The organism is Flavisphingomonas formosensis, assembly GCF_009755815.1.
Taxonomy (GTDB): domain Bacteria; phylum Pseudomonadota; class Alphaproteobacteria; order Sphingomonadales; family Sphingomonadaceae; genus Flavisphingomonas; species Flavisphingomonas formosensis.
The window spans coordinates 172,056-229,726 of record NZ_WRPK01000008.1; the positions used below are offsets into that span (position 1 = coordinate 172,056).

The following is a 57,671-nucleotide window of genomic DNA, read 5'->3' on the forward strand; positions in this document are numbered from 1 at the left end:
GTCGGGCGGCCCCGCAGGTGCCGCGACTGTTCGATCAGCCAAACCCGCCGCGGCCAAAGCTCCGCCCTGTCCGCGCGCTCCAGCCGGCCAGGTGGTGATTACCCGCACTGCCGACTTCATGGACGGTGGCCCGATCACCCGCGAGCGGATCCATGACGCGAGCGCGCTTGCAGTTTCGCTCTTTGACGAGGCACGAGCGCGAAGCGATATCTCCGAAAAGCAGGATCGTCACCTGCTGCTCGCTCGCCAAACCATGGCGGAAATTGCCAGGCAGACCGGAGATGACAAATGATGGGGCCTCGTCTCCGCGCCGCCCTGGCCGTCGTCGTCTTGCTGACGGCGATGCGCGCGCCCGCGCAGCCCGCCCAAGAGCAGACGGACTGGAACAAGGTGCTCGTGGCGGGTGCATCCCAACCCACCGCCGATATTGCCCGCGGCCAATTGGACGAGCTGAAGGGCAAGCTCATCCCGGCGGAGACCGCACGGATCGGACAGGTCGGCGTCCAGGTGGAACCCGCCGGCTCCCGCAATTCGGTATGCGGCCTAGGCGATGAGGTCGGAGGCTATGTGCCCTCCTCCAAGGGCGGCACGATAATCCTGTGCGACGGCGCACTGACCCTCCTGTCGGATTTCGGTGAGATAGACGTCTGGCCGGCGTCGATTCTCGAGCATGTCGACTTCGCCACGATGGCGTCAACCGGCGATCTGCAGCTCGCTTATACGACGCGGGTGCTTACCGAAATCAGACGGGCAAGGGAGAAAGACGGCCGCCTCCCCGCGTCATTCGAATATTGCAACCCTTATGGATTTCTGTTGGCGATCGCGGAGCCCAAACGCGCCTGCCTTCGGACCAATCGTCAGGCCGACCGTGCCCAGCTGGTCAGCTACTCGGACACGTCCACGATGGTGTCGGTGCTGGCGACGAGCATGGCGAGCGCCTCTCCCGAGCTCAAGACCATGTCCGGCGGACAGGCATTGCAATTCCTATCCGAACTCTCACGACGCGCGCGGTTAAATTTCGTCGTCGCCCACGAACTGGCGCACGCGCTCTGCGAAAAATCGCATCAGGATTGCGATGACGAGCAAGTGATCGACAAGATCGGCATGGAGATTTTATCCCGCGTCGGGGCAAATCGGGGAAGCTCCGGAGGGTTTGGCTATTTTCCCGCGGTTATCCAGGTGGTGACATTCTCGAGCCTGTTCGCAGACAAGTCGATCAACGACATGCATATATCGGAGACCGACCTTAAGGCAGCCGTGCTCCGCCGACGTGCCGCGGCCGCCTGTGAGGGTTTGGCGCTTTTCGACAGCTTCAATGCCGCACATCCGGGAATGTTGGAGCAGGCATTTTCGAATGCGGGAAATTCGTCAGCCGGTCTGGCCGGGATCATGCCGATCGTGCCGCAGGCTATCAGGGTGCAGCTCCAGCTTCTGTGCAAAATCGGAAAGGGTTTCTAGGAATCAGGGAGCCCGTGACGCGCTCCACCCCATTGCCGTCGCCCCAGAACCTCTGAAAACTTGCCAGGCCGGTGCTGGCTCTGACACGCTGAGCAGCATGCCGCCGATCATCCCGAACCCGAATCAATGTCTGCTGCTATCATAAGCCGACTTCTGCAACAGCGTCGCCCAGCTACAGACATTGGCCAGGGATACTTCCTCGCGGTAGCCCCTTGGAGCAAAGCACTATGCACCTTGTCGACGCGGCAAATGTCATGACTCCGGCCTACCTTGCAATCTTATCGAAAGGCTATTCGGTCTGGTCTGACAAGGGCCTCATGCTGGCCGAACGCGAGGGGGATCGCTTCATTGCGGATGGTCCGGTTCCTCTCCTCGGACTGATCGCGATGGCCGAAATTAGAGGTGAGATGCGGCAGGCCTCCGACCAAGAAATCGGACAATTTATCGCACTCTTCGGGTAGCGCGGCAACGGCAGCCATCCCAGTCCACCATGCCGCCCAAATCGGGTGGAAAGCCCACCGACGCGTTCCGGGCAGCGATCGGACGGGCCTGAGCGCCAAGATGCAGATTGGCATGGCGCGAAATCATCCGGGTCAAACCAACCGTTCCCATCCGGCCAAGGTGATACTGGCCTGCTCTCATTCGATGTCACATCGCCAAGATCGATCGTATCCAGCGACCGGGCGAGCGACAACTCACGGGATAATATGCGGCGCTGGCGAGACCGCGACAATCAGACTATTCTGTCACGCCAGAGTGCAGGGGGAGACGTCCATTGGCGGCCATCTCGTCATTCCGTTTACAGGATTTTTCTGCGTTCGCGCCCTTCGCAGAGGTAGCCAGGCGCGCCGAAACAGACATCGTCCTTCACGGTGGGACGGCTTTCCGAGCTGCCCTCTATGCAGCCTGGCAGAACCGGCTCGACGTCGATCTTTTCGACCTCGTGCCGTTCAACTCGGACATCGACCTCGAGCATAATGGATCGGCCGAGAAAACGGCTCAGATTGCTGCCCTGATCGATACCCTCATTCCCTTTGCGAGCTGGTGCCGCTGGTCGATCAACGACGCCGAGCGCGCCGACAAGGCGCGCGCCCAACGCGACGCCAGCACCGATATCCCGCTTCGCCGCATTCGATTTTCAACGAGCGAGCCGGCTTACGTCCCGACGCGCGCGCAGGCCGACATCGATTCCCGAGAAGTGAGCTTTGAGCGCAATCCGAGATTTGGACGTTCCGATGCGGAGCTGCGGCCCGACCTCGAAATCTTCGGGCTGATGGTGGCGCTCAATAGCTGGTCCGAAGCCCAGGAAATCGCAAACGGGCCCGTCGGTTTCGAGGAAGAACGTGCCATGGCCTGGATCCTGGAGGGGTTCGATGCGGAGGCGCTCCAACGGCTGGAAAAGCCTGCGATCGCGGCACGCTTCTGGCACCTCTTCTCGCTCCGACTGGCGCGCCATGGCCTGGATCGCTTCAATCTCGCTCTCGCCCGGCTCGGCGGTCCGATCCTCGACCGGTTCGGCGCATCGATCCCAAAGATCTTCGATGTCGACCGCGCAATCAGTGTCTCAAAGATGACGAGCTCAGCAAATTTTCGCGTTCCCGAGCTGACGCCCCAGATCGTCACGGGAGAGGCAGCAGTCGCGCTATTCGGTGCGCTTATCAGACGCGCAGCAGACCTTGCCGGTTACCCGCTTGAAGATCTGCCCGACGATCCTCTCGACCTGATCGACCCGTCGCTCGATCTAATCGGCATCGTCCCAGACCTTACGCTCATGCCCTATGGTTCGGGGAAGGACGGCGCAGACGAGGTCGATGATCCTTTCTTGAGCGGCCTCAATCAGGAATTCGTGCAGTTCGCCTGGGAAGTGGAAGGAGGCGAGAAACCTGATCCCCAAGGTCTCACGGGGCAGATGCTGGCGCTGGGCGCGCGGGACTTCGGAACGGCGACTGCGCTTCCGGTTGTGGGCGGAATGTTCGGCAGCGCGCGGGCGTGGGTACGAGCCCGGCTCGACGACCTGATCGAACCGGGACCAGACGGCGCGGCCGTCGGTGCCCTCCTTCTCATTCTCCAGGCCCGTCCAGACGAAGCCGAAGAAACCGAGCGCGGGCCCAAGCTGCGCCAGCATGGCGTCCCGGGCGAGATCATGCGCAACACCGAATATGACTATACAGTCGCTACCTATAGTACCGAGAGCGAGCATACGGCGATCGCGATGGTCAACGAATGAGCGGCCCTTCGACACATGATGGGCTCCTGACCTTGCGAAAGGGCCATGGCCAGCGCGCGATCGTCGTCCTCCATGGCATTCGTCAGACGCGGGAAGATCTGCGGGATTTCGCGACGATGATCGGCTCGTGGCTTCCCAAAGACTATGGCCTGCACCTCTATGGCTATAACCATACCGCCGGTCTCGAACATAACGGGACAAGGCTTTACGAAGCTTTGAGGAACGGCATAGATGCCGCCCGAATCGACCTCGTCGGCTACAGCATGGGCGGCCTCATCTCTCGCCTCGCGGCAAGCGAGACATGGCCATCACGCATCCATACCGTGGTGACGGTCGCCACACCAAATCGCGGATCCATTTCGAATGCCGAACTCACCGCGCTGGGCCAAATTGGCCGAAGCATCTTTCAACTCATCTCGCCGCTCGCCCCCAGAACCGAGGGCGTCAAGGACCTGACCCGCGTCGTCGCCATCATGCAGATGCGCAGGGAGCGGCTGAAGCAACAATTGGCCGCCGGTCGCTCGGATTCGCACCAGCGCCGCTACGCCAGTGTGCCGGCACTCTTCTACAATGACGACCGAACCGAATTCGCCTTCGGTCCCTCGATCGCGCTGTCCGGCACCCAGGCAGCGATCAAGCTTACCAGCCTAAAACTCAAGCTGGTCAACATGAAGAAAGCGCATGATGGCATTGTGACCGAGCGGTCAAACAACCTCTCGGAGCCCGAGTCCACCGACTTCTCGGAAGTGCATCTGACCCGTGCCGCGGCCGACGGCAATCCGGCCATTTGCCATGCCGTGGCCGATAGCTGCCGCAACCACGATCATAGCTCGATCCTCAAGGATGCCCATGTGGCGCACCTGGTGGCAGGCCTCCTCTTGAACGACGACTGGCGGCAGGTCCGGCCGTCCCATGGCGCTCTCGATATCGGGACCAGGCTCTATCCGTTCGACTGCGACTAAGCCGGCAACGGGACCTGATGTGCGGAGCAACGGCACCGGCTCTCTTCTCCGGTGGGGCTGGACGCGGCGCCCAGAAGGCCGCTCATCCTGAATTTCCAATATCGCTTCCCCGAACGCGTCTTCAACCGACCTATCAATCCCGCTTCCAAGCGTCATCAAACGGCATTTTGGACGGCGATCCGAGATGGTCGCGGCGCTTGCCCAGCGTGCTACTGCAGATGCGACACTTTCAGATATTGCGGCTATGCGGCCCGACCAGAACGGAGCCGTTTTTCAGCTCCATCCGTCTTCCAAGCCGACAGAAGCTTTTGTTTATCCGATCCGGTCTGGCGCTTTCTACAAGATCGGGCGCAGCGAAGCGTTGGAATGGCGCGTGAAGGAAATCCGCATTGCCCTGCCCGAGAAGGCAGAACTGGTCCACTCGATCCGTACCGATGATCCCTCCGGCATCGAGGCTTACTGGCATCGTCGGTTTGCCGATTGCCGCGCCAACGGCGAATGGTTCAAACTCACTCCGCTGGATGTATCCGCCTTCAGGACGCGGAAATTCCAAGTGCAAATGAGTGCGCGTCGCGCTCCCAATATCCACGGAGAACCACGTCATGAATCCGCAAAATGCCGTAAGCCCATCGAACCGCTTGCGCGAGGGCACCCTCAACGTCATCTACACTGCGCCCGACGGTTCGTGGTCGTTGGCTACAATGATCTGGGACAAGGAGGAATGTGTCGGCTGCCGCTGGAATGGCGATATCAACGATCCGGACGACAAGGGAAACCCGACCAGTCGCGGGCGCGGGACCTGGTTCATCCTGCCGGGAGCGATCGGAAGACCGATAGCCGATCTTGTCGAAGCCTTTTCCCCGCGCGCCTGACCGGAATGTTGATTTGCCTCTCCCGGACGGCCCCGATATGCTCGTCAGGCCCTCATCGAGGTTCAATCCTTCAGAATCTCTGGCTCGCCGACGGAACACCGATAATCGAGCTACGTGAGCTGAAGATGTCTGCTAAAAGCCGCGTTGTGGAGCATGCCGTCCCGGACCTTCTCCCTCCATAGCGATATCCCGATGCGTTCAAGCTGAATTACCAGCATCCGAAAACGCATCCCTATCGATAAGCGAGCCGCAGTTTCTCGTACCACTGCTCCGCCGGCTGTTTGCTCGTGCCCAAAGATCTTCGACGCTCCGATCCGGCTATTGAGCTTTACCGCACAGGCGCAGATAATCCTCAAGCCGTCGACGGAGCCTGGAGAGAATCTTTTTGTCGGCGACGGGAATATAGTGATAGGAATACAATATATTCTGCTTGAGCGAGCATCGCAGCAATTTTCCCATCTGGAAACTCTCGATGAGGTGCCAGGTTACGGCCTCATCTTCTATGGAAGCGCAATAATAATATAAAAGCGGATTGGAAATAAAATAGAAGCAACCAACCTCAACGCGCTTCGCGCCAAGTGGCAACTCGTCGATGCGAAGCGTGATCGCTTCCCCCGTCAGCACGTTGGTGTAAAGAACAGAGGTTGTCAGCAAGCTTGGGTCTATTTCCGCATTGCCCGAGATACCTCGACCCATGCATCCGGTTATATTGTACTCCATCGCAATCAGCTCTCCGGCGGGGTAGAAATAATCATCCGGAGGCAAGATGCGCTGCTGGGGAACGACGGGCAGCCGGCGGACCTCTGTTCGACCATTCTCCGGCGATTCAAGTGGTCTCTCATCAAGAATGTCGCGAAGGCTTCTCCCATCCGTCAATTTCGTCTCGTTCATATAGTATTCAACGGCGGATCGCTCGTCGGGCATATCGAACGTGCGTCCATCGGCATAAACGAGCCGAAAATCGGTCAGGTTGGCAACTAAGGTGGGCTCGCCAATAACAACCGTCGGTGGACGACGAAGCTCGCGCCTCTGAATCGCGACAAATGATGCATTCCGTGGTGAGGTGGTGCCGGTTTTCTGGACAGGGTGTTAAGCTACTCCCGTGAGGTGGTGCCGGTTTTCTGGACAGGGTGTTAAGCTACTCCCGACCTGATGGATTGGTACGGGAATGAAGACGACGAGGAAGCGCTACAGCGCGGATTTCAAGGCGAAGGTGGCGCTGGAGGCGATCCGGGGTGACCTGACGCTGGCGGAGCTGGCAGCCAAGCACGGCGTGCACCACACGATGATCGCGTCCTGGAAGCGTCAGGCCATCGACGGGATGACGAGCACGTTCTCCGGGGCCGGTGATGCAGCCAAGGCTGCCAGCGACAGCGAGGTGGAAAAGCTGCACGCCAAGATCGGGCAACTGGTGGTGGAGCGGGATTTTTTAGCGAAAGCCTTCGGTCGATGAGCGTGGATCGGAGGCGGGCGATGGTCGAACCTGCTCACCACCATCTGTCGATCTCGACCCAGTGCAGCCTGCTGCGGATCAGCCGCTCGTCCTATTACTATGCGCCGGTGCCGGAGACCGACGAGACGCTGGCGCTGATGACGGTGATCGACGCGACGTTCCTGAACTGCCCCTGGTACGGCAGCCGCCAGATGGCGCGGCACCTGCGGCGAAACGGCCATGAGGTTGGTCGCCGCCGAGCACGACGGCTGATGGCGAAGATGGGCCTGACGCCGATCTACCAGCGGCCGCGCACCAGCGATCCCCATCCGCAGCACCGGGTCTATCCGTACCTGCTGCGCAAGCTGGTGATCGATCGGCCCAATCACGTGTGGTGCGCCGACGTGACCTACATCCCGATGCGCCGGGGCTTCCTATACCTGGTCGCGATCATGGACTGGGCAACGCGCAAGGTCCTGGCCTGGCGGCTGTCGAACACAATGGATGCCGGCTTCTGCGTCGCGGCACTGAAGGAGGCGCTGGCCCGCTATGGCAAGCCCGAGATCTTCAACACCGACCAGGGCAGCCAGTTCACGTCGCAAGCCTTCACCACGGTGCTGCGCGAGGCCGAGGTCCGCATCAGCATGGACGGCCGGGGCCGGTGGATGGACAACGTCTTCATCGAGCGACTCTGGCGATCCTTGAAGTACGAGTGCGTCTATCTCCATGCCTTCGAGACCGGCTCCGAGCTGCGGGCTGGCCTTGGCCGGTGGATCACCTATTACAACACCCAACGTCCGCACTCGGGCCTGGCCGGGCGAACCCCGGTGGAGGCCTATCGGCCGATCGGGCAATCAGATCATGGGGGGCATGCCCCCCATGATCTGATGATCAAACAGGCGGCATGAACGACAACCGGGATTAGCTTAACTCAGCCGCCAAACTGTCCAAGAAGGCGGGACCACCTCACAGCTCCCTTGGCAACCGCGCAAATAGCGACGGAGGGCCGGAGGGAAACCCCAGGATCAAATCACCGTAAGCGTTCTTGTATGCATAGAGCAGCCTTTCTCGTTCCTGCTGTAAGGCCGATCCAACGCTTGTAACTGCCGGTTCGGTTAGGGGCGCTGGCTGTGCACATTCCGCATGGGATGTACTTCCACCAAACGCCAGGGCGGCGATAAAAACGAGGAACAAACGGACGATCCTTTACATGGGATTGCGGTCGAGCTTTGTCATTCGGTCACATTGACTAACCCCCGGCGCCTCAAACACCGTACCGCTTGTTGCCGCCGCTGGTGATGCAATATCGTCCATTCCGCGGACCGATGCAGACATTGTGTCCTCTACGCGGGCAGCTCACGTCGCCGTCGTATCCGCTCGACCTACGAGGCGATCGGCGGGCGGCATGACGAAACAGAGGCAGTCGCCACCAATGGCTATTCCTCGGCGAGCTGGAATGATGTGTCGCGAGGCTTCGTCGCGAGCCAGTGATCAAGATCCAGACTGCATCCGCTCCATGCCGGCATCGATCATCACTCAACCGCTGTACCCGCGACTACGCATCCGGATCCCGTCACGCGGCCCGCGCGAGTGTCTCGATGCGGGCCTCGCAAGCCGTGCGGACAAGGCCCTGCAGCATCGCCACCCGCTCGCCGAGCCACGCCAGCTCGTCGGCCGTGATGCGGTAGTGACGCGAATAGCGCGCCTTCACATAGGCAGCGCGCAGCAGCTCATAGCAGCGTCGCTGGAACTTGCTCTCGGTCGGCCAGACCGCCTTCAACGACGGCTCCAGATCTTCCGCCAGCGAGCGCAACCGGTTCAGATTATGCGACTTGGGACTGTACAGGGTGCGCACCAAAAACAGGCAATGATAGAAGCGTTCGGTGGCTTGATGGAGTTCAAACGCCGCTTTCTTCAGACGGCCTTTAGCAAGATTGCCCTCATAGTCGTCCATGAACTCACATGCGCTCTCGAACCATTCCTCGAAATAATCCTGCGTTTCCTTGAGTGCCTGCTGCGGCGTCAGCGGCTGCGGCTTGGCGAACGGATAGCCGGGCTCCTCGAACAGGAGGATGCCGTCCCGTAGGATATCGATGAAGAAATAGCGGCCGAGCGCCAGCTTCTCATTCACGTCATCGAGGCTGTGGTAGATGGGACTGGCCAAGGTGCGCAGCCGCGCGCCCGACGACACCTCCTCGGTGAGGCGCTGCTCGGTCGGCAGCCAGAATTCCGCGACATCGGTCAGATCCTCATGGCTGACCACGACGAGCAGGTCATAGTCGGAGAAGTAGCGCCCGACGGGATCCTCGACCCAATCGTCCCGCGCATAGCTGCCGAACAGGATGATCTTGAGCAACTTGCCATCGCGGAACCGCTCCGCCCTGCGCCCGGCGATCGCCTCGGCGAACCCGGCGCGCAACAGCTCGACGACGAACGCCAGCTCGTCGCGCTTGCCCTGGGGAAGATGCTCGAGGCCGGTCTTCATCCCCCCAAGACTCGCGCTTCGAGGCCATATTGCCAAGCAAAAAAACATCCACTCCGTGGCCCGGACACAGGCACCAGACCACCCCAACGACCTCTCTTCGTTATGGGTCGACACCGTCCCGGCGCGCCTGGCGACCATGGGACTCACGCGCCGGCGGCCCACCGCCGGCGCCACAAAGGCTGGCACCCCGCAACGAGCCGGCCGGATCGGCGGCGTCGAACCGGGCTTTCGAACACCGGACGGGGCTTGGCGTCCGGTCCGAAAACCGGGCGCGCCGCCCGGCCGCGAGGCGGTGTGTCCGCGGGGCCGCAATGAGGCTGCGCACCCTGTCCGGGCATCGCCCGGCAGTGTGCGTCCATGCCCCGCACCTTATCGTGCGGCGCTGGCCATCACTATCCCGACGCGACGCGTGCGTGCCCTTGCGGCGGATAGGCGAAGCGCGAGGCCAGCATCGCAGCAGCCGGACGGATTTTTGGAACGCGCGACGCGATATAGCCGATTGAACCCGCGCGATATCAACTCTAGGTCGGCGAGCAACCTGCACCATGGACCATTTTTTTGAGCCGATAGGCGCAGCCTAACGGCTAGATGGAGAGTATCGTATCTGACGAAACCCTGCTCACGCTGACCGCCGACATCGTTTCCGCGCATGTCCGCAACAACAGCGTCGCGACGAGCGACCTGCCCGCGCTGGGCGCGCTCGGCAAGCCGGCCGAGCCTGAGCCAGAGGTGCTGACGCCGGCGGTTTCGGTACGCTCTTCGGTGAAGCCCGACTATATTGTGTGCCTGGAAGATGGGAAGAAGCTGAAGATGCTGAAGCGGCATCTGATGACCCATTATCAGATGACGCCGGACCAGTATCGCGCCAAGTGGAAGCTGCCGGCGGACTATCCGATGGTTGCGCCCAACTATGCCAACCAACGCAAGGCGCTCGCGATCAAGATCGGCCTCGGCCGCAAGCCCAAGGCCGCCGAACCCGCTCCGGCCTCCGCCAAGCCGGCCCGCAAGCTGCGCGCCAAGAAGAGCGCGGCCGACGCCAAGGCCACCGCGGCCGCGCATCTCAGCGGAGACTGATCCGTCAGCGGGGCATGACGGCGAAGAGGATGGGGCTCGGCGGCTGCGGCGCGTCAGACATGTCCACATCGCTGCGCATCCCCAGGCGGAAGAAGAGCCCGTCCGCCGGCGGGGGAGCCGACCCATCGGTGTGGAACGTACCGCCCGCCACCCTTTCCACATAAGAGAGAGTCTCGGCGGGAAGCGGGCGGCCGGTGGCGAGATAGCCGGCATAACGGCCGGGCCCGGCATTATAGGCGGCGAACAGGCCGGGATAGCCGAACCGGTCATACATCAGCCGGAGATAGGCGGTCCCGGCGAGGATATTGTCGCGCGCTAGGTCAGGATCGGTCCCCAGCCCGAACCGGTCGCGCATCGCCGCCCAGGTCCCGGGCATCAGCTGCATCATCCCGATCGCACCGACCCGGCTGCGGATCGGCCGGCCGCCACGCATCGTCCTGCCCCGGCTTTCGGCATGGATCACGCGCCGGATCCAGCTTTGCGGGACGGCGAAGCGGCGCGAGGCTTCCGCGACATAATCTTGCCACGGATCGACCGGCTCGGCCCGGGCCGGCAGGGCGACGACCGACGCTATCGCGAGCGCCAGCCATGCCCGCCGCCCGGCGCCGGCATGGCTCCGGGAGCCTAGCCCACCCATAAGGGAAGTGCCTTGCCGATTATGTCGCCACGGCGGCTGACCCCAAAATAGCGCCCGTCGAACGATGTCGGCCGGTCGGCAATCAGCAGCACCTCGTCTGGTGCGAGCGTGCGGCACCCGTGCCACCGGGGCATCGGCCTGCCGGCCCGGTCGCGCCGTTGCCGGACCGCACGCGGCTTGCCATCGACGAACAGCGTGCCGCCCAGCGCGCAGACCCGCGCGCCCGCCAGCGCCGCCACATGCTTTACCAGCGGTATCCCGGGCGGCAGATAGCCGCGCGCGGCGGCAAGCCCGCGAAAGGCCGTCGGCACCCGGGCGACCACCATATCGCCGCGCCGCAATCCGGCCGCGCGCTCGACCGCATAAAGACCGCGCGGCGCGCTGTCGCTCGCATTCCAGACGAGGCGCGGACGGGGCGGCACCGCCAGGGTCGCGCCGAGCCCGGCGGCCAGCAAGCCGGCGGGAAGCAGGACGAGGCGCCGGTCAACCATCGCCGCCACCCCCCGCCCGCCCCCTCGACCAGGCATCGAGATCGTCGATATGGTAGCGGATGTGCCGGCTGTGCCGGCGATAGATGGGACCGGTCCCGGCGCTGCGATATTCCTGCAGGGTCCGCGCGGACATGCCAAGGTAAAAGGCGGCCTGCTCGGTCGTGAAAAAGGGCGAGCCGCGCACCCCGCGCGCTGCCCGGTCGATCCCATCTTCTTCGTCCCGCGTCATGGCGAAAGCTCCCTTGCGCAACGCGCGGCGTCGAGCCGCGGTGTACCGGGACGACATGATCCGGTTGAGGGCGGCCGCGGAGGATCGAATTTCCACTCCGCGAAAATCGATCCACCCGGCACGCGCAGCGAGGCGCTATGCCGCCGTCGGACACGAGCCGGCGTGATCGGCCGTTGCGACTCACCGGGCGCGGTCCTACTTTGTACCGGGCAGGCGGCGGGGGTCACGGCGCCGCCAGATCCCAGAGGGATGGATGATGGAGTTGCGTGTTGCATACGACGGCGGTTCGCCCGCCGCCGAGCTGGAAAGCGCGGCCGCTGCATTATGGGCCGGCCTCGCGTTCGACGAGGCGGCCAAGGCCGCGCTCCGGCGAGACGGCCTCGCCGTCGAGGCGATACGGCTGACCGGACCCTGTCCCTTTCGCCTGCGCGCGGTCGATGCGGCCCATATCGCCGTTTCGGTCCCCGGCCGCAGCGACGCCGCGGCGCTGCTCGATCTCTGGCAGGTCTATTTCCAGCGCCGGGTGGCGCCGCCCGGCGGCCAGCAGGCGGCCTGACCTCAAAATTCGGCACCCCGGCCGAGACAAGCAAGCGCCGCCGGCCGAACGGCCGGCGGCGCTTCCCTTTCTGGGGAGGGCGACCGAAGCCGCCCTCCCCTTCCTTCATGCAGCGAGCGGAACGCCGGCCGGAGCGGGACACGGCTCCGCGTCCGGCATCGTGATCGCGCCATCCGCGGCCGGCAGCGTCAATCCCGCCGCCACTGCCTCTTCATGGGCAGCGACAGCCCCCACCCCACCGCGCTCGGTATAGGCGGCCGGCGGGAACGCGAGCCAGCGCGGTACCCAGTCCTCGAACTTGGGCCGGCCCTCGGCACCGGCAAGATGGTCGCCGATGATCCGCCGCAGCACGCGGCCGGTCTCCTTGGCATTGGCGCGCGCGACCGTCTCGCCCGCGACCTCTTCGACCATCGCGCCCAACACCTCGCGGTCACGGACGAGCGCGAGAAAGGCCTCGTCCGCTCGCCACCACTGCGCCATGTCAACGCCCAGCACGCAGCCGAGCGCCGCGATCACCGGGCTGCCGCTCGCCAGCGTCTCGCCGATCGCCACCGCCGCGATGGCTTTCACCGCCGCCTCATCCAGCGCGAGCAGATGCAGGAAGGTAGCGGTCAGCCGATCGCCCTGCGTTCCGTCCGGTGTGCAGCCGACGACCGCAGGCTCGTCCTCGGCCAGGCCGAGCAGGCCGAGAGCGCGCCGCCGGCTGAGCGCGAACGCGGTCTCGGCGGGCGCCGCCGCGAGGCTTTCCGACACGGCTTCGCTGCGGCTGGCCTGCGGCTCGCGGCGCACGGTCCAGAGCGGCGAGCCGGCGATGGCATGGGCGACGAGCAGGCGCAGCGCGACATCCGGAAAACCGGTCAGCTGCGCACGCACCACGGCATGGCGGTGCAGGTCGAGATAGTCCTGCAGCGCGCTGGCAACTTCGGGCCGGGGCGGCTTCACCGTCTCCGGCTCGGCCTCGCCGCGTGCCGCGCGGCGTATCTCGGCCCGATTGCGATAGCCTTCGTGGAAGCAGACCTCGCCGCTCTGCCGCACCTCGACATAGACGCGCCCACCCTTGCGCTTGGGCGTCTTCTCATGGTCCCAGCTGTGGAACAAGCTGCCGGGTTCGAGCAGGATCACCTCGGACCAGCCCGCGTCCAGATAGGCGTCGCGGCGTGCCGCAACAGCCTCGTTCTGCGCCTGCCAGAAGGCATCGGGATCGGCAAAATAGCGGTCCTCGCCGAACAGATCGGCAACCGTCTCGCCCGCATAGCCATCGAGGTCGAACAAGGCATGGCGCGCCGGGATCGACTGCCCGCCCAGCAGCCACGCCTTCAGCTGCGCGCCGACCGGCGCGCGAGCCTCGGGATCGTCATGGAGCGCCAGCCAGTCGCGCTGGCGGCGCTTGCTCGCCATGGTGAGATGACGCAGGCTCGCTGCGTCGATCTGCTCCTTGCGGAAGAGATCGCGGATGCGCGGCAGGAGATTGCCGAGCGCCAGCACCCGCCGGACGGCGGCATCGGCCAGGCCGAAGGTGGCGGCGATTGCCTCCGGCGTGCGTCCCTCGCGCACCAGCCGGGTGAAGGTCTCCCACTGGCTGACCTGATCGGGATCGAGCCGGGCGAGATTTTCGATGAGCGACGCTTCCACGGCGGCGGCGTCATCGCCGGCCGCGACGATCGCGCAGGGGATCGGCTCGGCCTCCTCCTGCTGCTCGGCGGCGAGCGCGCGGACCGCCTCATAGCGTCGCCGGCCGGCGACGATCTCATAGACCTGCGTATCATCCGGCGGCGTGCCGTCCGGTGGCGCAGCCGGCCGGACCAGCAAGGGCACGAGGATGCCGCGCGCCCTGATCGAGGGCAGGATGTCGTCGATCCGGGGCGGCTTGCGGCCGGCGCGCATGTTCGCAGGCGAGACGATGAGTTGACGGAAGGGGATATGGTCGAGTTTCATCTGAGGTCTCCGATGTGGAGGGCCGGTCCCGCCGTCATTGCAAGGGTTGCGGGACCGGCTTCGGGTTGCGGCGAAGGACGCGCCGCGCGTCGTCCGCCGGCCGCTCAGCGGTCGGACGGGGTTCCGTGCCCGCGCTCGGCGCGCGCGATCAGCCGCTGGGCGATCTGGATCGAGCCGACATGGCGGGCGCTGTCCGCCCACAGCGACAGCGGGCTGGTGGTCGCAAAGGCGAGATCGCGTTCGATGCCGAGCCCGAAGGGTAGGCGCAGCCCGGCCAGCTCGGCAAGGCTGAACGATCCGAGTTCAGGACAGCCGAAGCCGAGATCGGCGAGGCCGAACAAGGTATCGCCATCGGCCTCCAGCTCGGTCGCCAGCCATGTCGCCGGGCCGAGCGGATTGAACAGCTTGACCACCGGCACAGGGTCGGGCTCTTCGCGCCCCGCGCGCCGGGCGGCGATCCGGGCAAGCCGGTTCCGGCTCAGCCGGGTCAGGAGCGTATCGGTGAGGAGGATCATCGTCCCGCCTCCTGCCGGGATGCGGGACAGGCGAGCAGCCAGTCCGCCGCCTTGCTGGCGGCGCTCGCCGCACGGAATATGGCGCGATTGTCGGCGCGCAGCACCGCAAGCCATGCGCCGATATAGTCGGCATGGCGCACGGTCGGTTCCAGCCCGAGCGCCGCACTGAGGAAGGCGGCGCCCATTTCGGCAATGAGTTCCTCGCGCGCATAGCCGGCCGAGCCGAACGGCGAGTCGAGCGGCCGGCCGAGCCGCGCGCCATGACCGGTGGCATGGGTGAGCTCGTGCAGGCCGGTGCGGTACCAGTCGAGCGCATCGGGAAAGGCGCCCTGCGGCGGCAGCTGCACCCGGTCGGCGGCGGGATCATAACAGGCTTCGTTGCCGCCGATCGCGACCGCGACCCCGCTGGCGGCGATCACCGCATCGGCCAGCGGCACGATCTCGGTACGCGCCAGCGGCGCGGGCGGCGCGGCCACCACGCGGGACAGCCCCTCGCATTGCGCGACGTTGAAGACGGTGAAGCGCTTGAGGAAGGATATGGCACGTGGCTCGCCATCCGAAGATGTAGGGTCGGAACCGCGCTCGCCATCCCGCTCCGCCTTGGGAACGAAGCGGTCGGCATAGACGACGGTGGTGCCGCGCTCGCCCCTGCGCACGGTGCCGCCCGCTTCCAGCGCCTGCCGGAAGGTCAGCCAGCACTGGGTCGGCCAGCCATAGTCGAACAGCGCGCCCCACAGGATGAGGATATTGATCCCGCTGTACGGCCGTCGGCTGAGCGCATTGCGCGGCAAGCCGGGATCGCACGGCCCGTCCTGCCATGGTCGCACCCATGGCAGGCGCCCTTCCTCCAGCGCGGCGATGATCCGGGCGGTGACGCTGGCATAGATATCCTGCCGCCCGCTGGACGACATTCCTCCATCAGATGCCGGGTGGTGACGAACGGGTGCGGTCTGGCGCATGGCCTGTCTCCTCGGGCCACCCTTCAAAAAACCCGCATGGGCCTCCCCGGACGCGGGGGTGGGCGGCGGATGCGCGCGAACAGGCCCGCGACCAGCGGCCGGCGACACCGGAACGGGCGCAATGCAATGGAGCACCCGGCGCCACGCGCCGGGTTGCCGCCGGTCGCGGCGGGACTAAAGCAAGCACCGGCCACACCCCGCGAATCCGGGAGAGGCCACACCCAACGCCGCCGCGCGATCACGCGCGGCGACATTAGGCGCGCTCCGTACAAACCGGACATTCTGGACAAAATGGACGGACATAACTATTTTGCTCCTCGAAGAGGAAAAGACTCATGGCGACGCAATTGCAGAGTCCCGATGCCCGTGCCGGTGTGCGCAAGCTCGTAGCAAGCCAGGTGAGCGATGCGCTCGCCCGTCATCAGCCCGGGCTTGCCAAGGCGGTGGCGGCCAATACGGCGCAGATCGTGGCGACGGTGGCGGCTGCCGTGATCGGCTTGTCGCCGTCCCAGCAGAAGCGCCTGAAAAGCCGGAGCAGCGATCTCGCCGACATGGTCGCGGCCTGGGCTCGCGACGAGCAGACGGGGGACGGGATCGCAATTCCCGCCCCCGCCGAGGTCGAGCCCCGCAAGGGGACCGGCTTCGGCGAGCTGATCGATGCCGAGGAAGGGCGTCGCCGGCTCGCCGGCTATGCGGTGGATGTCCCGCTCGAGGATTGGGCCGGCCCCCTGGCAGGATCGAGCGCGCTCATGACGAAGATGGGGATCGCCCGCTCGACGCTCCATGACTGGCAGCGTCGCCGCGAAGTGGTCGCCTTGCTCAAGGGTGCGCGCAAGCATGTGTTCCCGCTTGCGCAATTTGTCGATGGCCGGCCGGCGCAGGGTATCCGCGATATCCTCGACATCGTCGACAGTCCCCGCCGCGCCTGGTTCTGGATGGTGCAGGCCAGTCCGCTCCTCGGCGGCAAGCGTCCGATCGACCTGCTCAAGCAGGATCGCCGGCTGGAGGTGATGGAAGCGGCCCGGATTGTCTTCGACCGCCGGTGACGCTCGACGAGGCCATATTGCGGGGCCTGGCCGTCAGCATCGACGTGACCGGCTATCTGCGCATCTTCGACGCGGTGCGTCGGGCGATGCCGACCGGCATAGGATATGGCAGGACGCGCTTCGCCAGCCCGACCGACAGCTTCAGGTTGCTCTATGCCGCGCAGGATCTGCAGACCGCGCTCGCCGAGGCGGTCATCCGGGACCGCTATCAAGGCAGGCAGAAGCGCCAGCTGCTCGAAGAGGAGATCGAACAATCCGTGATCGCCAGCCTGCGCTCGCGCGCACCCTTGACGCTGCCCGACCTGCGGACGAGCGGGGCGAGCCGGTTGGGGGGGTGCCGACCAACGTGGTGCGCGGCAGGGCACAGCAATCCGGCCGCCGGTTCAGCCAGCAATTATATGACCGCACGGATTTCGACGGCATCGTCTACATGTCGCGGATCACGAATGCCGCGTGCGTGGCGGCCTATGATCGAGCGGTGAGCGCGAAGCTCGATCCGGCCTGCCCGGTCGTCGACCTCGTCCGCCTTGCCGCGCTCGAGCCGGCATTGCGGTCACTCAACGTCTCGCTGATCCGAAGATCTTAGCGATCGATCAGATGCCGGTCGGTGCCATGCCGGCTGTCCGGCTGCTCTGAGCACTCTGCAACACGACATTTCGAGAAGAGCCGCGGGGCGAGCCCCGCCGACATTGCCTCACACGGAGATCGATAACGTCCTGCGCGCACGTGGCGTCTGCGCGACTGGATCGGCGTTGGACTGGCCGCTTTCGCCGCCGGACACCTGCCCTGCAGCAACGCCCGAACGTTCCGGCAGCACCCGCTCCCCCGCCTGCCCGGCGGCGCTCGCATCCGATGCATCAGCCCGCTGTTCAGCGCGCGGCGCCTGATCGTCATCGCGAATGCCGGCCGCCGCGCCGCGGCTTGCACCCGGCTTGCGACCGAGACCCAGGCTGACCGCGACCGCGCGACGGCGTTCGGAATAGGCCGGAGCGACCATCGGATAGTCGGCTTTCAAGCCAAACGCCGCACGATATTCGGCCGGGGTCAAACCATGCGCACGCAAATGCCGCTTGAGGCTCTGATAGGGTTTGCCGTCGATCAGCGAGAGAATATTGTCGGGAGAAGCGAGGCTCTTGCGGATCGCGACAACCGGCTTGCGCTGCGCCGACGCCACTGCCGGGGAGATCTCGCCAGGGCTTGCGATCGCCGCGAGGGCGACGTGGGTCGACCGGATGAATTCGGCGACATCCTCGGCAGGCAGCTCATTATGGGCCACGAAGCTCGCCACCACCTCTACGGTGAGGGCAATCAGATCGGCATTTTCGGGCATCGCTATCCTTATCCGCTGAGCCGGCACGAAGAAGCAATTCACGGCTGGAGGGAAGCCCGCAACACTACATCGCCGAACAGCGAATCTCAAGCTCAAGCTGGCTTCCGTCCGACAGCCGGCAGTAACTGCGCCAGGAAGTGAATATCCGTTGGAACGTTCGACAATAGAAAGGAGGTGATGAGATGTCTCGTTGCGACTTGCCGCAAGCGCCAGTCCTCGTGAGCGAGACCTCCTCCTTGCCGGGTCAGGCTCGCTGGGCTGCCCATTCAAGCCAGGACAATGGAAGAGTCGTCCAAGGGGGCAGCTATTCGTTCATGAACGTGGAAATCGTAAAGCACCGTATCGACACGTCCGGGAAATCTATCTGTACAGCCCACTCCGACGGAAGTCCATGAGCGTCCACGATCTTGCGCGGGATAATGAGCCTCTATTGTATCTCATGGCGAGAAACGGATGATCCTACTTCAACAGCTTGCGATAGTCATATCGTTGCATCGATCGGGCCGACCGAATGAGCCGCTGGATACGGAGCCGCAAATAATCACTCCCCTGCCTCCAGTCCTGAGCAACCCGCAATCGACCGAAGAACCGCACGGCGATGTCACGTGTGCTGATATTCTCTTCCAGCCAATCCAGTGTCTGGATCATGTGGAGATATTTCACCACCTGCTGACTGCCCGATGCCCGTGAGGGCAAATGTCCGGTTCGCGCAAGCGTCAGCAATCCGCGCAAAGTGCTCAGCTGGGCATCGAGGTGACGAAACCCTGACAGAAGAAAATTCAGGCGCACCGGCCCGCGCAATACTGTTCCCGAGCAGATATGCAATGAAAGCGCCGTCCCCCGTTCGGCGAGCACCCAGTGTTCCTTGCCGGCGGCATCGACAAGCAATCTGGACGGACGGTCGAAAGCGCCAAAATCGATGGCGTCGCTGTCACCGATGGAAGCGGGTGCTGCGTCGACGCTTAGCTGGCCCGGCTCGACGGCATCCGACCAGAACAGGCGAGCATCGAGTGCATCGATATCGGGCCGTTCCGCGAAATCGCAACCCCCAGGCACTGACGTCCGGACCGCCGCCGCATTCAGAGACCTGCAGCGAGCCGAGCGTCATCGTTGGCCCGTGGCGAAAGCCGGCCACCGCTGCGCGATAGGCCGGATTGCGGCGGAGGAACTCCCAGGCGAGCATCGGCCGTCCGCCCATGGCAACGGCGTGTCGAACGCGACTGATCCGCTCGTCCGATGCGGCCATGCCGCCCCTCTACGCAACCAACAGCCGGGAACAGGCGACCATGTCCAGGGGTCGGAACGCACGTGCGAATCACCGCCCGAACCGTGCCGGAGAAAGCTCCGCCAGTTTTTGGCGGAAGAATGAGCGTAAACTGGCGCAATCGACGCAGAAGCCGTCGCTGATCCTGAACTGCCGGCCAGGAATCGGGCAAAGCGCGATGCCATCGCTTCCGAATCGGACCCACGCTGCGAACGCTCCAATGCGCGGCCAGCCGTCCAATTTGCCGCGCCGACAAACACCCCTAAAGACGGTTGTGGCCGGGTGCCGCAGCATAAGAGCCGCGTCCAAGGACCGGGGGACGGCGGGTACGCTCGCCGTCGGTGGGATGCGGACCTCCAAAGAGCGGGCCTTCTCATGCAGAGGTTGCAACACCCGGCCCCCTCGCCGCTTGCGCGGCGAGTCCGCCTGAGACAGATTCTTTGGGCCGTCCGTCGGGCGGCAGGGGCGTGCAAACCCCTGCATGAGATCGAACATGCCCGTGACCCTGCCGGGTCGCGGCACTGCATCCGTGTCGCGGACCGATTGGCCGCGCGCTTATGCCGGCATGCCCTCTCCGCTGCAGGACGCCAGGCACGGCGGCATTGCCCCTCGAACGAGGGAGCATGGCCATGGGTGTGGGCAAGGCCACCCGGCCGGAGGAAAGCGCAGCAGCGGCCGCCGGCCATGGCGGCCTGGAGCGGCTTTATCGCCGCTACGGCCGCTGGCTGACCCGGATCTTGCGGCATCAGCTCGGTCCGCACGCGCAGGAAGCCGACGATCTCGCGCAGGAGGCCTGGCTGCGCGTCGCACGCTACAGCGAAGCCGAGGCCGACCGGCATCCCCAGGCGCTGCTCAAGCGGATCGCGGTGAATCTCGCTCGCGATCATATGCGCCGTCACGTCATCCGCGGCGGCAAGGCCATCGACGCCAGGGAAGAGCTGGACGAGACGCCAACCGCGCTCCGCCAGGCCGCCGACCAGGAGGCGATCGCGCAGCTCAAGCAGATCGTGCTGGGTCTGCCGCCGCTCTATCGCGACGTCTTCCTGTTGAGCCGGTTCACCGGAATGACCTATGAAGACATTGCCCGTCATTTCTGCATCTCGGTGAAGACCGTCGAGTGGCGAATGAAGCGGGCGCTCGAAATCTGCGCGCAGCATCTGCGCGACTGAACGGCGGTTGGCATGGGCGAGGAGGAACAGACCAACCGGGCGCGCCGCGAGGCAGCCGAGTGGCTCACGCGGCTCGACGCACGCAGCGTCGCCTCGGAAACCCTCGACGATTTCTACCGCTGGCGCCGCGAACCGGTCAATGCGACCGCCTATGCCGAGGTCGAGGCGATGTGGCTCGCCTGCGAGGCGCTCGGCGAGGACCGCGACGTCGCGCTCGCGGTCCGCGAGGCGCTGACCCGACCAAGCTGGCAGCGCCGCCTGTTCGGCGGCTGGGACCGGATGCTGCGCCGACCGATCGTTGCGCTCGCCTCGCTCCTGCTGCTCGTCGGCATCGGCACGGCGACCTGGCTCGCCTGGCCGCGCGGCACCGAATATGCGACCGCCGTCGGCGAGCAGCGGCTGGTACCGCTGGAGGACGGCTCGCGTGTGCGGCTCGATACCGCGACGCGCCTCACCGTCCGCTTCTCGTCCCGCGAGCGGCGCATCGATCTCCTCGCGGGCCAGGCCTATTTCGAGGTAGCGCACGATCCCGCCCGCCCCTTTAACGTCCAGGTCGGCGACGCGCGGGTAACCGCGGTCGGCACCCAGTTCGACGTGCGTGCGAGTGATCGCGAAGCGACGGTCATACTGGTGGAAGGGCGCGTCGCGCTCAGCGATCGGCGCGACCCCGCGGAACGGCGGCAGATGCTGGCGGGCCAGCAGGCGGCGAGCTCGCCGGACGGCTGGAATCGTCCCAGCCCGGCCGATGTCGCGGCGCTGACCAGCTGGACGACCGGCCGGCTCGTCTTTCGCGATCTTCCGCTCGACCAGGCGATCGCCGAGGTCAACCGCTACGCCCGCCATCCGATCCGTCTCGGTCCCGGCGTGCCGACGGCGCAGAAGGTCAGCGGGAGCTTCGCGACCGGCGGCACCGCCGCATTCCTTACCGCGGTCACGGCGCTCTACGGACTCAAGGCCGAGCCGCAGCCCGACGGCTCGATGCGCTTGACGTCCTGAGCAGCGCCCTCACAATTTTTTGCGACCACCATTTAGGGTCAGCCCGGGGGACGCACGTTTTCTCCTGATGAACAGCGCCGAACGGCGCGCCCAGAGGGGGACCCCAACCATGATCCGACGCAACAGAAACAACCTCAGACGAACCGCGGCCGTCGCCGGCCTGATCGCGCTGATCACCCTGCATCCGCACCCGTCGTCCGGCCAGGCGACGATCGAGTTCCACATCGCTGCAGGATCGCTGGCGCAGGCGCTCGACCGCTTCGGCAGCGTCACCGGCCGGCAGCTGCTCTATCCCAGCGCGCTGGTCGCGGGCCACAAGGTGGACCGGCTCGATGCCGATCTCACCCCCGAGGCCGCCCTCGGCCGGCTGCTCGCGGGCAGCGGCATCGGCGCGCGCTTTCCGGCAAGCGGCGTGGTGGTGCTCTACGCCTTGCCGGCGGACCGCAAGCCGGTCCCCGCCCCGCCCCCGGTCCGGCCAAGGCCGGCGGTGCGTCCCGCCGACCCGACGCCAGCGGCGATCGAGAAACAGGACATCGTCGTCACCGGCAGCAACATCAGGGGCCGGCGCGAAGGCGCCTCCCCGCTCGTGACGCTCGACCGCGACCTCATTGACCGGCGCGGCTTCGGCTCGATCGCGCAGGCGGTGCAGAGCCTGCCCCAGAATTTCGGGGGGACGGCGACCGAGGCGACCGCGCTCGCCGGCACCGACCGGACCTCGTTCAACGACGGCATCGGCTCGGGCGTCAATCTGCGCGGGCTCGGCAGCAACGCGACGCTCACCCTCATCAACGGCCGCCGCGTCGCCGGCTCGGGCGCCAAGGGCGATTTCACCGACCTGTCGCTGATCCCCTCGGTGGCACTCGAACGGATCGAGGTGCTCGCCGACGGCGCCTCCGCGCTCTATGGCGCCGACGCGGTCGGCGGCGTCGTCAACGTCCGGCTGCGCACCCGCTATGATGGTGCCGAGAGCCGGATGCGGCTGGGCAGCGTGACCAAGGGCGGCGCGCGCGAAATCCAGCTCGGCCAGCTTGCCGGCACCCATTGGTCCAGCGGCCAGATCGTGCTCGCCTATGAATATTATCACCGCGGCGCGCTGGCCGCCGCATCGCGCCGCTTCGCCGGCTCGGCCGACCTGCGCCCGCTCGGCGGCAGCGACTTTCGCAGTTCTTATGCAGTGCCGGGAACGCTGCTCGGCTATGATCCCGCGCTCGGCACTTACGTGCCGTCCTACGGTATTCCCGACGGCCAGGACGGCACCGCGCTCGGGCCGGGCGACTTTCATGCCGGCGGCAATCTCGGCAATCAGCTGGAGGGCAGCGACCTCTTGCCGCGCCAGACCCGGCACAGCCTCTATCTGCACGCCGAACAGCAGCTCGGCACGGCGCTGACGCTCTATGGCGAAGGCCATTATGCGCATCGCAGCTTCAGCTATGCCGGTGCGCCCTCGCTCGCGCTGATGATGGTGACACCGGCCAATCCCTGGTTCGTCAGCCCGACCGGCAGCGCCTCCGACCTCATCGCCTATTCGTTCGCGCGCGAGCTCGGACCGGTCAGAACCCGGGGAACGGTCGAAGCCTATACGCTGACCGGGGGCGCGAAGCTCGATCTCGGCCACGACTGGCGGATCGATCTGTCCTATTCACGGGGCCACTCCGCGACCGACAACCGCTCGGACAGGATCGTCAACACCACCCGGCTCGACGAAGCGCTCGGCAACACGCCCATCCCGGCCGGTTCCGACTATGATCCGGCGCGCGACGGCTATTTCAATCCGTTTGGCTCGGGAACCTCCAACGGCGCCGCACTGCTCGACTATATCGGCGGCGGCTATTCGACCGAGCGGCTGCGCAATCGGCTCGACACCGCGACGCTGGCGCTCGACGGCCCGCTCGTCCGGCTGCCGGCGGGCGCCGTCCGGATCGCGCTCGGCACAAGCTGGCGCCGCGAGCATTTCCTGCGCGGCGGCGAGAATTTCTACACCGGCGACACGCCGACGCCGCTCACCGAATCGCGCGGCAGCCGGTCGATGGAAGCGCTCTATGCCGAGCTTTCCGTGCCCCTGTTCGGCCCGGACAATGCCCTGCCTGGGCTCCACCAGCTGCTGCTGTCCGCCGCAGTGCGCCACGAGCATTATAGCGATTTCGGCAGCACCACCAATCCCAAGCTCGGCCTGGTCTGGGAGCCGGTCGAGGGGCTCGCCCTGAAGGCGAGCTACGGCACCTCGTTCCGGGCGCCGGCGCTGCCCGAGATCAACGATCCGGTGCGAATCTCGGCGACGCAGCTGCCCAATTCCGCCGGCAGCTACACGCCGGTGCTGTTCCTCACCGGCGGCAACCGGGACCTCGAACCCGAAAAGGCGCGCAGCCTCACCCTGGGCATGCGGGTCGCACCGCCTCGAACGGGCTTTTCGGGCGAGCTCACCTTCTTCCGCACCCGCTTCGCCAACCAGATCGGGCGCCCGGCCTATGAAAATATCCTTGCCGCGCTCACCGATCCGACCCTCGCGCCATTCGTCTCGGCGGTCCATCCCGCGACCAGCCCGGAGGATCTGGCCCGGGTCGAGGCGCTGATCGCCGATCCCGGCTCGATCGTGCCGGCCAATTATCCGCCGAGCCTGTTCCAGGCGATCGTCGACAGCCGCTACGTCAACACCGCCGAGCTGATCGTGCGCGGTCTCGACCTGGCGCTGTCGAAGACGGTCGCGCTCGGCGACGGCCAGCTCGGGCTCAGCGGCGCGGCAAGCTGGCTGCTCGCCTACAAGCAGCGTCTGACCCCGACCGCGGCGCTGATCGATAAGGTCGATCTGGTCGGTTATCCCGCCGCCTTTCGCGGCCATGTCACCGCGGACTGGAGCGAGGGACCCTGGGGCGCCTCCGCAACTGTCAACCATGTCGGCGGCATGCGCGATACGGTGAGCGTGCCGGCACGGCACGTCGGATCCTGGACCACGCTCGACCTGCAGCTGCGCGTGCAGCCCCGCTGGCGGGGCCTTGCGAGCGGCCTCACCCTGGCGCTCAGCGCGCAGAATCTGCTCGACAGCGACCCGCCCTTCGTCAACCGGGCGTCACCGCTCGGCTATGATCCTGCCAATGCGAACGCGCTCGGCCGCTTCGTCAGCCTCCAGCTGACCAAGGCCTGGTGAGACGGTCGACGCACAATCATGCGGATCTTTCGCCAGCTGGTGCTCGCGCTGTGCCTGGGGCTGTTCGCCGCGCCGGGCGGCGTGCAGGCTCGCCCCTATGCGTTGAACGACATGCTTCGCCTCGAAAGCTACGGACAGATGCGGTTCACGCCCGACGGGCGCCACTATCTCGTCGAGCGGCGCGGGCGCTACGACCGGGCCGCAAGCTATGGCTATGACTGGTTCAGCCGGCGCCTGACCTCGCGCATCCTCATCGGCGATGTGGCGGCGGGCGGCCTGCGCCCCTTGTTCCCGCAGCGGGCGGACGCCGGCTACTGGATGGGCGGCCTCTCCCCGTCCGGCCGGCGCATGACCGTGTTTCGCCTCGACGCGAACCGTCTCGCGCTCGGGGTCGTCACGCTTGCGAGCGGGCGGGTGCGGTGGCTGCCGGTCGATCCCGACCTGCCGCCAGGCAAGCCCGACCCGATCTGGATCGATGACGACCGGCTCGCCATCGCGACCTGCCAGGGGCTGCCGACACTGCTCTCCTTTGCCGGAGAAGCGCAGCGCCGGCTGCCGCCGCTTTGGCGGATGCAACAGGCGGGACGACGCGCCTCGGTCACGGTCGTCGGCACATCCGGGCCCGCGGCGCGTCGGCCGGCCGGCGCGCTCATCCTGTTCGACCTGAGGCACGATCATGTACGGCCGCTGCTCCGCGGCGAGATCGCCGACATCGCGCTTTCCCCCGACGCCAGCCTGCTGGCCGTGCTCCGTCTCGGCGAGGACACGCCGCATGATCCGCACCGGCTCTATGATGGCGCGGAGCCGCTGCGCCGGCACCAGCTCCGCCTGGTTCGGCTGCGCGATGGCGCGGTCGAGGAGCCCTGCCCGGACTGCGACCTGCTGCCCGACCTGTTGAGCTGGTCCGCTTCGGGCAATCGCCTGCTCGTCTTCGCGCGTGTGGGCACCACCCCCTGGCAGGACGGCCGGCTCCGGGTCGTCCAGTATGGCCACCCCGCGGTGGCGCTCGACACGGGCGATACCCGCCCCCAGTTGACCCGTCCGCAGGAAGGCGTTGCGCGCATCTCCGCGGTCTGGATGGGAAGGACGCCCGTCTTCTTCGGAAGCCAAAACGACGGATCACGCCCAGGCTGGTATGCCGCCGGTGCCCCGGTTCGATCGCTCGACGCGCAACTCCTCGCCACGCCCTCCTCCCAGCTGCTCGCGGCGGACGTTTCGGGCGTGGTGGTGCGCGCGGGCTCCAGCCTCTTTCGCATCGCTCCGTCGGGTTCGGCGACGATGATCGCCCGCTCGGTCATGGCGACTGCGCTGCAGCGCGATGATCCTTTCCTCGCCGGCAGCCGCGCCCTGTTCGCAAGCCCGGCGACCGATCCGGTCGTGATCCAGCAACGCGACGGCAGCGCCGACCTGCTGCTCTCATCGCCTGTGTCGCGCACCACCCTGCCCATCGATCCGACCTGCCGCCCGGTGGCGTTCGATCCGGCCGGTCTGCGGGCGCTTTGCGTCCGACGCGACGCGCAGGGCGTCGGCAGCCTGCTGATCGCGACGAGCCGGACGAGCCCAAGGGTGGTGGACCGGATCAACACCCACCTCGCCGCGGTGGAGCCCGCGACGGCGCTGGCGCTCGGTGGTGGCAATGCGGGCATGCCGGTCGACTGGCTCTATCTACCACCGGGCCGGGACGCGGCCGCGCGGCTTCCCTTGATCGTGATCCCCTATCCGGAGACCGTCTTTACCGCAGATAGGCCGCCGCAGTCGCCCGACCAGCTGCTCGCCGAGACGAGCGCGGCGCTGCTTGCCGGGCAAGGCTATGCGGTGTTGCTGCCGAGCCTGCCGCTCGGCCGCGAGGTGCATGCGACGGCGGATGTGATCACCGCCGAGGTCGACCGGGCGGTCGATGCGGCGCTTGCCACCGGACGGATCGACGCCGATCGCATCGCGATCTACGGACACAGCTATGGCGGCTATGCCGCGCTCATCCTCGCCGGCTCCCGCACGCGCTACCACGCGATCATCGCCTCGGCAGCCAACGGCAATCTGGTGGTGAGCTACGGCGCGCCGGATCCACGCACCCGCATCGACATGGCGGGCGGGATCGACGGCAGCATGGCGTTCGCCTGGCATGAGACCGGGCAAGGCCGGATGGGCGCAGCGCCCTGGAAGGAGCCTCGGCGCTATCTCGCCGCAAGTCCCTTCTTCTCGCTGCCTGCGATGCACGCGCCGCTCCTGCTCATCCAGGGCGATCTCGACTATGTGCCGCTCGCCGAAGGCGAACAGCTGTTCATGGGGCTGCACCGCCTCGGCCGCGACGTCACCCTGCTGCGCTATTGGGGCGAGAGCCATGTCCTCACCAGCCCCGCCAATATCCGTGACCAATATCAGAGGATCTTCGCCTGGCTCGCGCGTACGCTCGCCCCGCGGCATCAGGACCAGGCCCTCGCCCAGAGCTCGAGCGTGGCGCCCAGCACGAGTGCGCCATAATCGCGGCTGACGATCAGCGTATCGGGCGTGGCGAGCCGATCGAGCGCCGATCGATCGAGGATGCCGCGAGCGACCAGCAGGCCGTCGAGCAGCAGCGAACGCAGATAGGGCAGATTCTCGACCACGGCGCGGTTGTAATAAGCCGACGCATCACCCTTGGCCGGCCGCCAAGTAACGGCGTCGGGGAGCCACCGCGCGAAGGCACGCCGCGCCAGGGTCCGGTCGATCGGGCCATCGACCAGACGCCAGGTCGGAATGGCGAGCGCGCGTTCGACGAGCGGCTGGCTGAGCAGCGGATGGATGCGACGGACCGGCGACCCCGGCCAGGCCGGCGCCTGGAACAGCTGGCAATGTGCAATCCCGCTGATCTGGAGCCTCTTACCGGGCGGCAGCCCGTCCGCGCCAATCTCCCAGGGATGTCGAGGCACCGGAGCGGCGGCGAGCGCCTGTCCTTCGGCACCGAGATAGGCGGCAAGGCCGGTGCGCGGAGGAGGAGCGCGACGCCGTGCGCGAATGAGCTCGCCGAGGCAGCCCCAGATCGAGCAATGCCGGCGCATCGCGGCTGCGCGCAGCGCCTCCGGCCAGGACGAGGCCAGGCCCGTCTCGTGGATCAGATCCGCGACCGGCGTTGCGGACGGGAATTGGAAGAAGAGCGCATCGCCGCCCTGGCCGGTGAGCACCCGGTCCGTCCCGAGCGCCTGCGCGGCGCGCTCGCTCACTTCGTCCTGAATCGGGTCGAGCCAGGCGATCCGCGGTTCGGCACCGAGCGGAGAGGCGGCGAAACGACTGTAGCGCAATTCCGCGGGATCGGCGGGCACTTCGATCAGGGTCGCGCGTGCCTTTGCCGCGCTGAGCCGGGCAAGCGTGCGCTCGTCCGCAGCCGCATCCGGCGGCGCATAGGTGATCGCGATGAGCGGGGGACGGGACGCAAGATGCGCCGACGCGCACGCGATGATCGCAGAGTCCATTCCGCCCGACAATTCCAGTGCCAAGGCGGAGGGTCCTTTGCACCATGCGCCGAGGATTGCGGTGACGTCGTCCCGCAGCGTTTCACCCAGCTCGCGCCCGCCGTGCGGCATCGATACGCAAAGGTGCGGCGCCCAGAGCATTTCGGCAGGCTCGCCGCCCCGGCAACGATAGAGCTGCCCCGGCAACAGCTTGCGAATGCCGGCAAGCAGGCTTTGATGGGCAGCCACGGGAACGTGGACGGCGGTATGGACCAGGGCCTGCCAATCGACTGCCCGCTCGATGCCGACTGCGTCGGCAAGCCAGGACGGGATATCGTCGGCGAAGAGATCGAGACCGTCGCCAGAGGCGTGCCGCAGCGGAAAACCACCCGAGGGATCGCAAAAGAGCGATGGCGCGTCCGTGCCGATATCGAGAAAGGCGACATAGCTTCCCCAGGCTCGTTCGACCAGCTGACGGGCCATCAATACCGGATCATCGGCCGCGATATGCTCGATTGAGAATATCGTCGGCGAGAAGGTCCGCGTCGCGGCGCGATCGAACACATCCCCGATGACGCACAGATTCTGGTCGAAACGTACCGCAAAGCCAGGCGCGGCCTGGGCTCGCAGCGCGAGCAAAAACCCGCCTCGCCGAACCGCCGCGTCAAATCCCCGACGCGCGAGCTGCGCCAGGATTATCGCGGAACGGGCGGATGCCCCTTCCTGCTGCGGTCGCCAAGCCAAAGCGACGAAGCGCGGGACCAGTTCAGGCGGCGACAACGGGCGTAAACCAGCGGACATGCTCGACCCGGTCATTGAGCACCAGATCGCGCCATTGCACCCAGCAATGTGCCTCGAACGGATGCAGCCGGACGCCGAACACCCAGCGGGTTCGTGCGCCGCGCGACCGCAGCAGGCCGTGGAGCACCATGCTGTTGACGAGGCAACCCGACATGCCGGGCAGATACAGTGCAGCCGACTGGACCTGCCGCACGCGCCACACGATCTCCGCTTCGGGAAGGACATCGAAGCGGTCCTTGCTGTTCAGCCTGCGCAGCCACCGGGCAGGTGACGGGAACCGACGAGCGCCCTGTGCCAGGACAATTCGCGCCAGCAGCTCGACTGTCGTCGCGAGACCGGGCCAGGCTGGCGGCATTTCGAACGGCAGGTCGCGTGTCGGATACGCCGGCAGATCGGCGGCCTCCAAGCCGTCTTCCGCTTTCGCGACGAGCACCCCGTCTTCGATCAAGGCGAGCCGGGTTGCTTCGTTGATCCTCTCGATCAGCGGCGTGTCGTCGGATGCCGGGATCAATGCTCCGGCAACGCAGACATAGCTGTTGGCGGCAAGGTCCATGATGACGAGGTGATCGCCGATCGCCGCAGCGCGCAGGTGCGATGCAAAATGCGGCTGCATCAAAGTCGAAGAAAAGGGCGGCACAAGGCCGCCCTTTTCCTTTCAGCCGTTGAACTGAAGCAGCGGATTGGCCACCTCGGGCGCACCGATGGTGACGATCGCACGCGTCGTCCGGGAAACGGACCCGAGACGAACCGTCCGAAGCTTCTGCATCTTCTTCATGACTACCTCCATTTGCTGCAAGCGCTGCCAAAGCAGCACGCTAAGGAGGCCATCATCACATCCTATATTCAATCTATACTTGAAATATTTTCGACAGATTTCGACACCGCTCGAAAGATACGCGGTGCCTGACGAATGCATAGGCCAAAATATCCCCGAAGCGCGCTACGGAGCTTAGCGCTCTGTGCTGAAGAGACGGCTTCGCGCAGGCGGTCGACGGCAAGCTCGCCCACGATTTCGGCCTCGGACTCCCGATAGGGCCTTAGCTGTGCGTTCAATCGCATGATCGTGTCGCGCAGGACGTCGATGTCGACGCGGGCAACGACGATCGCGATCAGCTCGTCGATCGACCGGGGTGCCGATCCCGCTGCTGCAGCGGGCTCGTTCGGTGCAATCGCTCGAAATGGTCCATCGAGCGTCGGCAGGCCCGCGCCGCCGACCGCGGAGACAAGGCAGGCGGCCTGGACCCAGTAGAGTTCCGCCAGCTCGCGCTCCGACCGGCGCGGCGCGAAATAGCCGTGCCGGCGGCGTTCCTCCACCAGGCCCTCACCCGCGAGCCGGGCCAAGCTTTCGCGGACCGGTGTCGGACTGAGCGCGAGGCGGCCGGCGAGTTCGACGATGGCGAGCGGCATGCCGGGCGGGAATGCCCCGCGATCCAAATCCGCTCGGATCATCTGATAAGCACGCCAGGACGGCGGCCGCGGCGATCTGTCCTGCATGCGCGGCATAAGCGGCGGCGGCGCGCGCATGACAAGGGCGGCGATTGCCGATGGTGCGGCATCCGCCACATTCGCCAAATTCTGCGGCAGAATCAGGTGCCTGCCGCCAAATGTCCGCCAAGCGGCGCGCACCGCGCTACGCTGCGCCGAGGAAACTTGCCGACTTTCGGACGATACTTCGAATCGCAACCAATTCGGTTAAAAAGGTATCGCCCTTCACGGCTTAGCAAGGTTGCAATGGTGCAGCCCTGCCCTAGCATCCGCCGGGCAGGGTAATAATCGCGGTGAGCGCGTGGCGTAAGCGTACCGGGATGGAAAAATGAAGACCGAATCTGAGCTGGGCGATGCGGTACTGTTGGGCGAAGCGATACGCGCTATCCGCAAGTATAGACGCATGCGCACGTCCGAGGTCGCCAAGGCGCTCGACATGCCGACGCGAACCTACGAGCATCTCGAAGCGGGCCAAGGCCGCATAAGTTATGATCGGCTCGCGCGCTTTGCCGAAGTGACCAATAGCGATTCGGTCGCTTTGATTATCGCGATGATGCTTGGCGAGCCTTCCTTCGCCATCCACTGTGCGGATAACAAGCTTGCCGAGGTGATGATGCACGCACTAGGCGAATTAAACGAGGATCTGGGCGCCGATATCGGCTTCCTCGAGACGCGAACCATTATCGCTGCTTTCCGCAAGGCATGCCACGAACTCTCCGAACATGTCCGTAAGCGAGATACGTTCGCAGAGAATTGGCTTCGCGATCGCACCGAAAAAGCCCGCGCCGCTCCAGCCACTCCGCAGAAGCGCCGACTGATGTGACAGCATCAGGACGGGAGCGACCGACATGCTCCGGCAGGCGAATCCATGGTCCGGCTTTCAGGGTACTCGCTCGCTATGACGGGACCACGTTCGAGGTCAGCTCGGTGCCGTAGCACATTGGGAAGCGGTTCCTTGGAGAGCCGCATTGCCTTGGTGGAGGCAAGGGCGCATAGCGCCCGCGGGCTTCACCAAGGCGGCCATGACCGGCCAGCAGATCTCTAAAGTGAAGTTGTCGACTCAACACTTTGGAGACTGACCGACCATGACCAAAGCGCAGTCGGTAGTGTGCGGGAGGTTCTGCAAAATCCCTTGAGGATCTGAGCGGCCATGGCAGCCTGGTGATGTTCGACGTCACCAACTCCATCGGAGTGCCACCATGACCAGGAGCGAGAATAAGCCATCGATAGCCGCCGTCAAAGAGCTGATGGTTGGCAACCAGGACGCGTTGCGTGAGATCGTGCGTGATCTGCTGCAGGAGATGCTTGAAGGGGAGATGACCGAGGCGCTGGGTGCTGGGAAGAGCGAACGCACGGACGGTCGCGTTGGCTATCGGTCAGGCCATTATAACCGCACGCTGATCACCCGGGTCGGCAAGCTCGAGCTGCGGGTGCCGCAGGATCGGGAGGGTCGGTTTTCGACCGAGCTGTTCGAACGCTACCAGCGGTCGGAGCAGGCGCTGGTAGCGGCGCTGGCCGAGATGTATGTCCAAGGCGTGTCGACGCGGAAGGTGAAGGCGATCACCGAGGAGCTGTGCGGCCACAGCTTCTCGGCCTCGACGATCTCGGCGATCAACAAGCGGCTGGATGCGAGTCTCGCGGCCTTCGCACGACGGCGCCTGGACGAGCCGTTCGCCTATCTGATCATCGATGCGAAGTACGAGAAGGTCCGCCAGGCCGGCGTCGTGCGCTCCTGCGCGGTGCTGATCGCGCTCGGCGTCGACTGGGAAGGGCGCCGGCAGATCCTCGCGGTGGAGCTTGCCAATCGCGAGAGCCGCTCGTCGTGGAAGGACTTCCTGGTTGGCCTTCGCGATCGCGGGTTGCACGGCGTCGAATATGTTGTCGCTGACGATCATGCTGGGCTGCGTGCGGCGGTGCGCGAGGTGCTGCCCGACGCCTGGTTCCAACGCTGTTATGTCCACTTCCTGCGCAACGCGCTCGATCATCTGCCCCGCAAAGCCGATGACGACTGCCTGCAGGAACTGCGCTGGATCTACGATCGCCGCGCCTTGTCGGAGGCGAAAAGCGATCTCGCCGCCTGGCTCAAGAAATGGTCGCCGCGCTACCCCAAGCTCACCAGCTGGGCCGAGGAGCATATCGAGGAGACGTTCACCTACTATCGGCTGCCGCGTCAGCATCACAAACATATGAAGAGCACCAACATGCTCGAGCGGTTCAACGAGGAGATCAAGCGCAGGACGATCGTCCTGCGCATCTTCCCCAACGAAGACAGCTGCTTGAGGCTGATCCGGGCGCTCGCCGTCGAAACCCACGAGAACTGGCTCGAGGCCAACCGCTACCTCAACATGAACGATCTGAAGGAGATGAAGAAAGCCCACCTGCGACAAGCCGCCTAGCCAGAATGCCTGGCCGCCTTTTGCAGGACTTGCCGCACACTACCGCGCAGTCCTACTCCCGCCGATGCCGTGCTGGTAGCTATCGATATGTCGAAGCACCGTCAGGAGGTGCTGATCGAAAGCCCCGAAGGCGGGCGCCGACGGCGCATGACGGGACTGGTAGCGAACGCTCTTGCGATCAGCATCGATGACACGGCACGCCTACCGCTCGCTCATGCCGTGATGCGCCTCGAGATGCGCAACGGCTCTGCGCTGAGCAGCGGGCGTCACCAATTTTTTCCGAGAAGATCCCTCAACGCCGCGTTCTCAGCATCGCGTCCGCCAGCAACCGCTTCAGCTTCGCGTTCTCGTCCTCTAGCGACCGCAAGCGCTTCGTCTCGGACACTTCCAGGCCGCCACACCTGACCTTCCAGTTGTAGATCATCGCCTCCGATATGCCGTGTCGCCGCGCCAGATCGGCGGTCTTCACGCTCGCCTCCGCCTCCTTCAGCACACCGATGATCTGCTCTTCCGTGAACCTCGTGCGCTTCATCTCGTCCGTCTTCTCGATTAGGCCAGACTCTAATCGCAACTGGAGGAAATTACCCGGGCTAGGTCAAAGTCCGTCGCCGCCACCCTCACACGGCAAGCCAAGAAGGGTCGATCTCATTCAAGCCGAGCTCTGCTGCGGGCGGCGGGCAGGCGATGGCGCCCGGCGTGCGGCTGAAACGGGGCGCCGGCATCGGCTGCATCACGCCCGCTACTTCCCCGAACAGCCCGCGCGCCCGCGCATGGGCATGGGCCGCAGCCTCGTCGGGTGACAGGACCGGCGTCACGCATGCATCCTTGCTCCCAAAAACCTCCTCCCATTCGCGGCGCGTGCGGCTCGCGAAGATCTCGGCGAAACGCACCTTCATCGCGGGCCAGGCGGCGACATCATGTTGCCGGGGGAAAGTGGCCGGATCGATTTCCAGCCCTTCGATCAGCGCGGCATAGAATTTCGGCTCGATCGAACCCACCGCCATATGGTGGCCGTCCGACGTGGCGTAGACGTCGTAGAAGGGCGCCCCACTGTCGAGCAGGTTCGATCCGCGCTCGTCCCGCCAGCGGCCCATGGCGCGATAGCCGTGGATCATGGTGGCAAGCAGCGCGGCGCCTTCGGTCATCGCCGCATCGACGACCTGTCCCTGCCCGGAGCCGCGTGCTTCCAGCAGCGCGCAGACGATGCCATAGGCCATCAGCATCCCGCCGCCGCCCATGTCCGCCACCAGATTGAGGTTGGGTGACGGCGCCTCGTCCTTGCGGCCGCAGAGCCAGAGGCCGCCGGACATGGCGAAATAGTTGATGTCGTGGCCGGCAAGATGCGCCATCGGCCCGTCCTGCCCCCAGCCCGTCATGCGGGCATAGACGAGACGCGGATTGCGCGCATGACAGACGTCAGGCCCGAGACCGAGCCGCTCCATCACCCCGGGCCGATAGCCTTCGAGCAGCACGTCCGCCGCCTCGACCAGCGACAGCAAGGCGGCCACGCCGTCCGCTGTCTTGAGATCGAGGCAGATGCTCTCACGCCCGCGGTGCAGCAGGTTGCGCGAGGGATCGATCGGCGGGATCGCCGCCGGCGCGCCGGCGCGTTCGACGCGGAGCACGGTCGCGCCCATATCGGCCAGCATCATCGCGCAGAACGGCCCCGGTCCGACACCTGCAATCTCCAATATCCTGACGCCGACCAGCGGCCCGCTTCTCTGCACCGTCATATGGATTCCAACCCCAGTCCCCAAGTTTCCGTCATATCGCAGTACGATCGCCGCCCTTGAGGGCCAGCATCGCGCGCGCCTCTTCCGGCGTCGCGACGGAGAGCCCCAACCCTTCGATGATACGCCGTGCGGTCGCCACCTGCTCCGCATTGGTCTGCGCCAACCGCCCCGGCCCGGCCCAGAGCGAATCCTCCAGCCCGACGCGTACATTGCCGCCCATCGCAGCCGCCATCGCGACGATGCGCATCTGGCGCGCGCCGGCGCCGAGCACCGACCATTCATATTGATCGCCGAACAGCCGGTCTGCCGTCCGCTTCATGTGCATCACATCATCCGGATGGCTGCCGATGCCGCCCAATATGCCGAAGCAGGTCTGGACAAAGAGCGGCGGCTTGACGAGACCGCGCTCCAGGAAGTGCGCGAGATTGTAGAGATGGCTGGTATCGTAGCATTCGAACTCGAAGCGCGTGCCGAGCGGCGCCAGCAAGCCCAGCAGCCCCTCGATATCCTTGTAGCTGTTCTTGAAGACGAGATCGCGGGAGGCCTCGAGCAGCTGCGGCTCCCACGCATGCTTCCATTCGCTGTAGCGCTGCTGCATCGGGAAGAGGCCGAAGCCCATCGTACCCATGTTGAGCGAGGCAACCTCGGGCTGGAAGTGCGTGGCGGGGCGCAGCCGCTCCTCCAGCCTCATCGAGGGATGGCCGCCGGTGGTGAGGTTGATCACCGCATCGCAGCGCTGCTTGATCACCTTCAGGAAAGGCTCGAATAGGTCGGGATCCTGGTCGGGCCGGCCATCGACAGGATTGCGGGCGTGGAGATGGATGATCGCCGCGCCCGCCTCCGCTGCGCCGATCGCCGCCTCGGCTATTTCCTCGGCGGTGACGGGCAAGTGCGGCGACATGGTCGGCGTGTGGATCGCGCCGGTGACAGCGCAGGAAATGATGACTTTGCCTTTGGCCAAGACCTTCCCCTTTCACAGCGGTGGCGGGATTTACGCGGCGGATCGAAAGGGGCGCGGAACCGCCGCGCGAAACGGGTCTACCCCGTCCGCCAGCCGATCGCCCATGTTCGAAAGTCCGCCGGAACCCTCACCAAGATTATAATGCAGCATATCATATATATACGAACTTAATTTGCAATCGCTGAACCGCTCCGGTCAGGCATTGGCCAGTTCCTTGAGCGGACAGGAGGCATCGGCGAGCAGCTCCGGCGCGATCACCGCGCCGGCTTCGACCAGCTTCCGGCCTTGGGCATAGTCCTTGACGGCATTGACGCAATCGAGCGCGATCAGCTGGCCGCGCCTGAGATAGGCGACGGTGAAGCTGCGCGTCGCGGGATCGCCGCGGAGCACCGTCCGATCATGCTGGGCGGAAATGCCCACCGTCTGCAGGCGCAGGTCATATTGATTCGACCAGAACCAGGGGAGCGCCACGTAGGGCGCCGGGGCGCCGGCAATGGCCTTTGCGGCAGAGGCGGCCTGATCATTGGCATTCTGCACGGATTCGAGGCGGATCACCGCATCTTCGGCGAAGCGATTGGCATGGGCGGCGCAATCGCCGATCGCATAGACGTGCGACAGACTCGTCCGGCAATGGTCGTCGACATGGACGCCGTTGCCCCCTTCGGCGCCGGCGGCGAGCAAGGGCGCGACCGCAGGCACGATGCCGATGCCGACGATGGCGAGTTGCGCCGGCACGAATGTCTCATCGGTCAGGCGTACGCCCTCGATGCGGTCCCTCCCCTCGAAGGCGACGACGCCAACGCCGGTACGCAGATCGACGCCGTGCCGGCGATGCTCCGCTTCGAAGAAGGCCGAAAGATCGGGGCCTGCAACACGTGCCAGCACCCGCGGCAATACCTCCAGCAGGGTTACGTCCTTGCCCATGGCGCGCAATGCCGCCGCCGCCTCCAGCCCGATGTAGCCGCCGCCGATGACAGCGACTCTCTCCACGCAGGGCAGTTCTGCCAGGATCGCATCGATATTGGCACGATCGCGGATCGCGTGCACGCCGGCAAGCTCGCTGCCCGGGCAATCGAGCATGCGCGGATCGCCCCCGGCCGACCAGATCAGATCGCCGAAACCGACGATACGGCCGTCACGCAGCGACACCGTCCTCGCACCGGCATCGAGCGCGACCACTTCCGCGCCTAGGATCATCTCGACCCCCTTCTCGGCCCAGAAATCCGGGGGGCGGATCAGCAGCCGCTCGAACGGCTTCTGGCCCAGCATATAGTCTTTGGAAAGCGGCGGCCGCTCATAGGGCAGCTCCGCCTCCCGCCCGATGATCGCGATCGTGCCCGAAAATCCGTTCTGGCGGAGCAACACGGCGGCGCTGCTGCCGCCCTGCCCTGCTCCGACGATCACGACATCATAGGTCATCGTCCACCCTCCTCTGCGCGTCTTGCCACGCCCGTCCGGCTCCAGCCGCCGTCCGGTTTCCGTAGGATCGCGCCACCGCATGGATTGCATTGCCATTCCATTGTGATAGTAGGTTCCTTATAGTTCGGTAGCATATTATACACTTCGGAGCGGATGGAAATGGCTTTGATCAAGGCGTGCGATCTCGCCGATCTGGAAGAAGGCGAAATCCTGAAGGCGGATCTCGAGGGACAGCCGTCCATCGCCCTGTACAGGATCGACGGCGAGGTGTTCGCCACCCACGACACCTGCACCCATGGCGAAGCCAGCCTCTCCGAGGACGGCTATATCGAGGACGGCCAGGTGATCTGCAGCTGGCACGACGGCGCATTCGACATCCGCACCGGCCAGCCCTGCCGCCTGCCCTGCATGGATCCGATCCTTACCTTCCCAATCGAAATCCGCGATGGTGAGGTATTCATCGACCTGTAGGGAAATCTTCCGGCAGGCTATCCGGTTCATCCCAAGATCATCGTCCCCGCAGAAGCGGGGACCATCTCCCTCTATCGGCAATGCCCCTGCTTTCTTAGGGATAGCGAAAAAGGACGGATGATGTTCTAAGAGAGGAGGAAATCATGTGATTGTACGCCCAACTCTCTCCTGTTGCTAGACCTATCTCGATCGGCACCTGGCTCAGGCTGGCACGAATACCAGTCGTCTCTGGGTGAATTCCTCCAGGCCCGCCTGTCCCAGTTCCTGTCCCATGCCCGATTGCTTCGCCCCGCCCATCGGCACGAAGGGATTGATGTTCATGTGGGAATTGATCCAGACCATGCCGGTCTCCATCCGGCTCGCCACCGCCAGCGCCCGGGCGGTGTCGCCGGCCCAGACGGTGCCACCCAGCCCTTGATCGGTATCGTTGGCCCGCGCGATCGCGTCGTCGACATCGCTGTAGCGCAAAACCGGCAGCACCGGGCCGAACTGCTCCTCGCGGACGATGCGGGCATCGTCGTCGATATCCCGTACGATCGCCGGCCGGATGAAATAGCCGGGCCGATCCAGCGTCTCGCCGCCGATCACGGTGCCGCGCTCGGTCGCTTCCGCGATCATCTCGCGCACCTTGTCATACTGCGCCTTGTTCTGCAGGGGGCCATATTGCGCGCCCTGCTGCGTACCCTCGTCGACCACCGCCAGCTTGGCAAGCGCAGCGAGTTCGTCGCAGATCGCGTCATATTGGGAGTCGTGCACATAGGCGCGCTTGATCGCGAGGCAGACCTGGCCGCTGTTGACCATCGCGCCTTCGAACAGGCTTTTCGCGACGCTCTTTGGATCGACGTCGTCGAGCACGATGGCGGCATCGTTGCCACCAAGCTCCAGCGTGATCCGCTTGAGCAGGCTGGACGCGCTCGCCATCACCTTCCTGCCCGTCGCGGTCGACCCGGTGAACGACACTTTCGCAATATCGGGATGCGCAGTCAGCACTCCACCCAGATCATTGGCGTCGGCGATCATGTTGAACACGCCCGCCGGAAGATACCGATTGAACATCTCAGCGATGCGCAACGATACCAGCGGCGTAGTCGGCGCCGGCTTCGCCACCACCGTATTGCCGGCGAGCAGCGCCGCGGGCGCCTTCACCATGAGCAGCGAGATGGGGAAATTCCACGGCATGATGGTGGCGACCACGCCGAGCGGATAACGCTGCTCGACGAAGCGGCCGCCGGCACCCTCCTGCACCGTGCGATCGGGCAGATCGAGGCCTGCCAGCGCGCGCAGGATGAACGCCGATCCGCTGATCTCCTCCATCGCCTTGTCGAGCGGCTTGCCCTGCTCCGCGGTGAGAAGCCTGCTCAATTCCTCGAGCCGCGCCTCCATCTCCTCCGCGACCTTGATGATATGTGCGCGGCGATCGGCGATCGGCAGCGCAGCCCAGGCGGGGAAGGCCGCCTTGGCCGCAGCCACCGCCGCGTTGAGCTGCGCCTCGTCCGCGCGCGGACACTCCGCGACCGGCGCCTCGGTGGCGGGATTGATGACCGGCATGCTCCGCACGCCGGCCACCAGCTCCCCGCCGATGACGAGATGAAAGGGTGCCATCCTTTTCCTCCCGGATCAGAAGTGGACGCCGACCGACATGCCGTAGGTGCGGCCGGCGGCGGGCACGCCTTCGTCGCCGGTGCCATTCTCGTTGAGCGACAGCAGATACTTCTTGTTGGTGAGGTTGCGCACCCAGCCACGCAGGTTCCAGCGCTCGCCCGGCGCCGTCCAGACGACCTGCGCGTTGAACAGGCTGAAGCTCGGCTGCTTCAGGCGATTGTCCACCGCCCAATAATAGCCGCTGTTATAGGCCCAGCTGACATTGGAGCGGAGCTTGCCGCCGGCGAGATCCACTTCATGGTTGAGCGCTAGATTGAACGCGAAGTTCGGCGTATTGACCAGCTTGTTGCCCGACGCCGAACAGAAGAACTGTCCGCTGTAGAGCGGATTGCTGCAGCTCGGGAAAACATAGTTGCCGATGCCGGGCGTATATCCGGCATAGGATGGCGCGCCTGCCGGCTGATTCAGGAAAGAGACGGTCGCGACCGGAAAGGATCCATAGCGATGGTGCAGCCACGCACCGCTGCCGCTCAGCGAGAAGCCCGCACCGATCTCCGCCTGGAAATCGAAATCGACACCGTAGATCTTTGCGGACGCCGCATTGGTCAGCGTCGTGCTCGCCCCGTTCACCTGGAACGCCTGAATATTCTGATATTTATAATAGAACCCCGCGAGATTCAGGCGAATGCGGTCGAACAGGGTCGATTTGATACCGATCTCGCCCGCATCGAGCGTTTCCGGTTGCGCCGGGGCATCGGTGGGAGAGGTGAGATTATAGACGCCGCTCTTGAACCCGCGACTATAGCTTGCATAGACCATGAGATGCGGGCCGAATTGATGATCGAGCGCGATCCGCCAGGTCGGCTTGCGGAAGGTCTTCTTCTGGTCGACCGTTCCGATCGGATACAGAGTGCCGTCCGGCCGGCAGCCGACATTGCAATAGGCATCCGGATCCGGAATGCCGATGCCGAAATATTCGTCGGCATGCAGCCGACGCTCGTCGATCGTGTAGCGGGCACCAAGCGTCAGGTTGGTGCCCGTGGCGAACTCCCACGTGACCTGGCCGAAGGCGGCGTAGGATTTGGTCTTCTGCTGCGAATAGATGACCAGCCGATCGGAAAGCCCGCCCGTCTCCCCGGCGATGGCCTGGCCGACGATCTGGAACGGATCATATTCGCTGGTGGCGTTCATGTAGAAGAAGCCGGCAATGGCTTTCACCGGACCGCTATCGTACGCGATCTGCAGTTCGTTCGTCCATTGCTTCTCACGATTATAGAGCGGCGCATCCACGATCTTGAGCGGAGTCGCATCGACATCGACCCGCTGGAAACCCTTGGACCCACGATAGGCGAGAATATTGGTGAGCGTGAAATCGCCGAGACCCTGCTCGAATTTTGCCGATCCGCCGAACATACGGGTGTCGATGACCGGGTTGAATTCGCTTTCCGAATCATAATAGCCATTGCCCTTGGCGGTGAACTGGGCATAGCCGGTGCCATCGACGAGCTGGGAGGTCGGAACGGGCCGATAGGAGATCGCATAGGATCCTCGTGTCCGTCCATAATCTCCCGCAAGGGTGAGTTTGGTTTCGGGCCCGATCTCCCAGAGAATCTTGCTGCGCACGATGATATCACGCGACTTGTTTACGTCCGTACCGATGACCCGATTATAGCCGAATCCCTTGTCCTGATTGCGATAATAGACAGCGAGGTCGGCAGCGAGGCCATGCGCGAGGCCACCGGTTGCGTAGAGATTGCCCTCCATCGTCTGGAGGTTGCCATAGCCCATCGACGCATCGAGCGAAAAATCCTGCTTCGGCGTCTTGGTGATCACATTGACCGCACCGCCGGTCGCGTTGCGGCCATAAAGGGTGCCCTGAGGCCCCTTCAGCACCTCGATCCGCTCGATATTGTTGAGCGCGAAGGTGGCGCCGGCCATGGACGGCATATAGACGCCATCGACGAAGGTTGCGACGGCGCTGTCCTGGCCGGTCGAGCCGCCCTGCGTGCCGATGCCGCGCAGTGTGAAGACCGTCGCCTCTGTGGTACGGGTGACGTTGAGACCCGCCACCGACTGGGCGAGATCCTGAGTCGAACGAATGCCCGACTGGGCCAAAGCCTGCGCCGGTACCGCCGAAATGGCGATCGGCACCTTCTGAAGATTTTCCGCACGCTTCTGTGCGGTGACGACAATGTCTTGAATTCCTGTATCATTATCCTGCGCGAAAGCAGGCATGGCGGCGATCGCAACGCACAACGATGCCGAGGCGAGCAGCACGGTTTTCAACATGGGCATCCTCCCATTCTCCCCGATGTAATTGCCGTAGCTTTCAGCCGCGAACTGGCGTATTGTCAACCGAATAATAATAAGCGTCATTACGATAATGCCCCCTGCGGCATTTTCGCCACGGGGCGGATGGGAGAGAGGCATGACGGTGGAGGCCGAACTCGATTTTCATATGGATATCAAAGGATTGGGTAACAATCTGGTCGATCGGCTGGATGCCTTGCGCGCTGTTGACCCGATCTATTGGAGCGCACTCAACCAGGCCTGGCTGGTCACCGGGCACAAGGAAGTGCTCGACGGCTATTATGGCCGGCTCCCGCTGTCGTCCGTGCGGCTCCCCTATCTCGCGGTGGCGCATCTGAATGCCGAGGAGCGGGCGCAGATCCCCGAGGTGATGAGCGCGCCGCGCCATTGGCTGCTCAACATGGACGGCGACGAGCATCACCGGATCCGGCGCCTCATCCAGAAGGCGTTCGGCAAGCCAGTGGTCGGGGCGATTCGGCCCGACGTCCAGCGCTACGTCCAAGAGACGCTGGATGCGGTCGCGATGGTGGACGGCCCGGTCGATTTCGTCGAAGAGGTCGCCCGGATCATTCCCGCGCGCATGATCCTGAAGGTCCTTGGCTTCGACGACACGCTGATCGCGCGCCTCCAGCACTGGTCGATCTGCATGAATACCACGGGCAATCTCAACGTGCCTCTCCCCGATCTCATCGAAGTGGACAAGGTGATCGGCGAATTGCGCGACCTCTTCAATCCGATGTTCGAGGAACGTCGGCGAAATCCAGGCAACGACTTCATCTCCGCTTTGGTGACGGCGGTGGACGAAGGCGACACGCTGACCGACGAGGAGATGTTCGGCGTCTGCCAGATCACCCTCATCGCCGGTCACGACACAACCGTGAACACCATGGCGCTCGGCATCGCCGAGCTGGCGCGTGATCCCGCCGCAGTGGCGACGCTGCGCGCCGATCCGGCATTCGGGACCGACAAGGTGATGGAGATCCAGCGCAAAGCGCAAATGTCCACCTTCATGTCGCGCGTCGTGGCCGAGGATTTCGACTGGAACGGCCATAAGCTCAGCAAGGGGCAGTTCGTTCTGCTCTGCCAGGGCGCGGCCAACCGCGACCCGGCCGTCTTCGCCCAACCCGACCGGTTCGATTTTGCGCGCAGCCAACAGGCCAACATGGCCTTTGCACCAGGGCTGCACCATTGCATCGGCCATCTGCTCGCCAAGATGGTGCTGGGCGAGTTCTTTCCTGCCTTCGTCAACCGCTTCGATTTCGAGTTGGTCGACGAACGGCTCGATTTCTCGCCCACCATGGCGTTTCGCGGGCTGGAGGCGCTGCCGATCCGGCTGACCGAGCGCAAGCCGCACTGAGGAGCCCGACCATGCACCCCCATCAGGTACCGGACTGGGCGCTCGCGCGTAGTGCGGCAATGAACCGCTTTCCGCCGCTCGCCGCGAGTCGCGCCGCGGTGATCGTGGTCGACATGCAGGCGGCCTTCGTCGGCGAAACAGCCGCCTTTCCCAATCCGAACACGCTCGACATCGTACCCAATATCAACCGGCTCTGTCAGGCAGCGCGCACGGCGGGAGCCGCGATCTGCTGGTCGCGCCATACCGTCGTCGGCGACGGGCCCGGCCGCCAGCCGGACTGGCAGCGCTTCGAAGGCAGCCTTTCAAGCTTCAGCGCACCACATCTGCGTGCGGGCGCGCCGGGCCATGCTCTTTACGCCGGGCTCGACGCGGCAGCCCATGATCTGGTGTTCGACAAATATCGCTTCAGCTGCTTCGTCAATGCGGCCATCGACCTCGACGGCTGGCTGCGTACCCGCGGCGTCGAGGATATCTTCGTGGTCGGCACGATCAGCAATTGCTGCTGCGAAAGCACTGCGCGTGATGCCGCGATGCGCGATTATCGGGTCCGCTTCTTGTCCGATGCCACCGCGGCACTCACCGACGAGGAGCATGCCGCCGCGCTGCTCAGCGCCGCGGCGATCGTCGGCGAGGTGATCACCACCGACATGGTGATCGCGCAGTTCGCGGCCAGCCACGCTTCCCTTTCCGAAGGAGTATGACATCCATGAAGATCCGGGCTGCCGTTGCGCGCGAAGCGCATGGCGAATTCACCGTGGAAGACATCGAGCTGGTCGAGCCGCGGCCCGACGAGATATTGGTCAGGCTCGTTGCGACCGGGATCTGCCACACCGATCTCGCCATCGTCGAGCAGATCATGCCACTGCCTCTCCCCTATGTGCTGGGGCATGAGGGCGCGGGCATCGTAGAGCGGGTCGGCGATTCGGTCAGCGGCTTCGCGCCGGGCGATCCTGTCGTCCTCACCTTCAACACCTGCGGCACATGCGCGCCGTGCATCGACGCGCATCCCGCCTATTGCCAGAATTATCCGTTGCTCAACTTCTACACCCGGCGCCCGGACGGATCGGCGACGCTGCAGGACGCAGCCGGCGCACCACTCGGTGGCGCCTTTTTCGGCCAATCCAGCTTCGCGACCTATGCGCTGTCCAGCACACGCAACACGATCAAGGTACGCAAGGACGCGCCGCTCGCCCTGCTCGGCCCGCTCGGCTGCGGCCTCTCGACCGGCGCAGGAACGGTGATCAACGTGCTGAAGCCCGATGCCAGCACGACCATCGCGGTTTTTGGTACGGGCGCGGTCGGCATGTCGGCGCTGATGGCGGCCAAGGCGATCGGAGCGGGCCGGATCGTTGCGATCGACCGGGTGGAAAGCCGCCTCGCCTTGGCGCGCGAGCTGGGCGCGACCGACACGATAGACACGTCGAAACAGGATCTCGGCGAAACACTGCAGGCGATCGGTGGCGTCGAACAGGCGATCGACACGTCGGGCGTGCCCGCGCTGATCGCCGCCGCGGTGGCCGCGCTGAAGGAACGCGGCACCTGCGTCCTGCTCGGCGCATCGAAGGACCCGATGGTGACGCTCAACATCCTGCCGCTGATCAGTGGACGGGTGATCCGCGGCGTGGTCAACGGGGATTGCGATCCGGCCGTGCTGATCCCGCAGCTCGTCGACTGGTATCTGGAGGGCAAATTCCCGGTCGACAGGCTGTCCGCCTTCTACGCGCTGGACGAGATCAACAAGGCGGTGGCCGATTCCAACTCGGGCAAGACGATCAAACCCATCATCCTGTTCGAGGCGGCATGATGGGGAGCTTTTCCGGAAAGCGCATCCTGGTGACGGGCGCCGGGCGCGGCATCGGGCGGGCCATCGCCCTCGCCTTTGCCACGGAGGGCGCCGATCTCATCCTCGCCGCACGCTCGACCGGGGAACTCGATGAGGTGGCGGGCGAGGCCCGCGCGCTGGGCCGCAAGGCCGACGTGGTGCCGACCGATCTGGCCGATCGATCCGCCGTCGAGGCGCTGGCGGCGCACGCGCTGGAAACGGGCGGCGTCGACGTCATGGTGAGCAACGCCGCCTTCTCGCCCACGCCCTCGCCGCTGCTCGATCTGCCGATGGAGACATGGCTCAAGACCTTCCAGGTCAATGTCGGTGCGGCTCTGATCCTGGTCAAGGCGCTGGCTGCCGACATGACCGCGCGGCCGGGCGCCAACATCATCATCGTCTCCTCGATCCGCGGGCTCGGCGGCACGCCGTTCGGCGGCGCCTACGGCTCGTCCAAGGCGGCGCTCAACCAGATGGTGAAGACGCTGGCCTGCGAGCTCGGCCCGCAGGGCGTGCGGGTCAATGCCATCCTGCCGGGGCCGGTGCTCACCCAGATGACCACCGATTACCTGCCCGACGACAAGGCGCTGTTCGACTATTATGGAGACATCGCGCCGATCAAGGGATGGACGAAGGCGGAGGACATGGTGGCGCCGGCGCTGTTCCTGGCGGGATCCGGCGCGCGCAAGGTGACGGGGCACCTGCTGATCGTCGACGGCGGCCTTTCCGCCACCAACCAGGACGCCTTTCCGCCGCCGAAGCTGGTTGCGGGATGAACCGATACGCGCCGCGGCGATGCTGCGGCGCGCATCCGGTCAATCGGCGACGTAATTCTTCCAGCCCGTCGCGAGATAAGTCTGAAAGGCCGGCCCGACCGCCTGTTGCGCAAGATAGTCGCGTGTCACCGGGAACGTCTTCGACACGAATTCCGGCTCCTCGATCGCGCGGCGCGCCATGTCGTGGTGCAGGATCGCGCCGCGGCCGAAGAAGACGAAATCCGCGCCGCTATCGAGGCAATCCTGCGCATCCTTCGAAGAGAAGATATGACCGGCGACGCCGAGTCGCACGCCGCCGCTGCGCGGAAGCCGGCCGAAGACGTCGACCAGACGGGCGGGATGATAGCCGCTCTCGTCCGGAAGCTTGAAGCTGTCCCACAGGGACATGTCGAGATAATCGAGCTGTCCGCCGCCGAGCAACTCTTCCGCAAAAGCGATCGCCTCATCGGTCGAATAGGCATATTTCTCCGGTGACAACCGGACACCGAGCTGGAAGTCCGCCCCGGTGGCGGCACGGATGCCGTCGATGATCTCGCGATAGATGCGCGTGCGGTTGCGATAGGAGCCGCCATAACCGTCGTCGCGGTTATTCTCTTCTGCATTGAGGAACTGGCAGAGCATATAGCCATGAGCGCCGTGCAGCTCGACGCCGTCGATCCCTGCCCGTTCGCAGCGCACCGCGGCCGCGACGAAATCCCGCACGAGTTGCTCGACCTCCGCCGTCGTCAGCGCGCGGACGTTGCGCTTCGCATAAGCGAAAGGCGACACCGCCTGCTCACCGCTGATCTCCGGATTGCCGCGCGAGCCGGCATGCTGGAGCTGCACCGCCGAAGCGGCGCCGCGGGCCCTCAATCCGGCGGCCAGCCGCGCCAGCCCCTCGACGTGATCGTCGGAATAGACCGCAAGCTGGCCGGGGAAAGAGACGCCGCTCTTCTGCACTGCCGCCGCGCAGGTCATCACCAGGCCGAAGCCGCCCTCGGCCCGGCGCGTCAGAAAGCGATATTCGTCATCGCCCAACGTGCCGTCATCATGGCTCTGCCAATTGGTGAGCGGCGCGAGGGCGATGCGGTTGCGCCATCCCGGCCCTCGTGGAAATGCGATCGGATCGGCTAGGCTGACGGACACGTGGCAACTCTCCGCTTGTTGGAACGATAATATAGTAATCTAGCGAACTAGTTTCTGGCAAATGCGATTCGAAAGACGCGCGCATCACCGCCCCGTCCAGTTCGGCTTGCGCTTCTCGGCGAAGGCGCGTGGGCCTTCCCTGGCATCCTCGCTGGCGCGCCAGGCGACGAATTCGGGATAGTCCTTCTGGTGGCGCATCGCGCTTTCGACGCTCGGCTCGGCAAGCCCGCGCGTCACCACCGCCTTGGACGTCCGCACGGCGACGGGCGAGGCGCGCACGATGTCGTCCACCCAACGCTGCGTGGCCGCCGCCAGATCCGCAGCCGGCACGACCTCGTTGACGAAGCCCATACGCAACCCCTCCTCCGCACCGATGCGCCGCGAGGCGAGGATCGCGCCCATGGCCTGCTTGAGTGGCATCTGCCGCGCCAGCCGATGCAGGCCGCCGCCCAGCGCCACCGCGCCGACCAGCGGCTCGGGCAGGCCGAAACTGGCTCTGTCCGACGCAACGATGATGTCGCAGGCCAGCGCGACCTCAAAACCGCCGCCAAGCGCGACGCCGTTGACTGCCGCGATGAACGGCTTGGGACAATCAAAACGCTCGATCAGGCCGGCATAGCCGTTGCGCGGATAGGCGGCCGGAATGCCGCCCGCCGCGGCCGCCTTCAGATCCGATCCCGCGCAGAAGGCACGATCGCCCGCGCCCGTCACGACGCAAGCGAACTGGTCGGGATCGGCCGCGAAGGCATCGAATGCCGCCTGCAGCTCGTGGTGCATCTCGATATTGATCGCGTTCATCACCTCCGGGCGATTAAGCGTGATGGTGGTGACGGGCCCCGCATGGTCGACGGTGATGAACTGCATGATCGGCTCCTCTCGCGATCGGACTGGAAACAGGCTCAACCGGGGGCGCCGGCGGTCCGCCGCCCGTGGCACGACGCGGCTCATGGCGACACCCCGTCCCCACACAGATCGACGATTTCCCGGCATAGCCACAACAGACCCGGATCCTTGTCGAACCGTCGATGCCAGGTGAGCGCAATCGGGGATTGGCGCAGGGCGAAGGGCAGCGGCGACAGCTGCAGCGCATAGGGCGCCGCCAGCCGCAGCGCGAGGCGGGCCGGCAGCACCGCGATCAGGTCGCTGCGATCCAGGAGCGCGGGCACGAGCAGGAAGCTGCCCACCGTCATCGCGATATCGCGGCTGACGCCGTGAAGCCCGAGCTCGCGATCGACATAACCCGGCTCGCCCGACGGGGCGACGTTGAGATGGCGCCGGGCCAGGAACGCCTTGCGCGACAGCGGAAGCGGAAAGGCCGGATGGCCCGCGCGGGCGACGCAGACATGGTCTTCCCCGAAGATCGCCAGGCTCGCCAGATGCTGCGGCGGATCGACCGGCGGATTGCCGACGAACAGATCGATCTCGCCGTCCTCGATCCGGCCGACGCAGGCGCGCGCATGCAGCGGGATCACGGTCACAACGATACCGGGCGCGCTGCGTTCCAGCCGCGCGGCGAGCTCCGGCATCAGGATATAGGCCATATAGTCGGTCATCCCGATGCGGAAGCGATCGGTGGACTGCGCCGGATCGAAGCTGTCCTCCGGGTACAGCGCCTGCTGAATCTCGCCCAGCGCGTTCCGGATACGAGGGGCGATCGCCTGCGCATGAGCGGTGGGCACCATCCCTTGCGGCGTGCGCAGGAACAGCGGATCACCGACCAGATGGCGCAGCCGGCCCAGGGCATGGCTGACGGCTGACTGGGTGAGATGCACGCGCCGCGCGGCACCTGACACGCTCTGCTCGGCCAGGATCGCCTCGAACACGACGAGCAGGTTGAGATCGATCGCGGACAGATTGACTTCGCGCATGGCCGTATGACGAGGCCTTTCCCCTCCCGGTCCCATCGGGGTCCTTCGCGACACTGGCATAGTGGACAGATACATACAATCATCTAAATTACTATTTGCCTCCATATTATTCTGATGCATTCGCAGAATGACGAATGATCATTGGCGTTCACGGCGACGCCCGGCCTAGCCTCCCCAACGGAGAGCAAGCCGAGCCGGATCGCCCGGCATCGGGCCATCCAAAAGGAGAGGACGCCATGGCGACATCCATCGCCACGCCTGCGACCGCGGACATCCGGGCAGAGGATCCCGCCGCGATCGTGGATCTCCCGCTGACGCGGAAATTCTCCTTCGAGCGCGACGCGTTGGAAGAGATCCAGCTGCGCGCCCTGCAGTTGCGCTTCGCGGCGCTGGCCGACCGCGTCCCGGTGCTCGCCCGCTTCGCCGAGGAGCAGAAGCTCTCCCGCATCGAGCGGCTGGAAGATGGCGCGCTGCTTCTGTTCCCCCACACGATGTACAAATCCTATCCGCTGTCCGCGATGGAGAAGGGCCGCTTCGACCAGCTCACCCGCTGGCTCGGCACGCTCACCGCGATCGATCTCGGCGGAGTGGATTGCGCCGGGCTGGAGACCATCGACGCCTGGATCGACCGGCTCGACGCCGAGACGGAGCTGCGCCTGCGCCATTCCTCCGGTACCACCGGCAAGCTCTCCTTCGTGCCGCAAAGCCGCGCCGAGGCGATCACGTCGATCAAGGGTATCAAGCGCAGCTTCGAAAGTTTCGGCGACGAGGACGGCCCGCACACGCATGACGGCATCGATCTCGGCGAGCTGCCGCTGATCGCCTTCGGCTACCGCCATGGCTCGCAAAGCTTCCCGCGATCGATCCAGGCGATCGTCGACTATTATTATGGCGGCGACGAAAGCCGGGTGCTCTGCCTCGATCCCAGCCGGATCAGCGCCGACATGGCCTCGCTGGCCGGCCGGCTGGAGGGCGCGCAGGCACGCGGCGCCGTGGGCCGCATCCAGCTTTCGCCGGGGCTGATGGCGCAGCGCGAGCGCTTCCTGCGCGAACAGGAGGAGGCGCCCCGCCATCGTGAGGCCTTCTTCGATGCGCTCGCCACGCGCTATCGCGGGGCCCGCGTCGTGCTGAAGGGTGTGCTGCCGCCGACCGTCGAAGCCATGTGCGCCGGCGTCGCCCGGGGGCTCGAGGGCCTGTTCGCGCCCGACAGCATCTTCTTCATGGCAGGCGGCGACAAGGGCCGCGCCCTGCCCCCCGGCTATCGCGAGCAGGTGGAGCGCTTCACCGGCCTTCCCTTTCCGCCGCAGGGTTACGGCATGTCCGAAGCAGCCTCCGCGATCACCCGCATGTGCCCGCGCGGTCATTATCATATCGTGCCGAACCTCATTCCTTATCTGATCGATCCCGATAGCGGCGCGATCCTGCCGCGGCTTGGGCGCGCGACCGGGCGGCTGGGCATCTTCGACATCGCCTGCGAGACACGCTGGGGAGGCTTCCTGACCGGCGACGAAGTGATGCTGGACTTCGGCGACGAGACGCCGTGCCGCTGCGGGCGCAGGGGCAGCTACATTGCCGGCCCGATCCGCCGCTACGGCGCGCTGCGGGGCGGCGACGACAAGATCACATGTGCCGGCGCTCCCGGCCTGCACGACCGCGCGCTCGCCTTCATCGGCGCGGCTTCGGCCTAGGAGGAAATGATGGGCTTCCATGTTCCGCTGATCATCCGCGGCCGCATCGTCGAGGGCGACACGCTGCGCTTCGCCATGCGCCGCGACGGCGCCGCGTTCGAAACGCCCGACGTGCGCCGGCACATCCACGCGCTGCCGCTCGCCGATCCGGCCGACCTCGCCGACATCCACGCGCTCAGCACCGAGGAGATCATCGCCTTCCTCGCCGCGCTGGGCCGCGAGCTGCGACTCGACCGCAATCCCCATCTACAGGAAGCCTATGCGCTTTCGGTGCGCTCCTCGGGGCTCACCGGCGGCATCGTCCGCCATCTCTATGCGACGCTGGGCGACCTCTTCTCCGCTGCCTTCATCCGCGAGCTCGCCGACAATGCGATCGGCATAGACTATCTGGACGGCTGGGTGCCCCGGCCGATGGCGAACGGCTGCGTCTGCAACATACGCGCCTTCGGCGCCCGGGCCGTGCATGTGCTGGCCGGCAACGTCCCGATGCCGTCCGCGCTCGGCATCATCCGCAACGCGATCACGCGCAGCGACGCGATCTTCAAGACGCCGTCCAACGATCCCGCTACCGCGGCCGCCATCGCCCGCACCATGATCGCTATGGACCCCGACCATCCGGTGACGCGGCATCTCTCGATCGCCTATTGGAAGGGCGGCGACGAAGCGGTGGAAGCCGAACTCTATCGCCCCGACCGGATCGAGAAGATCATCGCCTGGGGCGGTCAGGCCTCGATCACCCACATCGCGCGCTATATCCAGCCGGGCATCGACCTGATCACCATGGATCCCAAGCTCTCCTCCTCGATCGTCGGCCGCGAGGCCTTTGCCGACGATCGATCCATGCACGACGCCGCGGTGAGACTCGCCCTCGACATCGCCTATTTCAACCAGCAGGCCTGCGCCAATTCGCGCGTCACCTATGTCGAGACGGGTACCGATGCCGCCGGCCTTGCCGCCGCGAACCGTTTCGGCACCCTGTTGTTCGACGCCATCCAGGCACTGCCGGAGACGTGCAGCGCCGCCGCCCCGCTGGATACCGCGCTCGCCGAGGAAGTGCAGGCGCTGCGCCTGGCGAGCTTCGATCACAAGGTGATCGGCGGCGGCGCCGAAGGCGCGGTGATCCTCTCCCAGATCGACGAGCCCGTCGATTTCGCGCCGCTACTGAACAACCGCGTCGCCAATCTGGTGCCGATCGACGATCTCGATATCGCGGTGCGGTCCGTCACCTCCTACACCCAGTCGATCGGCATCTATCCCGACGCGCTCAAGGAAAGGCTGCGCGACCGGCTGGTATTCAACGGCGCGCAGCGGCTCGTCTCGCTCGGCTATGCCTGCAAGGCTGCGATGGCTGGCCCGCATGACGGCATGGAGCCGCTCCGCCGCATGTGCAAATGGATCAGCGACGAAAGCAACGATCCCTCCGTCGTGCCCCTCCTCTCCTCCCCGAAAGCGACAACCGACGCCCAGCCGCGAAATGAATTTGCATAAGCACGCGCATTACAATACGTACACGTACATTAATGTAGCGGACGATACGATTCGTTACAAAATCCACGGAGGGGAGAAATATGACGCTTCGTCGTACGTGTTGCCTATTGGCGTCCACGATTGCATTGGCCCTGATACAACCGGCTTTCGCGCAGACTTCACCGGCTCCGGCGCAATCCGAGGCCGATGAAGGCAATGGTCTCGCAGATATTGTCGTCACTGCGCAGAAACGCGGCGAAAATCTCCAGAATGTTCCGATCGCGATTTCGGCGGTTACTGCAGACATCGCCCAGAAAGCCGGCATATCCGGACCCGAACAACTCACCCAGCTCATGCCTGGCGTCACCTTCACTCGCCAGGCCCAGGGCGGCGTTCCCTTCATCCGCGGGATTGGCACCACCTCGTCCTTCGTCGGCAACGAGCCGTCGGTCGCGCTGTTCGTCGACGACGTCTATCTCGTCTCGGGCAACGCGGCTGTCTTCGATTTCAACAATATCTCCGCCGTCGAAGTGCTCAAGGGCCCGCAGGGAACGCTGTTCGGCCGCAATGCGACCGGCGGCGTCATCCACGTCAAGACGCGTAACCCGACCTACGATACCAAGGTGGACGCCAATATCGGCTACGCCAATTACGACACCGTCACCGGCCAGCTCTACGGATCGACCGGCCTTACCAAAAATGTCGCGGTGAACATTGCAGCCTTCTACACCGACCAGCGCGACGGCTGGGGCAAGAACTATGCTTCGACGCACCAATCGACGCTGACAGGTGCTTCCGTCCCGGTGACGCCGGGCAAGAGCGACGCCTATACGAACAAATCCTATGGCGTGCGCGGCAAGCTGCTGTGGGAGCCGACCGACGACACCACCGTGCTGCTGTCGGGCATGTATGCCTATCGCAAGTCCGACATGGGCTTCGCCAATCGCGTCGTGCCCGGAACCAAGGGACGCGGCGGCTATGATCCGGTGGCGGGCGCCGGCCTGCCCGACAGGAATGGTGACGGCAAGGGCGATCCGATCGGATTCTACGATACGGTCGACAATATCAACCGGCCCTACACGGTGAAGTTCGCGCAATATAGCGGCAAGATCGTTCAGGATTTCGGCCCTGTCACGCTCACCAGCATCACCGCGTACAGCCGGCTGCGCGTCAATGCGCCGCTCGATCTGGACGCATCCCCCCAGAATTTCCTCAATTCCTACAACCAATATGGCGCGAACACCTTCACCCAGGAACTGCAACTCGCCGCACCGAACGGCAACAAGTTCCAATGGATCGTCGGCGCCTTCTACATGCACGACAAGACCTTCTTCCTCGGTCGCTATTCGGGTCTCGCCATCACCGGCGCGCCCTTCACCACGCCCGACGGCCCGATCCTCGCCGGCGTGCCCAAATATCAGACGGGCGACGATCGGATGCGGACCAATTCCTATTCGGCCTTCGCGCAGGGCACCTATCCGATCTTCAAGGAAACCAACCTGACGCTCGGCATCCGCTACACCTCGGATCACCGCGCGAGCTATGGCGGCGAAGGCGGCTTCTACAGCCTCGACACGGGTCAGGTGCTGAGCGCCAACGGCTATATGGCGTTCAACGGCCCGTTCCGCGATGCGGCGACATTCAACGCGGTCACCGGGCGCGTCGCCGTCGATCATCATTTCAGCGACGATCTGATGATCTATGCCGCCTATAATCGCGGTTTCAAAAGCGGCGTCTACAATCTCGCAGGCTATTCTACGTCAGTAACGGCACCATTGCCTCCGGTGAAGCCCGAGACGATCGACGCTTTCACCGCCGGCTTCAAGAGCGAGTTCTTCGATCGGATGGTGCGCCTGAACGTCGAGGGATATTATTATAAATACAAGAATATCCAGGTTCAGAACAACCGGTCCGACGGCGGCGGCACGATCTTCGTCAATGGCGGCGCCGCGACGATCAAGGGCATCGACGTCGATCTCACCGTCGCGCCGGTCCGCCGCCTGACGCTGACCGCCGCGGTGAACGTGCAGAAGGGCACCTATGACGATTTCGCCAACGGGCCGACCTTCTTCCTGACCGGGCCCAACGCCCCCGCGGCCGGCCAGGCGGTGGTCCCGTCCTATTGCTCGAACCTGTCGGCTTATCCGGTTTCGACGAGCCCGGAGGTGCAGATCATCGCACCGCTGGTCAACGGCAAGCCGCTGGCCGGCGCCGCGACTTGCAATCTCAGCGGCAAGAAGACGGTGCTGACCCCACCCTTCACTTTGTCGCTCTCGGCCGACTATCTGCTACCGACTCCGATCGGCGACTTCGATTTCACCGCTTCCTGGCTGCACACCGGCAATTATTATTTCGAGCCGGACAATCTCTACCTCACCCGGCAGCCGATCTACGACGTGGTCAACGCCTCGCTGCGCTGGACCAGCCTGAAGCGCGGCATGGACGTCCGCCTGTGGGTCAACAACCTGCTCAAGGAAAAATACTACGCCTACATCGCCAATGGCGGCACATCCGGCACCAAGGGCGCGCCTGCCGCGCCTCGCACCTTCGGCCTCACCATGGGGCTGCATTTCTAAAGGGGAGAGCGGGTGCCGCCCTGCCACGGAGCAGCGGCGGGACGGCACCCCCTGTCGGACGCCAATGGTCATGTCGGGAGATTGCGAACGAAAAGGAGGCCCGCGTGGCGACCATTTCTGCCGACCGCCCCGAAGACTGGATCGAGCTGCCCCAAGCAGAGATCTACGCCATCCCCCTCGCCGACCAGCAGCGGCTCCAGCGCGAGGCGCTGCGCGGGCGCTTCGCCCAGCTGGTCGACCGCATCCCGATGCTGCGCCAGCTCGCGCAGGAACAGCATATCATCGAGATAACCGAGATCGCCGACATCGCACCCCTGCTGGTGCCGCATTCGGCGCTGAAATCCTATCCGATGTCCTTCCTCGAAAACGGCCGGTTCGATCGGCTGACGCAATGGCTGGACGGTTTCACCGCCTATGACCTCTCGGGCGTGGACGCGCGCGGCTGCGACAGCATTGACGACTGGCTCGACCTGCTCGACGCTCGCACCGACGTCCGGGTGATGCATTCCACCGGCACGTCCGGCAAACTCTCCTTCCTGCCGCGCGGCATTCCCGAAATGCACAAGATGGTCAGCGGCCAGCGTCGGCAGTTCGACCCCTGGCCCGGCGAGCGGCCGCTGCTCGGCGTGCCGATCGAGGCGGCACCCGTGATCTACACCCAGTATCGCCACGGTGGCATGGCGCAGCACCGGCTGCTCCCCTTCCTGCGCGACGCGCTGTTCGGCGGCGACGAAGATATGATCATCGCCACCAATCCGACGCGCTTCTCGGCAGACGTCGCCTCGATCAGCGGCCGCCTGCGCGTCGCGGAATCGCGCGGCGAAGCCGGCATGCTGAAGATCGCGCCGCGCCTGATGGAGCGGCGCGAGGCCTTCCTCAGGGACCAGGCCCGCTCAGGCGAGCATTGGGATGCCTTCTTCGATCGCATTACCGGTCGCTGGACGGGACGGACCGTCTCGATCATGGGCCATGTACCGGCCCTCCATGTCCTCGCCCTGGAAGCCGGCAAGCGGGGCCTCTCCGGCCTTTTTGCGGCCGACAGCTTCGTCGCGGCGGGCGGCGGGATGAAGGGCCATGATCTGCCCGAGAGCTGGCGCGCCACGGTCGATCACGCGCTCGGCGGCGCGGCGCTGGTCGAAGGCTATGGCATGACCGAGATCGTCGCAGCCTCGCGTGCCTGCGGCAGCGGCCATTATCACATCCCTGCCTGGCACGTGCCGTTCCTGCTCGATCCGGCAAGTGGCGAGTCGCTGCCCCGCACCGGCACCGCCACCGGCCGCTATGGCGCGATCGACCTCAACGCCTCCACCTATTGGGCCGGCTTCCTGACCGGCGACGAGGTGACGCTGCACTGGGGCGATACGGAAAGCTGCGCCTGCGGGCGGATCGGCCCCTATCTCGACAAGACCATCCGCCGCTACACCGAGAAGGAGGGCGGCGACGACAAGATCACCTGCGCCGGCGCACCGGGCGCGCATGACCGGGCACTGGAATTCATCGTGGAAAACACAGGAGCGTCGGCATGACCGGCTATCGCGTTCCCCTGATCATTCGCGGCGAAATCATCGAGAGCGGCGAGACCGAGTTCGGCGGGCGCGATCCCGCCACCCGCTTCCGCGGCCCGGACGTGTTCGATCATCTCGGCAAGCTGCCGCTCTCCCCTCCCTCCGCGATCGCGGACCTGCACGCCCTCCCCTTCGAGGAGATACTCGATTATCTGGTAGAGCTCGGCGCCTGGCTGGATTTCGGCAAGAACGCGCATCTTCAGGAAGCGCTGGCGCTGACCTGCAAGACTTCGGGCCTCGGCGAACCGATCCTCCGCTCCGTCTACAAAAATCTCGGCAAGGTCTTCGATCGCGCAGAGATGCGGCAGATGGCCGACATATTGATCGGCATCCCCTTCCTGGAGGGATGGGTGCGGACGCGCAGCGAAGGCGCCTCGACCAGCTATGTGCGCGCCTTCGGCGCACGGGCCCTGCACGTCATCGCCGGCAACGTGCCGACCATCTCCGCGATCACCGTGATGCGCAACGCGATCGTCCGCAGCGACATGATCGTCAAGACGCCGTCCAACGATCCGCTGACCGCCGCCGCCATCGCCCGCACGATGATCGACATGGCGCCCGATCATCCGATCACCCGTCATATCAGCGTCGGCTATTGGAAGGGCGGCGACGAGCGGATCGAAAGCCGCCTCTACCAGCCGGCCGCCGTCGAGAAGATCGTCGCCTGGGGCGGGCTCGCCTCGGTCCGGCACATCAGCAAATATCTCCAGCCCGGCATCGATCTGATCACGCTGGATCCGAAGCTGTCGGCCACCATCATCGGCCGCGAGGCCTTTGCGGACGAGGCCACGATGCGGACCTGCGCGCGGCGCGCGGCGCTCGACGTCGCGGTCAACAATCAGCAGGCCTGCCTCAACGCCCGCGTCATCCATGTCGAGACGGGCACAGATGCCGCCGGCCTCGCCCGGGCGAACCGCTTCGGCGAATTGCTGTACGAGGCGATCCAGCTATTGCCGGTGACGCTCAGCAATCCCGTCGCCGCGCTCGATCCCGCGCTTGCGGAGGAGATGGAGGGGCTGCGCTTCGCCTCCGCCCTCTACCGCCGTATCGGCGGTGACGGGCGCGGCGGCGTGATCGTCTCGCAGATGGACGAGCCGGTCGAATTCTCGCGGCTGCTTTCGGGCCGCGTCGCCAATCTGGTGCCGGTCGACAGCCTCGATGCCGCGATCGGCGCGGTCACCGCCTGGACACAGACGATCGGCCTCTATCCCGACCGGCTGATGCACGAGATCCGCGATCGCCTCGCCATCCAGGGCGCGCAGCGGCTGGTGACGCTCGGCTGCGCCACCCGGCGGACCATCGCCGGCCCGCAAGACGGGATCGAGGTGCTGCGCCGCATGTGCAAATGGATCCTCAACGAAGTCCACAGCGACGATCCGACCGCGATCTGGCCCGACCGACAGCAGCCCGCGGCGGCCGCCTGACCTTCCCGCATCTCATCCAGGAAAGATCCGCAATGCCGCTCGACCATTATGTCACCCTCGGCCGCTCGGGCCTCAAGATCAGCCGCTTCGGCCTCGGCGCGATGACCTTCGGCACGGAGTGGGGCTTCGGCAGCGATGCCGGGGAAGCCAGCACCATCCTCGACGCCTATGTCGATCTCGGCGGTAACTTCGTCGACACGGCGAACATCTATACCAAGGGCAGCTCGGAGACGATCATCGGTGACTGGCTCGCCGCCGAGCCGGGACGGCGCGACCGGATCGTGCTCGCCACCAAGTTCGGCGGCAACATGCTGCCCGGCAACCCCAATGGCGGCGGCACGAGCCGGCGCGCCATCCATGCCGCCTGCAACGCCTCGCTGACGCGCCTGCGCACGGATCATATCGATCTCTACTGGCAGCATTGGGACGATCCCTTCACGCCGATCGAGGAGACGATGGCCGCGCTCGACGATCTCGTGCGCGCGGGGAAGGTCCGCTATATCGGCTTTTCGGATACGCCGGCCTGGAAGGTGGCCGAAGCCCAGACCATCGCGCGGTTCCGCGGATGGGCGCCGCTGATCGCGCTGCAAGTCGAATATTCGCTGCTCGAACGCACGG

At 65.2% G+C, this 57,671-nt stretch carries 49 protein-coding genes and 3 pseudogenes (2 of these 52 cut by a window edge); 29 read left to right on the forward strand and 23 right to left on the reverse strand.

The window, feature by feature from the left end; translation table 11 throughout:
• The 7 genes and pseudogenes from GQY20_RS21270 to GQY20_RS32630 all read left to right on the forward strand — a co-directional run.
• On the forward strand, positions 1-292 hold the 3' end of the coding sequence (locus GQY20_RS21270) for a hypothetical protein (RefSeq protein WP_198351102.1). It extends 296 nt beyond the left edge of the window; only the last 292 of its 588 coding nucleotides appear in the window; its start codon lies beyond the left edge, outside the window; it ends in the stop codon at positions 290-292.
• 38 nt (positions 293-330) lie between these two features.
• Positions 331-1,458 carry a hypothetical protein gene (locus GQY20_RS21275; RefSeq protein WP_157219161.1) on the forward strand — a complete coding sequence of 376 codons (1,128 nt, stop codon included), beginning with the start codon at positions 331-333 and terminating at the stop codon, positions 1,456-1,458.
• Between the two features lie 227 nt (positions 1,459-1,685).
• Positions 1,686-1,919, forward strand: a complete 234-nt coding sequence (locus GQY20_RS21280; protein ID WP_157219162.1) for a hypothetical protein — start codon at positions 1,686-1,688, stop codon at positions 1,917-1,919.
• A 314-nt stretch (positions 1,920-2,233) separates the two neighbouring features.
• Positions 2,234-3,685, forward strand: a complete 1,452-nt coding sequence (locus GQY20_RS21285) for a hypothetical protein (protein ID WP_157219163.1) — start codon at positions 2,234-2,236, stop codon at positions 3,683-3,685.
• Positions 3,682-4,647, forward strand: coding sequence for an esterase/lipase family protein (locus GQY20_RS21290; RefSeq protein ID WP_157219164.1), 966 nt, complete (start codon positions 3,682-3,684; stop codon positions 4,645-4,647). Before GQY20_RS21285 ends, GQY20_RS21290 begins: the two co-directional genes overlap by 4 nt.
• Before the next feature lie 244 nt (positions 4,648-4,891).
• Positions 4,892-5,119, forward strand: a pseudogene (locus tag GQY20_RS33080) (GIY-YIG nuclease family protein); the annotation flags it as partial.
• 130 nt (positions 5,120-5,249) lie between these two features.
• Positions 5,250-5,519, forward strand: coding sequence for a hypothetical protein (locus GQY20_RS32630; RefSeq protein ID WP_232476182.1), 270 nt, complete (start codon positions 5,250-5,252; stop codon positions 5,517-5,519).
• Between the two features lie 318 nt (positions 5,520-5,837).
• On the opposite strand, the gene GQY20_RS21300 is transcribed toward GQY20_RS32630, so the two are convergent.
• Positions 5,838-6,410 (reverse strand): hypothetical protein, encoded by a 573-nt coding sequence (locus GQY20_RS21300; protein ID WP_157219166.1) that lies wholly within the window; start codon positions 6,408-6,410, stop codon positions 5,838-5,840.
• 277 nt (positions 6,411-6,687) lie between these two features.
• Here GQY20_RS21300 and GQY20_RS21305 point away from each other — a divergent pair.
• A protein-coding gene (locus tag GQY20_RS21305) for an IS3 family transposase (RefSeq protein WP_157219167.1) occupies positions 6,688-7,859 on the forward strand; the annotation gives its coding sequence in 2 pieces (ribosomal slippage) (positions 6,688-6,952 and positions 6,952-7,859; 1,173 coding nt in all).
• Between the two features lie 665 nt (positions 7,860-8,524).
• On the opposite strand, the gene GQY20_RS21310 is transcribed toward GQY20_RS21305, so the two are convergent.
• Positions 8,525-9,436 (reverse strand): HEPN domain-containing protein, encoded by a 912-nt coding sequence (locus GQY20_RS21310; protein WP_157219168.1) that lies wholly within the window; start codon positions 9,434-9,436, stop codon positions 8,525-8,527.
• A 588-nt stretch (positions 9,437-10,024) separates the two neighbouring features.
• Here GQY20_RS21310 and GQY20_RS21315 point away from each other — a divergent pair.
• A complete protein-coding gene (locus GQY20_RS21315; RefSeq protein WP_157219169.1) occupies positions 10,025-10,510 on the forward strand; it encodes a MucR family transcriptional regulator in 486 nt (161 codons plus the stop codon).
• Between the two features lie 4 nt (positions 10,511-10,514).
• On the opposite strand, the gene GQY20_RS21320 is transcribed toward GQY20_RS21315, so the two are convergent.
• Genes GQY20_RS21320 through GQY20_RS21330 form a run of 3 tightly spaced genes read right to left on the reverse strand, consistent with a single transcriptional unit; the run spans position 10,515 to position 11,867 of the window.
• The gene (locus GQY20_RS21320; protein WP_157219170.1) at positions 10,515-11,147 is read right to left on the reverse strand and encodes a lytic transglycosylase domain-containing protein; all 633 of its coding nucleotides are present in this window, start codon (positions 11,145-11,147) and stop codon (positions 10,515-10,517) included.
• Positions 11,135-11,638, reverse strand: coding sequence for a S26 family signal peptidase (locus tag GQY20_RS21325; protein ID WP_157219171.1), 504 nt, complete (start codon positions 11,636-11,638; stop codon positions 11,135-11,137). The genes GQY20_RS21320 and GQY20_RS21325 overlap by 13 nt, the downstream gene beginning before the upstream one ends.
• Positions 11,631-11,867, reverse strand: a complete 237-nt coding sequence (locus GQY20_RS21330) for a helix-turn-helix domain-containing protein (protein WP_157219172.1) — start codon at positions 11,865-11,867, stop codon at positions 11,631-11,633. The genes GQY20_RS21325 and GQY20_RS21330 overlap by 8 nt, the downstream gene beginning before the upstream one ends.
• 262 nt (positions 11,868-12,129) lie before the next feature.
• On the opposite strand from GQY20_RS21330, the gene GQY20_RS21335 reads away from it, so the two are divergent.
• Positions 12,130-12,423 carry a hypothetical protein gene (locus tag GQY20_RS21335; protein WP_157219173.1) on the forward strand — a complete coding sequence of 98 codons (294 nt, stop codon included), beginning with the start codon at positions 12,130-12,132 and terminating at the stop codon, positions 12,421-12,423.
• Between the two features lie 105 nt (positions 12,424-12,528).
• Here GQY20_RS21335 and GQY20_RS21340 read toward each other — a convergent pair whose 3' ends face one another.
• The 3 genes from GQY20_RS21340 to GQY20_RS21350 all read right to left on the reverse strand — a co-directional run bounded on the left by GQY20_RS21340 (position 12,529) and on the right by GQY20_RS21350 (position 15,832).
• Positions 12,529-14,358 (reverse strand): ParB/RepB/Spo0J family partition protein, encoded by a 1,830-nt coding sequence (locus GQY20_RS21340; RefSeq protein WP_157219174.1) that lies wholly within the window; start codon positions 14,356-14,358, stop codon positions 12,529-12,531.
• Between the two features lie 104 nt (positions 14,359-14,462).
• The gene (locus GQY20_RS21345) at positions 14,463-14,873 is read right to left on the reverse strand and encodes a DUF2958 domain-containing protein (RefSeq protein ID WP_157219175.1); all 411 of its coding nucleotides are present in this window, start codon (positions 14,871-14,873) and stop codon (positions 14,463-14,465) included.
• The gene (locus tag GQY20_RS21350) at positions 14,870-15,832 is read right to left on the reverse strand and encodes an ArdC family protein (RefSeq protein WP_157219176.1); all 963 of its coding nucleotides are present in this window, start codon (positions 15,830-15,832) and stop codon (positions 14,870-14,872) included. The genes GQY20_RS21345 and GQY20_RS21350 overlap by 4 nt, the downstream gene beginning before the upstream one ends.
• A gap of 335 nt (positions 15,833-16,167) precedes the next feature.
• Between GQY20_RS21350 and GQY20_RS21355 the strand changes: the two genes are divergently transcribed.
• Both GQY20_RS21355 and GQY20_RS21360 read left to right on the forward strand, forming a co-directional pair.
• Positions 16,168-16,878 (forward strand): antitoxin Xre/MbcA/ParS-like domain-containing protein, encoded by a 711-nt coding sequence (locus GQY20_RS21355; protein ID WP_157219177.1) that lies wholly within the window; start codon positions 16,168-16,170, stop codon positions 16,876-16,878.
• Positions 16,875-17,360: an RES domain-containing protein gene (locus GQY20_RS21360; protein WP_198351103.1), complete on the forward strand. Its 486-nt coding sequence runs from the start codon at positions 16,875-16,877 to the stop codon at positions 17,358-17,360. Before GQY20_RS21355 ends, GQY20_RS21360 begins: the two co-directional genes overlap by 4 nt.
• A 212-nt stretch (positions 17,361-17,572) precedes the next feature.
• Here the strand turns inward: GQY20_RS21360 and GQY20_RS21365 are convergent, their stop codons facing one another.
• From GQY20_RS21365 to GQY20_RS33085, 3 genes and pseudogenes are all read right to left on the reverse strand, one after another.
• Complete coding sequence (locus GQY20_RS21365) at positions 17,573-18,208, reverse strand: MucR family transcriptional regulator (RefSeq protein WP_157219178.1); 636 nt, start codon at positions 18,206-18,208, stop codon at positions 17,573-17,575.
• Between the two features lie 459 nt (positions 18,209-18,667).
• Positions 18,668-19,264 carry a DNA -binding domain-containing protein gene (locus GQY20_RS21370; RefSeq protein ID WP_157219179.1) on the reverse strand — a complete coding sequence of 199 codons (597 nt, stop codon included), beginning with the start codon at positions 19,262-19,264 and terminating at the stop codon, positions 18,668-18,670.
• 37 nt (positions 19,265-19,301) lie between these two features.
• Positions 19,302-19,454 (reverse strand): annotated as a pseudogene (locus GQY20_RS33085) (transcriptional regulator domain-containing protein); the annotation flags it as partial.
• Between the two features lie 647 nt (positions 19,455-20,101).
• Between GQY20_RS33085 and GQY20_RS21375 the strand changes: the two are divergent.
• The 4 genes from GQY20_RS21375 to GQY20_RS21390 all read left to right on the forward strand — a co-directional run bounded on the left by GQY20_RS21375 (position 20,102) and on the right by GQY20_RS21390 (position 27,260).
• Complete coding sequence (locus tag GQY20_RS21375; protein WP_157219180.1) at positions 20,102-20,641, forward strand: RNA polymerase sigma factor; 540 nt, start codon at positions 20,102-20,104, stop codon at positions 20,639-20,641.
• 12 nt (positions 20,642-20,653) lie between these two features.
• Positions 20,654-21,637, forward strand: coding sequence for a FecR family protein (locus GQY20_RS21380; protein ID WP_157219181.1), 984 nt, complete (start codon positions 20,654-20,656; stop codon positions 21,635-21,637).
• Between the two features lie 109 nt (positions 21,638-21,746).
• Entirely contained in the window at positions 21,747-24,779 is a 3,033-nt protein-coding gene (locus GQY20_RS32840; RefSeq protein WP_157219182.1) for a TonB-dependent receptor, read from the forward strand.
• A gap of 18 nt (positions 24,780-24,797) precedes the next feature.
• The gene (locus GQY20_RS21390) at positions 24,798-27,260 is read left to right on the forward strand and encodes an alpha/beta hydrolase family protein (protein WP_157219183.1); all 2,463 of its coding nucleotides are present in this window, start codon (positions 24,798-24,800) and stop codon (positions 27,258-27,260) included.
• On the opposite strand, the gene GQY20_RS21395 is transcribed toward GQY20_RS21390, so the two are convergent.
• The 3 genes from GQY20_RS21395 to GQY20_RS21405 form a co-directional block, all read right to left on the reverse strand.
• Positions 27,203-28,846, reverse strand: a complete 1,644-nt coding sequence (locus GQY20_RS21395; protein WP_198351104.1) for an asparagine synthase-related protein — start codon at positions 28,844-28,846, stop codon at positions 27,203-27,205. The two genes, GQY20_RS21390 and GQY20_RS21395, sit on opposite strands and share 58 nt — an antisense overlap.
• A gap of 127 nt (positions 28,847-28,973) precedes the next feature.
• Positions 28,974-29,645, reverse strand: coding sequence for a lasso peptide biosynthesis B2 protein (locus GQY20_RS21400; RefSeq protein ID WP_198351105.1), 672 nt, complete (start codon positions 29,643-29,645; stop codon positions 28,974-28,976).
• A 206-nt stretch (positions 29,646-29,851) separates the two neighbouring features.
• Positions 29,852-30,532 (reverse strand): GntR family transcriptional regulator, encoded by a 681-nt coding sequence (locus tag GQY20_RS21405; protein ID WP_332836102.1) that lies wholly within the window; start codon positions 30,530-30,532, stop codon positions 29,852-29,854.
• Positions 30,533-30,821: 289 nt separating this feature from the next.
• Between GQY20_RS21405 and GQY20_RS21410 the strand changes: the two genes are divergently transcribed.
• Positions 30,822-31,316: a helix-turn-helix domain-containing protein gene (locus GQY20_RS21410; RefSeq protein ID WP_157219187.1), complete on the forward strand. Its 495-nt coding sequence runs from the start codon at positions 30,822-30,824 to the stop codon at positions 31,314-31,316.
• A 376-nt stretch (positions 31,317-31,692) separates the two neighbouring features.
• Positions 31,693-32,889 carry an IS256 family transposase gene (locus GQY20_RS21415; protein ID WP_157219188.1) on the forward strand — a complete coding sequence of 399 codons (1,197 nt, stop codon included), beginning with the start codon at positions 31,693-31,695 and terminating at the stop codon, positions 32,887-32,889.
• A 135-nt stretch (positions 32,890-33,024) separates the two neighbouring features.
• On the opposite strand, the pseudogene GQY20_RS21420 reads toward GQY20_RS21415, so the two are convergent.
• The 4 genes and pseudogenes from GQY20_RS21420 to GQY20_RS21435 all read right to left on the reverse strand — a co-directional run.
• Positions 33,025-33,421: pseudogene (locus GQY20_RS21420) on the reverse strand (transposase); the annotation flags it as partial.
• Between the two features lie 85 nt (positions 33,422-33,506).
• Positions 33,507-34,622, reverse strand: a complete 1,116-nt coding sequence (locus GQY20_RS21425) for a CaiB/BaiF CoA transferase family protein (protein WP_157219189.1) — start codon at positions 34,620-34,622, stop codon at positions 33,507-33,509.
• 31 nt (positions 34,623-34,653) lie between these two features.
• The gene (locus tag GQY20_RS21430) at positions 34,654-35,583 is read right to left on the reverse strand and encodes a BKACE family enzyme (RefSeq protein WP_157219190.1); all 930 of its coding nucleotides are present in this window, start codon (positions 35,581-35,583) and stop codon (positions 34,654-34,656) included.
• A gap of 195 nt (positions 35,584-35,778) precedes the next feature.
• The gene (locus GQY20_RS21435; RefSeq protein WP_157219191.1) at positions 35,779-37,002 is read right to left on the reverse strand and encodes an NAD(P)/FAD-dependent oxidoreductase; all 1,224 of its coding nucleotides are present in this window, start codon (positions 37,000-37,002) and stop codon (positions 35,779-35,781) included.
• A 159-nt stretch (positions 37,003-37,161) separates the two neighbouring features.
• Here GQY20_RS21435 and GQY20_RS21440 point away from each other — a divergent pair, with 159 nt between their 5' ends.
• Positions 37,162-37,473 (forward strand): non-heme iron oxygenase ferredoxin subunit, encoded by a 312-nt coding sequence (locus GQY20_RS21440; protein ID WP_157219192.1) that lies wholly within the window; start codon positions 37,162-37,164, stop codon positions 37,471-37,473.
• Positions 37,474-37,674: 201 nt separating this feature from the next.
• Here the strand turns inward: GQY20_RS21440 and GQY20_RS21445 are convergent, their stop codons facing one another.
• Both GQY20_RS21445 and GQY20_RS21450 read right to left on the reverse strand, forming a co-directional pair.
• A complete protein-coding gene (locus tag GQY20_RS21445; RefSeq protein ID WP_157219193.1) occupies positions 37,675-39,075 on the reverse strand; it encodes an aldehyde dehydrogenase family protein in 1,401 nt (466 codons plus the stop codon).
• 15 nt (positions 39,076-39,090) lie between these two features.
• Positions 39,091-41,370, reverse strand: a complete 2,280-nt coding sequence (locus GQY20_RS21450) for a TonB-dependent receptor (protein WP_198351106.1) — start codon at positions 41,368-41,370, stop codon at positions 39,091-39,093.
• Positions 41,371-41,503: 133 nt separating this feature from the next.
• Between GQY20_RS21450 and GQY20_RS21455 the strand changes: the two genes are divergently transcribed.
• The 4 genes from GQY20_RS21455 to GQY20_RS21470 are packed head-to-tail and all read left to right on the forward strand — an operon-like array spanning position 41,504 to position 45,340.
• Positions 41,504-42,742 (forward strand): cytochrome P450, encoded by a 1,239-nt coding sequence (locus tag GQY20_RS21455; protein WP_198351107.1) that lies wholly within the window; start codon positions 41,504-41,506, stop codon positions 42,740-42,742.
• Positions 42,743-42,753: 11 nt separating this feature from the next.
• Complete coding sequence (locus tag GQY20_RS21460) at positions 42,754-43,443, forward strand: cysteine hydrolase family protein (RefSeq protein WP_157219196.1); 690 nt, start codon at positions 42,754-42,756, stop codon at positions 43,441-43,443.
• Between the two features lie 5 nt (positions 43,444-43,448).
• Positions 43,449-44,546 carry an NAD(P)-dependent alcohol dehydrogenase gene (locus GQY20_RS21465; protein WP_157219197.1) on the forward strand — a complete coding sequence of 366 codons (1,098 nt, stop codon included), beginning with the start codon at positions 43,449-43,451 and terminating at the stop codon, positions 44,544-44,546.
• Positions 44,546-45,340: an SDR family NAD(P)-dependent oxidoreductase gene (locus GQY20_RS21470; RefSeq protein WP_198351108.1), complete on the forward strand. Its 795-nt coding sequence runs from the start codon at positions 44,546-44,548 to the stop codon at positions 45,338-45,340. The genes GQY20_RS21465 and GQY20_RS21470 overlap by 1 nt, the downstream gene beginning before the upstream one ends.
• A gap of 39 nt (positions 45,341-45,379) precedes the next feature.
• On the opposite strand, the gene GQY20_RS21475 is transcribed toward GQY20_RS21470, so the two are convergent.
• The 3 genes from GQY20_RS21475 to GQY20_RS21485 all read right to left on the reverse strand — a co-directional run bounded on the left by GQY20_RS21475 (position 45,380) and on the right by GQY20_RS21485 (position 48,333).
• Positions 45,380-46,465: an NADH:flavin oxidoreductase gene (locus GQY20_RS21475; protein ID WP_157219199.1), complete on the reverse strand. Its 1,086-nt coding sequence runs from the start codon at positions 46,463-46,465 to the stop codon at positions 45,380-45,382.
• A gap of 84 nt (positions 46,466-46,549) precedes the next feature.
• Positions 46,550-47,329 carry an enoyl-CoA hydratase-related protein gene (locus tag GQY20_RS21480; RefSeq protein WP_157219200.1) on the reverse strand — a complete coding sequence of 260 codons (780 nt, stop codon included), beginning with the start codon at positions 47,327-47,329 and terminating at the stop codon, positions 46,550-46,552.
• A gap of 80 nt (positions 47,330-47,409) precedes the next feature.
• The gene (locus GQY20_RS21485) at positions 47,410-48,333 is read right to left on the reverse strand and encodes a LysR family transcriptional regulator (protein ID WP_198351109.1); all 924 of its coding nucleotides are present in this window, start codon (positions 48,331-48,333) and stop codon (positions 47,410-47,412) included.
• A gap of 236 nt (positions 48,334-48,569) precedes the next feature.
• Between GQY20_RS21485 and GQY20_RS21490 the strand changes: the two genes are divergently transcribed.
• From GQY20_RS21490 to GQY20_RS21515, 6 genes are all read left to right on the forward strand, one after another.
• Positions 48,570-50,021, forward strand: a complete 1,452-nt coding sequence (locus GQY20_RS21490) for a hypothetical protein (protein ID WP_157219202.1) — start codon at positions 48,570-48,572, stop codon at positions 50,019-50,021.
• A gap of 9 nt (positions 50,022-50,030) precedes the next feature.
• Positions 50,031-51,509: an acyl-CoA reductase gene (locus tag GQY20_RS21495; RefSeq protein ID WP_157219327.1), complete on the forward strand. Its 1,479-nt coding sequence runs from the start codon at positions 50,031-50,033 to the stop codon at positions 51,507-51,509.
• Between the two features lie 125 nt (positions 51,510-51,634).
• Positions 51,635-54,064: a TonB-dependent receptor gene (locus GQY20_RS21500; protein ID WP_157219203.1), complete on the forward strand. Its 2,430-nt coding sequence runs from the start codon at positions 51,635-51,637 to the stop codon at positions 54,062-54,064.
• 104 nt (positions 54,065-54,168) lie between these two features.
• Positions 54,169-55,590, forward strand: coding sequence for a phenylacetate--CoA ligase family protein (locus GQY20_RS21505; protein WP_157219204.1), 1,422 nt, complete (start codon positions 54,169-54,171; stop codon positions 55,588-55,590).
• Positions 55,587-57,053 (forward strand): acyl-CoA reductase, encoded by a 1,467-nt coding sequence (locus GQY20_RS21510; protein WP_157219205.1) that lies wholly within the window; start codon positions 55,587-55,589, stop codon positions 57,051-57,053. Before GQY20_RS21505 ends, GQY20_RS21510 begins: the two co-directional genes overlap by 4 nt.
• A 32-nt stretch (positions 57,054-57,085) precedes the next feature.
• Positions 57,086-57,671, forward strand: the 5' portion of a protein-coding gene (locus tag GQY20_RS21515) for an aldo/keto reductase (RefSeq protein ID WP_157219206.1). The gene runs 473 nt beyond the window's last position; the window shows 586 of its 1,059 coding nt (coding positions 1-586); its start codon is at positions 57,086-57,088; its stop codon lies beyond the right edge, outside the window.

Excerpts from the sequence above, each read along its gene's own strand:
- GQY20_RS21325 (WP_157219171.1), bottom strand. The coding sequence starts at position 11,638 with ATGGTTGACCGGCGCCTCGTCCTGCTTCCCGCCGGCTTGCTGGCCGCC.
- GQY20_RS21435 (WP_157219191.1), bottom strand. The coding sequence starts at position 37,002 with ATGACCTATGATGTCGTGATCGTCGGAGCAGGGCAGGGCGGCAGCAGC.
- GQY20_RS21350 (WP_157219176.1), bottom strand. The coding sequence starts at position 15,832 with ATGCGCCAGACCGCACCCGTTCGTCACCACCCGGCATCTGATGGAGGA.
- GQY20_RS21290 (WP_157219164.1), top strand. The coding sequence starts at position 3,682 with ATGAGCGGCCCTTCGACACATGATGGGCTCCTGACCTTGCGAAAGGGC.
- GQY20_RS21390 (WP_157219183.1), top strand. The coding sequence starts at position 24,798 with ATGCGGATCTTTCGCCAGCTGGTGCTCGCGCTGTGCCTGGGGCTGTTC.
- GQY20_RS21355 (WP_157219177.1), top strand. The coding sequence starts at position 16,168 with ATGGCGACGCAATTGCAGAGTCCCGATGCCCGTGCCGGTGTGCGCAAG.
- GQY20_RS21345 (WP_157219175.1), bottom strand. The coding sequence starts at position 14,873 with ATGATCCTCCTCACCGATACGCTCCTGACCCGGCTGAGCCGGAACCGG.
- GQY20_RS21320 (WP_157219170.1), bottom strand. The coding sequence starts at position 11,147 with ATGGGTGGGCTAGGCTCCCGGAGCCATGCCGGCGCCGGGCGGCGGGCA.
- GQY20_RS21315 (WP_157219169.1), top strand. The coding sequence starts at position 10,025 with ATGGAGAGTATCGTATCTGACGAAACCCTGCTCACGCTGACCGCCGAC.
- GQY20_RS21480 (WP_157219200.1), bottom strand. The coding sequence starts at position 47,329 with ATGCAGTTCATCACCGTCGACCATGCGGGGCCCGTCACCACCATCACG.
- GQY20_RS21445 (WP_157219193.1), bottom strand. The coding sequence starts at position 39,075 with ATGGCACCCTTTCATCTCGTCATCGGCGGGGAGCTGGTGGCCGGCGTG.
- GQY20_RS21465 (WP_157219197.1), top strand. The coding sequence starts at position 43,449 with ATGAAGATCCGGGCTGCCGTTGCGCGCGAAGCGCATGGCGAATTCACC.
- GQY20_RS21470 (WP_198351108.1), top strand. The coding sequence starts at position 44,546 with ATGGGGAGCTTTTCCGGAAAGCGCATCCTGGTGACGGGCGCCGGGCGC.
- GQY20_RS21460 (WP_157219196.1), top strand. The coding sequence starts at position 42,754 with ATGCACCCCCATCAGGTACCGGACTGGGCGCTCGCGCGTAGTGCGGCA.
- GQY20_RS21300 (WP_157219166.1), bottom strand. The coding sequence starts at position 6,410 with ATGAACGAGACGAAATTGACGGATGGGAGAAGCCTTCGCGACATTCTT.
- GQY20_RS32840 (WP_157219182.1), top strand. The coding sequence starts at position 21,747 with ATGATCCGACGCAACAGAAACAACCTCAGACGAACCGCGGCCGTCGCC.
- GQY20_RS32630 (WP_232476182.1), top strand. The coding sequence starts at position 5,250 with ATGAATCCGCAAAATGCCGTAAGCCCATCGAACCGCTTGCGCGAGGGC.
- GQY20_RS21340 (WP_157219174.1), bottom strand. The coding sequence starts at position 14,358 with ATGAAACTCGACCATATCCCCTTCCGTCAACTCATCGTCTCGCCTGCG.
- GQY20_RS21330 (WP_157219172.1), bottom strand. The coding sequence starts at position 11,867 with ATGACGCGGGACGAAGAAGATGGGATCGACCGGGCAGCGCGCGGGGTG.
- GQY20_RS21495 (WP_157219327.1), top strand. The coding sequence starts at position 50,031 with ATGGGCTTCCATGTTCCGCTGATCATCCGCGGCCGCATCGTCGAGGGC.
- GQY20_RS21280 (WP_157219162.1), top strand. The coding sequence starts at position 1,686 with ATGCACCTTGTCGACGCGGCAAATGTCATGACTCCGGCCTACCTTGCA.
- GQY20_RS21380 (WP_157219181.1), top strand. The coding sequence starts at position 20,654 with ATGGGCGAGGAGGAACAGACCAACCGGGCGCGCCGCGAGGCAGCCGAG.
- GQY20_RS21510 (WP_157219205.1), top strand. The coding sequence starts at position 55,587 with ATGACCGGCTATCGCGTTCCCCTGATCATTCGCGGCGAAATCATCGAG.
- GQY20_RS21490 (WP_157219202.1), top strand. The coding sequence starts at position 48,570 with ATGGCGACATCCATCGCCACGCCTGCGACCGCGGACATCCGGGCAGAG.
- GQY20_RS21440 (WP_157219192.1), top strand. The coding sequence starts at position 37,162 with ATGGCTTTGATCAAGGCGTGCGATCTCGCCGATCTGGAAGAAGGCGAA.
- GQY20_RS21455 (WP_198351107.1), top strand. The coding sequence starts at position 41,504 with ATGACGGTGGAGGCCGAACTCGATTTTCATATGGATATCAAAGGATTG.
- GQY20_RS21365 (WP_157219178.1), bottom strand. The coding sequence starts at position 18,208 with ATGCCCGAAAATGCCGATCTGATTGCCCTCACCGTAGAGGTGGTGGCG.
- GQY20_RS21375 (WP_157219180.1), top strand. The coding sequence starts at position 20,102 with ATGGGTGTGGGCAAGGCCACCCGGCCGGAGGAAAGCGCAGCAGCGGCC.
- GQY20_RS21405 (WP_332836102.1), bottom strand. The coding sequence starts at position 30,532 with ATGCGCGCGCCGCCGCCGCTTATGCCGCGCATGCAGGACAGATCGCCG.
- GQY20_RS21310 (WP_157219168.1), bottom strand. The coding sequence starts at position 9,436 with ATGAAGACCGGCCTCGAGCATCTTCCCCAGGGCAAGCGCGACGAGCTG.
- GQY20_RS21425 (WP_157219189.1), bottom strand. The coding sequence starts at position 34,622 with ATGACGGTGCAGAGAAGCGGGCCGCTGGTCGGCGTCAGGATATTGGAG.
- GQY20_RS21410 (WP_157219187.1), top strand. The coding sequence starts at position 30,822 with ATGAAGACCGAATCTGAGCTGGGCGATGCGGTACTGTTGGGCGAAGCG.
- GQY20_RS21450 (WP_198351106.1), bottom strand. The coding sequence starts at position 41,370 with ATGCCCATGTTGAAAACCGTGCTGCTCGCCTCGGCATCGTTGTGCGTT.
- GQY20_RS21485 (WP_198351109.1), bottom strand. The coding sequence starts at position 48,333 with ATGCGCGAAGTCAATCTGTCCGCGATCGATCTCAACCTGCTCGTCGTG.
- GQY20_RS21415 (WP_157219188.1), top strand. The coding sequence starts at position 31,693 with ATGACCAGGAGCGAGAATAAGCCATCGATAGCCGCCGTCAAAGAGCTG.